General features: G+C 66.9%; 58 protein-coding genes (1 of these 58 cut by a window edge). 34 read left to right on the plus strand and 24 right to left on the minus strand.

What is annotated here, in order from left to right:
• Nucleotides 1-78: 78 nt before the first annotated feature.
• From ACE37B_RS23520 to sufB, 5 genes are read right to left on the minus strand one after another with little or no spacing between them, the layout of a single operon-like run.
• Nucleotides 79-1,377 (minus strand): P-loop NTPase, encoded by a 1,299-nt coding sequence (locus ACE37B_RS23520; protein ID WP_409925795.1) that lies wholly within the window; start codon nucleotides 1,375-1,377, stop codon nucleotides 79-81.
• 1 nt (nucleotide 1,378) lies between these two features.
• Nucleotides 1,379-1,945, minus strand: coding sequence for an iron-sulfur cluster assembly protein (locus ACE37B_RS23525; RefSeq protein WP_409925796.1), 567 nt, complete (start codon nucleotides 1,943-1,945; stop codon nucleotides 1,379-1,381).
• A complete protein-coding gene (gene sufD, locus ACE37B_RS23530; RefSeq protein WP_409925797.1) occupies nucleotides 1,938-3,209 on the minus strand; it encodes a Fe-S cluster assembly protein SufD in 1,272 nt (423 codons plus the stop codon). The genes ACE37B_RS23525 and sufD overlap by 8 nt, the downstream gene beginning before the upstream one ends.
• Nucleotides 3,206-3,991 carry a Fe-S cluster assembly ATPase SufC gene (sufC, locus tag ACE37B_RS23535; RefSeq protein WP_409925798.1) on the minus strand — a complete coding sequence of 262 codons (786 nt, stop codon included), beginning with the start codon at nucleotides 3,989-3,991 and terminating at the stop codon, nucleotides 3,206-3,208. Before sufC ends, sufD begins: the two co-directional genes overlap by 4 nt.
• The gene (sufB, locus tag ACE37B_RS23540; protein WP_409925799.1) at nucleotides 3,991-5,433 is read right to left on the minus strand and encodes a Fe-S cluster assembly protein SufB; all 1,443 of its coding nucleotides are present in this window, start codon (nucleotides 5,431-5,433) and stop codon (nucleotides 3,991-3,993) included. Before sufB ends, sufC begins: the two co-directional genes overlap by 1 nt.
• 190 nt (nucleotides 5,434-5,623) lie before the next feature.
• On the opposite strand from sufB, the gene ACE37B_RS23545 reads away from it, so the two are divergent.
• Entirely contained in the window at nucleotides 5,624-6,286 is a 663-nt protein-coding gene (locus ACE37B_RS23545; RefSeq protein ID WP_409925800.1) for a helix-turn-helix transcriptional regulator, read from the plus strand.
• Between the two features lie 42 nt (nucleotides 6,287-6,328).
• On the plus strand, nucleotides 6,329-7,090 hold the full coding sequence (locus tag ACE37B_RS23550) for an HpcH/HpaI aldolase family protein (RefSeq protein ID WP_409925801.1): 762 nt from the start codon (nucleotides 6,329-6,331) through the stop codon (nucleotides 7,088-7,090).
• Nucleotide 7,091: 1 nt separating this feature from the next.
• Here ACE37B_RS23550 and ACE37B_RS23555 read toward each other — a convergent pair whose 3' ends face one another.
• From ACE37B_RS23555 to ACE37B_RS23580, 6 genes are all read right to left on the minus strand, one after another.
• On the minus strand, nucleotides 7,092-8,519 hold the full coding sequence (locus tag ACE37B_RS23555) for an NAD-dependent succinate-semialdehyde dehydrogenase (RefSeq protein WP_409925802.1): 1,428 nt from the start codon (nucleotides 8,517-8,519) through the stop codon (nucleotides 7,092-7,094).
• 74 nt (nucleotides 8,520-8,593) lie between these two features.
• Entirely contained in the window at nucleotides 8,594-9,412 is an 819-nt protein-coding gene (locus tag ACE37B_RS23560; RefSeq protein ID WP_409925803.1) for an extradiol ring-cleavage dioxygenase, read from the minus strand.
• 1 nt (nucleotide 9,413) lies between these two features.
• Nucleotides 9,414-9,743 carry an aromatic ring-opening dioxygenase subunit LigA gene (locus ACE37B_RS23565; RefSeq protein ID WP_409925804.1) on the minus strand — a complete coding sequence of 110 codons (330 nt, stop codon included), beginning with the start codon at nucleotides 9,741-9,743 and terminating at the stop codon, nucleotides 9,414-9,416.
• Between the two features lie 13 nt (nucleotides 9,744-9,756).
• Entirely contained in the window at nucleotides 9,757-11,076 is a 1,320-nt protein-coding gene (locus ACE37B_RS23570; RefSeq protein ID WP_409925805.1) for a cytochrome P450, read from the minus strand.
• On the minus strand, nucleotides 11,073-11,819 hold the full coding sequence (locus ACE37B_RS23575) for an IclR family transcriptional regulator (RefSeq protein WP_409925806.1): 747 nt from the start codon (nucleotides 11,817-11,819) through the stop codon (nucleotides 11,073-11,075). Before ACE37B_RS23575 ends, ACE37B_RS23570 begins: the two co-directional genes overlap by 4 nt.
• Before the next feature lie 97 nt (nucleotides 11,820-11,916).
• Nucleotides 11,917-13,122, minus strand: a complete 1,206-nt coding sequence (locus tag ACE37B_RS23580) for an acyl-CoA dehydrogenase family protein (protein WP_409925807.1) — start codon at nucleotides 13,120-13,122, stop codon at nucleotides 11,917-11,919.
• Between the two features lie 89 nt (nucleotides 13,123-13,211).
• Here ACE37B_RS23580 and ACE37B_RS23585 point away from each other — a divergent pair, with 89 nt between their 5' ends.
• The 15 genes from ACE37B_RS23585 to ACE37B_RS23655 all read left to right on the plus strand — a co-directional run bounded on the left by ACE37B_RS23585 (nucleotide 13,212) and on the right by ACE37B_RS23655 (nucleotide 28,731).
• On the plus strand, nucleotides 13,212-13,991 hold the full coding sequence (locus ACE37B_RS23585; protein WP_409925808.1) for an IclR family transcriptional regulator: 780 nt from the start codon (nucleotides 13,212-13,214) through the stop codon (nucleotides 13,989-13,991).
• 5 nt (nucleotides 13,992-13,996) lie between these two features.
• Nucleotides 13,997-14,872: a PaaX family transcriptional regulator C-terminal domain-containing protein gene (locus ACE37B_RS23590; RefSeq protein WP_409925809.1), complete on the plus strand. Its 876-nt coding sequence runs from the start codon at nucleotides 13,997-13,999 to the stop codon at nucleotides 14,870-14,872.
• Nucleotides 14,873-15,017: 145 nt separating this feature from the next.
• On the plus strand, nucleotides 15,018-15,848 hold the full coding sequence (locus ACE37B_RS23595; RefSeq protein WP_409925810.1) for a mycofactocin-coupled SDR family oxidoreductase: 831 nt from the start codon (nucleotides 15,018-15,020) through the stop codon (nucleotides 15,846-15,848).
• A gap of 7 nt (nucleotides 15,849-15,855) precedes the next feature.
• Nucleotides 15,856-16,740 carry a mycofactocin-coupled SDR family oxidoreductase gene (locus ACE37B_RS23600; protein ID WP_409925811.1) on the plus strand — a complete coding sequence of 295 codons (885 nt, stop codon included), beginning with the start codon at nucleotides 15,856-15,858 and terminating at the stop codon, nucleotides 16,738-16,740.
• Nucleotides 16,741-16,864: 124 nt separating this feature from the next.
• Nucleotides 16,865-17,695: an alpha/beta fold hydrolase gene (locus ACE37B_RS23605; protein ID WP_409925812.1), complete on the plus strand. Its 831-nt coding sequence runs from the start codon at nucleotides 16,865-16,867 to the stop codon at nucleotides 17,693-17,695.
• Nucleotides 17,692-19,008 (plus strand): LLM class flavin-dependent oxidoreductase, encoded by a 1,317-nt coding sequence (locus tag ACE37B_RS23610; protein WP_409925813.1) that lies wholly within the window; start codon nucleotides 17,692-17,694, stop codon nucleotides 19,006-19,008. Before ACE37B_RS23605 ends, ACE37B_RS23610 begins: the two co-directional genes overlap by 4 nt.
• A 5-nt stretch (nucleotides 19,009-19,013) precedes the next feature.
• Entirely contained in the window at nucleotides 19,014-20,180 is a 1,167-nt protein-coding gene (locus ACE37B_RS23615; RefSeq protein WP_409925814.1) for an LLM class flavin-dependent oxidoreductase, read from the plus strand.
• A 139-nt stretch (nucleotides 20,181-20,319) separates the two neighbouring features.
• Nucleotides 20,320-21,513, plus strand: a complete 1,194-nt coding sequence (locus ACE37B_RS23620) for a sugar ABC transporter substrate-binding protein (protein WP_409925815.1) — start codon at nucleotides 20,320-20,322, stop codon at nucleotides 21,511-21,513.
• 79 nt (nucleotides 21,514-21,592) lie between these two features.
• Entirely contained in the window at nucleotides 21,593-23,125 is a 1,533-nt protein-coding gene (locus ACE37B_RS23625; protein ID WP_409925816.1) for a sugar ABC transporter ATP-binding protein, read from the plus strand.
• Nucleotides 23,122-24,219 (plus strand): ABC transporter permease, encoded by a 1,098-nt coding sequence (locus ACE37B_RS23630; protein ID WP_409925817.1) that lies wholly within the window; start codon nucleotides 23,122-23,124, stop codon nucleotides 24,217-24,219. The genes ACE37B_RS23625 and ACE37B_RS23630 overlap by 4 nt, the downstream gene beginning before the upstream one ends.
• Entirely contained in the window at nucleotides 24,216-25,382 is a 1,167-nt protein-coding gene (locus ACE37B_RS23635) for an amidohydrolase family protein (RefSeq protein ID WP_409925818.1), read from the plus strand. The genes ACE37B_RS23630 and ACE37B_RS23635 overlap by 4 nt, the downstream gene beginning before the upstream one ends.
• 64 nt (nucleotides 25,383-25,446) lie before the next feature.
• Nucleotides 25,447-25,863, plus strand: a complete 417-nt coding sequence (locus tag ACE37B_RS23640) for a metal-sulfur cluster assembly factor (protein ID WP_409925819.1) — start codon at nucleotides 25,447-25,449, stop codon at nucleotides 25,861-25,863.
• On the plus strand, nucleotides 25,860-26,711 hold the full coding sequence (locus ACE37B_RS23645; RefSeq protein ID WP_409925820.1) for an alpha/beta fold hydrolase: 852 nt from the start codon (nucleotides 25,860-25,862) through the stop codon (nucleotides 26,709-26,711). The genes ACE37B_RS23640 and ACE37B_RS23645 overlap by 4 nt, the downstream gene beginning before the upstream one ends.
• Complete coding sequence (locus ACE37B_RS23650; protein WP_409925821.1) at nucleotides 26,708-27,658, plus strand: NAD(P)-dependent oxidoreductase; 951 nt, start codon at nucleotides 26,708-26,710, stop codon at nucleotides 27,656-27,658. Before ACE37B_RS23645 ends, ACE37B_RS23650 begins: the two co-directional genes overlap by 4 nt.
• 203 nt (nucleotides 27,659-27,861) lie before the next feature.
• A complete protein-coding gene (locus ACE37B_RS23655) occupies nucleotides 27,862-28,731 on the plus strand; it encodes an LLM class flavin-dependent oxidoreductase (RefSeq protein ID WP_409925822.1) in 870 nt (289 codons plus the stop codon).
• Nucleotides 28,732-28,763: 32 nt separating this feature from the next.
• Here ACE37B_RS23655 and ACE37B_RS23660 read toward each other — a convergent pair whose 3' ends face one another.
• On the minus strand, nucleotides 28,764-29,195 hold the full coding sequence (locus tag ACE37B_RS23660) for a nuclear transport factor 2 family protein (RefSeq protein WP_409925823.1): 432 nt from the start codon (nucleotides 29,193-29,195) through the stop codon (nucleotides 28,764-28,766).
• 90 nt (nucleotides 29,196-29,285) lie between these two features.
• Between ACE37B_RS23660 and ACE37B_RS23665 the strand changes: the two genes are divergently transcribed.
• The 4 genes from ACE37B_RS23665 to ACE37B_RS23680 are packed head-to-tail and all read left to right on the plus strand — an operon-like array spanning nucleotide 29,286 to nucleotide 32,466.
• Complete coding sequence (locus tag ACE37B_RS23665; protein ID WP_409925824.1) at nucleotides 29,286-30,182, plus strand: alpha/beta fold hydrolase; 897 nt, start codon at nucleotides 29,286-29,288, stop codon at nucleotides 30,180-30,182.
• Nucleotides 30,179-31,135, plus strand: a complete 957-nt coding sequence (locus ACE37B_RS23670; protein ID WP_409925825.1) for a zinc-binding alcohol dehydrogenase family protein — start codon at nucleotides 30,179-30,181, stop codon at nucleotides 31,133-31,135. Before ACE37B_RS23665 ends, ACE37B_RS23670 begins: the two co-directional genes overlap by 4 nt.
• Nucleotides 31,136-31,168: 33 nt before the next feature.
• Nucleotides 31,169-32,155, plus strand: a complete 987-nt coding sequence (locus ACE37B_RS23675; protein WP_409925826.1) for an amidohydrolase family protein — start codon at nucleotides 31,169-31,171, stop codon at nucleotides 32,153-32,155.
• Nucleotides 32,152-32,466, plus strand: a complete 315-nt coding sequence (locus ACE37B_RS23680; protein ID WP_409925827.1) for a NifU family protein — start codon at nucleotides 32,152-32,154, stop codon at nucleotides 32,464-32,466. The genes ACE37B_RS23675 and ACE37B_RS23680 overlap by 4 nt, the downstream gene beginning before the upstream one ends.
• Nucleotides 32,467-32,494: 28 nt before the next feature.
• Here ACE37B_RS23680 and ACE37B_RS23685 read toward each other — a convergent pair whose 3' ends face one another.
• The 3 genes from ACE37B_RS23685 to ACE37B_RS23695 form a co-directional block, all read right to left on the minus strand.
• A complete protein-coding gene (locus ACE37B_RS23685; protein WP_409925828.1) occupies nucleotides 32,495-33,424 on the minus strand; it encodes a riboflavin kinase in 930 nt (309 codons plus the stop codon).
• Between the two features lie 3 nt (nucleotides 33,425-33,427).
• On the minus strand, nucleotides 33,428-33,754 hold the full coding sequence (locus tag ACE37B_RS23690) for a monooxygenase (protein ID WP_409925829.1): 327 nt from the start codon (nucleotides 33,752-33,754) through the stop codon (nucleotides 33,428-33,430).
• Nucleotides 33,755-33,946: 192 nt separating this feature from the next.
• On the minus strand, nucleotides 33,947-34,753 hold the full coding sequence (locus ACE37B_RS23695; RefSeq protein ID WP_409925830.1) for a thioesterase family protein: 807 nt from the start codon (nucleotides 34,751-34,753) through the stop codon (nucleotides 33,947-33,949).
• Between the two features lie 240 nt (nucleotides 34,754-34,993).
• On the opposite strand from ACE37B_RS23695, the gene ACE37B_RS23700 reads away from it, so the two are divergent.
• From ACE37B_RS23700 to ACE37B_RS23725, 6 genes are all read left to right on the plus strand, one after another.
• Complete coding sequence (locus ACE37B_RS23700; RefSeq protein ID WP_409925831.1) at nucleotides 34,994-36,274, plus strand: Rieske 2Fe-2S domain-containing protein; 1,281 nt, start codon at nucleotides 34,994-34,996, stop codon at nucleotides 36,272-36,274.
• A gap of 35 nt (nucleotides 36,275-36,309) precedes the next feature.
• Nucleotides 36,310-37,140, plus strand: coding sequence for an alpha/beta fold hydrolase (locus ACE37B_RS23705; RefSeq protein WP_409925931.1), 831 nt, complete (start codon nucleotides 36,310-36,312; stop codon nucleotides 37,138-37,140).
• Nucleotides 37,140-37,265: a hypothetical protein gene (locus ACE37B_RS23710; RefSeq protein WP_409925832.1), complete on the plus strand. Its 126-nt coding sequence runs from the start codon at nucleotides 37,140-37,142 to the stop codon at nucleotides 37,263-37,265. Before ACE37B_RS23705 ends, ACE37B_RS23710 begins: the two co-directional genes overlap by 1 nt.
• Complete coding sequence (locus tag ACE37B_RS23715; RefSeq protein WP_409925833.1) at nucleotides 37,262-38,554, plus strand: M20 family metallopeptidase; 1,293 nt, start codon at nucleotides 37,262-37,264, stop codon at nucleotides 38,552-38,554. The genes ACE37B_RS23710 and ACE37B_RS23715 overlap by 4 nt, the downstream gene beginning before the upstream one ends.
• Nucleotides 38,551-39,498 carry a catechol 1,2-dioxygenase gene (locus tag ACE37B_RS23720; RefSeq protein WP_409925834.1) on the plus strand — a complete coding sequence of 316 codons (948 nt, stop codon included), beginning with the start codon at nucleotides 38,551-38,553 and terminating at the stop codon, nucleotides 39,496-39,498. The genes ACE37B_RS23715 and ACE37B_RS23720 overlap by 4 nt, the downstream gene beginning before the upstream one ends.
• Before the next feature lie 66 nt (nucleotides 39,499-39,564).
• Nucleotides 39,565-40,425 carry an alpha/beta fold hydrolase gene (locus ACE37B_RS23725; RefSeq protein ID WP_409925835.1) on the plus strand — a complete coding sequence of 287 codons (861 nt, stop codon included), beginning with the start codon at nucleotides 39,565-39,567 and terminating at the stop codon, nucleotides 40,423-40,425.
• Nucleotides 40,426-40,470: 45 nt separating this feature from the next.
• Here the strand turns inward: ACE37B_RS23725 and dmpG are convergent, their stop codons facing one another.
• The 5 genes from dmpG to ACE37B_RS23750 all read right to left on the minus strand — a co-directional run bounded on the left by dmpG (nucleotide 40,471) and on the right by ACE37B_RS23750 (nucleotide 44,790).
• A complete protein-coding gene (gene dmpG, locus ACE37B_RS23730; protein ID WP_409925836.1) occupies nucleotides 40,471-41,508 on the minus strand; it encodes a 4-hydroxy-2-oxovalerate aldolase in 1,038 nt (345 codons plus the stop codon).
• Nucleotides 41,505-42,476 carry an acetaldehyde dehydrogenase (acetylating) gene (locus ACE37B_RS23735; protein ID WP_409925837.1) on the minus strand — a complete coding sequence of 324 codons (972 nt, stop codon included), beginning with the start codon at nucleotides 42,474-42,476 and terminating at the stop codon, nucleotides 41,505-41,507. The genes dmpG and ACE37B_RS23735 overlap by 4 nt, the downstream gene beginning before the upstream one ends.
• Before the next feature lie 53 nt (nucleotides 42,477-42,529).
• Nucleotides 42,530-43,330, minus strand: a complete 801-nt coding sequence (locus ACE37B_RS23740; RefSeq protein ID WP_409925838.1) for a 2-keto-4-pentenoate hydratase — start codon at nucleotides 43,328-43,330, stop codon at nucleotides 42,530-42,532.
• Between the two features lie 112 nt (nucleotides 43,331-43,442).
• Complete coding sequence (hpaR, locus tag ACE37B_RS23745) at nucleotides 43,443-43,907, minus strand: homoprotocatechuate degradation operon regulator HpaR (RefSeq protein WP_409925839.1); 465 nt, start codon at nucleotides 43,905-43,907, stop codon at nucleotides 43,443-43,445.
• A 7-nt stretch (nucleotides 43,908-43,914) separates the two neighbouring features.
• The gene (locus ACE37B_RS23750; RefSeq protein WP_409925840.1) at nucleotides 43,915-44,790 is read right to left on the minus strand and encodes a fumarylacetoacetate hydrolase family protein; all 876 of its coding nucleotides are present in this window, start codon (nucleotides 44,788-44,790) and stop codon (nucleotides 43,915-43,917) included.
• A gap of 61 nt (nucleotides 44,791-44,851) precedes the next feature.
• On the opposite strand from ACE37B_RS23750, the gene ACE37B_RS23755 reads away from it, so the two are divergent.
• From ACE37B_RS23755 to ACE37B_RS23765, 3 genes are all read left to right on the plus strand, one after another.
• Nucleotides 44,852-45,253, plus strand: a complete 402-nt coding sequence (locus ACE37B_RS23755; RefSeq protein WP_409925841.1) for a 5-carboxymethyl-2-hydroxymuconate Delta-isomerase — start codon at nucleotides 44,852-44,854, stop codon at nucleotides 45,251-45,253.
• 89 nt (nucleotides 45,254-45,342) lie between these two features.
• Nucleotides 45,343-46,875: a 5-carboxymethyl-2-hydroxymuconate semialdehyde dehydrogenase gene (gene hpaE / locus ACE37B_RS23760; RefSeq protein ID WP_409925842.1), complete on the plus strand. Its 1,533-nt coding sequence runs from the start codon at nucleotides 45,343-45,345 to the stop codon at nucleotides 46,873-46,875.
• Nucleotides 46,872-47,696 carry a 2-oxo-hepta-3-ene-1,7-dioic acid hydratase gene (locus tag ACE37B_RS23765; protein ID WP_409925843.1) on the plus strand — a complete coding sequence of 275 codons (825 nt, stop codon included), beginning with the start codon at nucleotides 46,872-46,874 and terminating at the stop codon, nucleotides 47,694-47,696. Before hpaE ends, ACE37B_RS23765 begins: the two co-directional genes overlap by 4 nt.
• Nucleotides 47,697-47,719: 23 nt before the next feature.
• Here ACE37B_RS23765 and ACE37B_RS23770 read toward each other — a convergent pair whose 3' ends face one another.
• Nucleotides 47,720-48,151: a MarR family winged helix-turn-helix transcriptional regulator gene (locus ACE37B_RS23770; protein ID WP_409925844.1), complete on the minus strand. Its 432-nt coding sequence runs from the start codon at nucleotides 48,149-48,151 to the stop codon at nucleotides 47,720-47,722.
• A gap of 161 nt (nucleotides 48,152-48,312) precedes the next feature.
• Between ACE37B_RS23770 and ACE37B_RS23775 the strand changes: the two genes are divergently transcribed.
• On the plus strand, nucleotides 48,313-49,200 hold the full coding sequence (locus ACE37B_RS23775; protein ID WP_409925845.1) for an NmrA family NAD(P)-binding protein: 888 nt from the start codon (nucleotides 48,313-48,315) through the stop codon (nucleotides 49,198-49,200).
• Between the two features lie 53 nt (nucleotides 49,201-49,253).
• On the opposite strand, the gene ACE37B_RS23780 is transcribed toward ACE37B_RS23775, so the two are convergent.
• A complete protein-coding gene (locus ACE37B_RS23780) occupies nucleotides 49,254-50,291 on the minus strand; it encodes a hypothetical protein (protein ID WP_409925846.1) in 1,038 nt (345 codons plus the stop codon).
• Between the two features lie 194 nt (nucleotides 50,292-50,485).
• On the opposite strand from ACE37B_RS23780, the gene ACE37B_RS23785 reads away from it, so the two are divergent.
• A complete protein-coding gene (locus ACE37B_RS23785; RefSeq protein ID WP_409925847.1) occupies nucleotides 50,486-51,409 on the plus strand; it encodes an NAD(P)H-binding protein in 924 nt (307 codons plus the stop codon).
• Nucleotides 51,410-51,526: 117 nt separating this feature from the next.
• Complete coding sequence (locus tag ACE37B_RS23790; RefSeq protein WP_409925848.1) at nucleotides 51,527-51,787, plus strand: hypothetical protein; 261 nt, start codon at nucleotides 51,527-51,529, stop codon at nucleotides 51,785-51,787.
• A gap of 96 nt (nucleotides 51,788-51,883) precedes the next feature.
• Here ACE37B_RS23790 and ACE37B_RS23795 read toward each other — a convergent pair whose 3' ends face one another.
• Together ACE37B_RS23795 and ACE37B_RS23800 are read right to left on the minus strand one after the other, a co-directional pair.
• Entirely contained in the window at nucleotides 51,884-53,071 is a 1,188-nt protein-coding gene (locus tag ACE37B_RS23795; protein ID WP_409925849.1) for a Fic family protein, read from the minus strand.
• A 120-nt stretch (nucleotides 53,072-53,191) separates the two neighbouring features.
• On the minus strand, nucleotides 53,192-53,944 hold the full coding sequence (locus ACE37B_RS23800) for an enoyl-CoA hydratase/isomerase family protein (RefSeq protein WP_409925850.1): 753 nt from the start codon (nucleotides 53,942-53,944) through the stop codon (nucleotides 53,192-53,194).
• A gap of 111 nt (nucleotides 53,945-54,055) precedes the next feature.
• On the opposite strand from ACE37B_RS23800, the gene ACE37B_RS23805 reads away from it, so the two are divergent.
• Nucleotides 54,056-55,213, plus strand: the 5' portion of a protein-coding gene (locus tag ACE37B_RS23805) for a hypothetical protein (protein ID WP_409925851.1). Its footprint extends 453 nt past the window's final position; the window shows 1,158 of its 1,611 coding nt (coding positions 1-1,158); its start codon is at nucleotides 54,056-54,058; its stop codon lies beyond the right edge, outside the window.

Below are 55,213 nucleotides of genomic sequence, written 5' to 3' on the forward strand. Positions count from 1 at the left end.
TGGGGTCTGACCCCAGCTGTTCAACACGTGGGGTCTGACCCCAGCTGTTCAACACGTGGGGTCTGACCCCAGGTGTTGTCAGCGGGCGTGGGCGCGTTCGCGGGCGGCGTCGAGGTCGGCGCCGGCACGGGTGAGGGCGCCGCGGAGGCTGCAGTCGGCGATCTTCACCGGCGGCGCCACGTCGGTCACGATCAGGTCGGCGATCGAACGCAACACCGCAGACGACGCGGAATCGGGCTGATCCAGCGCTGCGGGAAGGCCGGAGTCGCCGCCGGCCGCGATCGCCGAATCGAGCGGGATCGAGCCGAGCAACGGCACTCCGATGTCGTCGGCCAACGCCTGCCCACCACCGGATCCGAACATCGCAGTGACCGTTCCGTCGGGACCGGTCGACGGCCCCATGTTCTCGATGACGCCGGCGACCCGCAAGAAACCCTTGCGGGCCATGTCAGCGGCACGTGCCGCGACCTGCTGGGCCGCCTTGGCCGGGGTCGTGACGATGACGACGTCGGTGCGAGGGAGCATTCGGGCGAGGCCCATCTGGATGTCAGACGTGCCGGGCGGCATGTCGATCAGCAGGTAGTCGAGCTCGCCCCACTGCACGTCTTCGAGGAAGTGCTGCACCGCACGGTTGAGCATCATGCCGCGCCACATGATCGCTTCGGTCTCGTTGGCCCCGGAGATCGACCCCATCGACACGACGTGCAGCACGCCGTCTCCGATCGGCCGGACGACCGGCTTCATCACGGTCTTTCCCTCACCGGCACGTTCGCCCTGGATCTCGCCGTCGATACCGAGCAGTTGCGGCATCGAGAAGCCACCGACGTCGGCGTCGAGCACACCGACGGTGTAGCCCTGATCGGCGAGCAGCACGGCAAGGTTGGCGGTGACCGACGACTTGCCGACCCCGCCCTTGCCCGATGAGATCGCCAGGATCCGCGCCGTCGCGGGGATGTCGGTGTCGAGCGCGTTGTCGCGGGCCTTCCAGCGCGCCTGGGACATCACGCTCTTGCGTTCGTCGGCCGTCATCTCGCCGAAGTGGATCTTGACGACATCGATGCCCGGGAGCGATCCGACGCGCGCCTTTGCGTCACGCATGAGCTGCGCCCGCAGCGGGCAGCCAGCGGTGGTGAGAGCGATCGTGACGTGCATCGCTCGATCGGCGCCGCGTTCGAGGCGCTTCACCATGCCCAGATCGACGACGTTGTCGCCGAGCTCGGGATCGATCACGCCGCGCAGTGCGTTCATGATCGCGGTCTCGTCGACGTCGTCACCGACGACATCGGGTGCCGAGACCGCCGGGCGCGGAACGGCCGGCTCGTCGCCGGTGGTCGCGTCGGTTCCGAGCGCGGCGGTGCCCGTGGTCGAGTCGCTCACGTCACATCATCCCCAGTTCGAGGCGGGCGACGTCGGACAGACGAGACACGTCCCACGGTGGATCGAAGACGAGCTTGACGATGACCTCGTCGACGCCGGGCAGCTTCGCGACGGCGTCGTGAAGGTCCTGTCGGAGGAGGTCGCCCATTCCGCAGAACGGTGCGGTCACCGACATGTCGACCTCGACGCGGTGGCCGCCGCTGGGCAACTGCTCTGCGTCGACGCGGTAGACGAGGCCGAGCTCGACGATGTCGACGGGGATCTCCGGGTCGTAGACCGTCGTCGCTGCGTCCCACACGAGGTCGACGCTGAACGGCGCATCGCTCGGGATCTCGAGGTGCTTCGGCGGATCGATGAAACCGAAGTCGACCGAGTCTTCCGTCGACAGTCGCGCCATCTCGCCGTCGCTCGTGGTGACGGTGGCGGTCCCGCCGAGCGCCTGCAGGAGCGTGACCCGGTCGCCTTCGGCGAGCGTCGTGCGATGGCCCGCTGGCACGATCGTCACGATGATGTCGCGGGGGAGGCTGAAGCCCTTCGTGGGGCCGACCTTGACGGGCTGATCAGACATCGTCGTGTCCGAGTCGATGAGTGATCCACGCCCGCACCGTCTCGATGCCGACGTCGTCGACGACCTGGTCGGCGAAGCCGTTGATCAGCAGGCGGCGAGCCTCGTCGGCAGGAATGCCACGAGACCGCAGGTAGTACATCGCCGTCTCGTCGAGTTGGCCGACCGTGGCGCCGTGCTTGCACGCGACGTCGTCGGCGAGGATCTCGAGCCGCGGCTGGGTGTTGATCTCCGACCGCATCGACAGCAGCAGGTTGTCGTTGGTCTGCTCGGCGTCGGTGCCGTCGGCGCCGGGCCGCACGGCGATGCCGCCGTTGAACACCCCGGTGCTCTCGTCGTCGAGCACGCCTCGGAACGACTGGCGACTCACACAGTCTCTGGCCGCGTGCACGACGTTGATCTGCTGGTCGAGCACCTGCGAGCCGAATCCGAAGAACAGACCCGACAGGTCGGCCGTGGCGCCCGGCCCGTCGAGCACCACGTCGTAGGCAACGCGACCGTACGTCGCACCCAGGTTGAAGGATCGAGCGTTGAACGTGCTGCCGGCGTGCTGGGTGACCTCGATGCGGCTGAGATGAATCTGCTCGGTCGGTACATCCTGGAGCAGCACGTGCTCGAGCGTGGCGTCGACGTCGAGCGTGATCGTCGTGCGCGTGTTGGAGCCGCCGAACTGCGACCCGACACCGATGCGTGTCTCGACCACGGTCGCCGAGCTCCCCGCGCCGAGACGAATCACGACACCGGTGCAGGTGGCGTTCTGCGTCGCGTCGGGCACCTCGATGTCGACGATGTGGATCGGCACGTCGAGCTGGACGTCCTCGCTGACGGTGACGACGGCGCCGTCGCTGCCGAATGCGAGGTTCAGGGCCTGGTAGGCATCGACGATCTCGTCGTCGACGAGGCCGAAGTGCGAGCGCACGAGCTCGGGATGCTCGGCGTTGGCCGCGGCGAGCCCGAGCACCCGGACACCGTCGGGACACGCGAAGTCGGACCGTTCGAGGTCGACGATCCCGTTGACGACGACGACCCGCGGGCCGTCGAGCGTCGGGATCTGTTCGCCGAGGTCGGGCACGTCGGCGGTGACCTCGACGGGAGCGCCGAAGGTCAGGTCGTCGAGGCGACGATGCGGTGCGTACCGCCATGCCTCGTCGCGCTTGGTCGGATAGCCGATGACGCCGATCCGATCGAGCGCGTCGAGGCGATCCGTCGTTGCGCCGGCCGTCGCCCCGGTCGTCGTGCCGGACAGCGTCGTGGCATCGATCGTCACGAGGACGCCCCCGTGAGCGGGCGCTCGGGCGCGTCGTCGAGCGCGTGGTTGACGAAGTCGGCGTACCCGTGATCTTCGAGGTGCAGCGCGAGCGTGTGATCGCCGGACTGCACGATGCGTCCGTTGACGAGCACGTGGACGAAGTCGGGCTTGATGTAGTCGAGCAGCCGCTGGTAGTGGGTGATCACGATCATCGAACGCTCCGGGCCGCGGAGCGCGTTGACCCCACCGGCGATGATGCGCAGCGCGTCGATGTCGAGGCCGGAGTCGGTCTCGTCGAGCACGGCGAGTCGGGGCTGCATGACGGCCATCTGGAGAATCTCGTTGCGCTTCTTCTCGCCACCGCTGAAGCCGGCGTTGACGGCGCGGTCGAGGAAGTCCTGCTTCATCTCGACGAGTTCCATCGCCTCCTTGGCGACCTTGAGGAAGTCGCGTGCGCTGATCTCGGTCTCGCCGCGTGCCCGGCGTACCGAGTTGAGCGCGGTGCGCAGGAAGTACATGTTGTTGACGCCGGGAATCTCGACCGGGTACTGGAAGCCCATGAAGATGCCAGCGGCGGCGCGCGCCTCGGGCTCCATGTCGAGCAGGTCGACGCCGTCGAGGGTGGCGACGCCGTCGATGTCGTAGCCATCGCGACCGGCGAGGGCATGCGCGAAGGTGCTCTTGCCCGACCCATTCGGGCCCATGATCGCGTGGACTTCGCCGGCCCCGACATCGAGGCTGAGCCCCTTGAGGATCTGCTTGTCGCCGATCGCGGCGGTGAGGTTCTCGACGTGCAGCATCAGCCCACACTTCCTTCCAGGCTCACGCTCAGCAGACGCTGAGCTTCGACGGCGAATTCCATCGGGAGTTCGTTGAACACCTCACGGCAGAAGCCGTTGACGATCATCGACATCGCATCTTCTTCGGTCATGCCGCGCTGGCGGCAGTAGTACAACTGGTCTTCGCCGACGGTCGACGTCGACGCTTCGTGCTCGATCTGGGCACCGGGGTTCTTCACCTCGATGTAGGGGATCGTGTGTGCCCCGCAGTCTTTGCCGAGCAGCAGCGAGTCGCACTGGGTGTAGTTGCGGGCGTTCTCGGCCGAGCGCATCACCTTGACGAGGCCGCGGTAGGTGTTCTGGCCCTTGCCGGCCGAGATGCCCTTCGAGATGATCGTGCTCGTCGTGTCTTTGCCGATGTGCACCATCTTCGTGCCGGTGTCGGCCTGCTGGCGCTTGCTGGAGAGGGCCACGGAGTAGAACTCGCCGACCGAACGGTCGCCTTGCAAGATGACGCTCGGGTACTTCCAGGTGATCGCGGAGCCGGTTTCGACCTGCGTCCACGAGATCTTGGCGTCGGTGTGCGCACGGCCGCGCTTGGTGACGAAGTTGTAGATGCCTCCGACGCCGTTCTCGTCGCCCGGGTACCAGTTCTGCACGGTCGAGTACTTGATCTCGGCGCGGTCCTTGGCGACCAGTTCGACGACGGCCGCGTGGAGCTGGTTTTCGTCGCGCTGCGGCGCCGTGCAGCCCTCGAGGTACGAGACGTGGGAGTCGTCTTCGGCGACGATCAGCGTGCGTTCGAACTGACCGGTGTTCTGCGAGTTGATGCGAAAGTACGTCGACAGTTCCATCGGGCAGCGGACGCCCTTGGGGATGTAGCAGAACGAGCCGTCGGAGAACACCGCCGAGTTGAGTGCCGCGAAGTAGTTGTCGCGAACCGGCACGACCGAGCCGAGATGCTCACGAACGAGTTCGGGGTAGTCGTGAACGGCTTCGGAGAAGGAGCAGAAGATGACGCCGGCTTCGGCGAGGGTCGCCTTGAAGGTGGTCGTGACCGAGACGGAGTCGACGATCGCATCGATCGCGACGTTGCTGAGCATCTTCTGCTCGTGCAGCGGAATGCCGAGCTTGTCGAACATCTCGCGGATCTCGGGGTCGACGTCGTCCATGCTGTCGAGGACGGGCTTCTTCTTCGGGGCTGCCCAGTAGCTGATCGCCTGGTAGTCGATCGGTGCGATCTGCAGCTTCGCCCAATCGGGCTCGTCCATGGTGAGCCACGCCTCGTAGGCCTTGAGCCGCCATTCGAGGAGCCACTCGGGCTCGTTCTTCTTCGCCGAGATGAGTCGGACGATGTCTTCGTTCAGCCCGGGCGGCGCGATGTCGGTGTCGAGCGCCGTGCTGAAACCGAACTCGTACTTGGCCTCGGTGAGTTCTTCGATCTGCTTGAGCGCTTCACTCATCTCGGTCTCCCTGACTCGACGGACCTGCGGCGCACGCGGCCGACAGGGTGGGTGTCCATGAACATACTGACGTGTCGTGCGGTTGGTGGTCGTGTCCCACGTGTCTGTGTTTATCCATCTGCGCTGAATAAACCAACTTATGACTTGTGAAACCTTGAAATGCGCGATGAGCGGGGCTATGGTCGGCGAGGTGGATGTTGTCGACGCCGGACTCTCGTCATCGCAGCGACGCGTCCTCGAGGCGGTGAAGCGTCTCGACGAAGCCACTGCCGACGAGTTGGCCGAGGTGCTCCAGGTGTCGTCCAGCGCGGTGCGGCAGCACCTCAGTGCACTGCGCTCGGCGGGTTTCGTCAACGCCCGACAGGATCGAGGCCAGCCCGGTCGCCCGGCCGACCGCTACTCGGCCACCGAACGCGCCGAGTCCGTGTTCGCCATGGCCGATACCGATCTGTCGATCGAGCTCCTCGAGTACATCGATGCAGAAGATCCCGCACTCGTCGAGCGGATCTTCGAACGTCGGCGTCGGCGGCTCGTCGACTCAGCGCAGCAACGCCTCGATGGCGCGACGCTCAGCGAGCAAGTGCACGTGGTGACCGAACTCCTCGATGCGCAGGGGTACCTGGCGGACTACGAAGCGCTCGGCGACGACACGTTCCGAATCACCTTTCACAACTGTCCGATCTGGGGTGTCGCCAGTCGGTTCGGGCAAGCGTGTAGTTCTGAGCTCGACTTCATGCGCGAGCTCATCCCCGACGCCCGAGTCGAGCGAACCTCGCACAAGACCGGCGGCTCACACAGCTGCGCCTACGGGATCAGCCCCGTGGCTTCCGGATTCGATCCGAACGAGGAGTGACGGACGTGGCGATCGGTCTGGCTCGCGACTAGAACAGCTGCGATGGCTGCACCGACCAACGACTTCAAGCGCAGACTTCTCGCCGATGGCCCCCCGCTCGCCGCCGTGTTCGCACAACTCGGTGATCCGTCCGCCGCCGAGCTCTGCGCGCTGACGGGATTCGACCTGGTGATCATCGACGCCGAGCACGGGCCGAACGACCTCGTCTCGATCGCCCATCAGTTGCGAGCCGTCGGCTCGCGTGGCGCATCGGCGGCGGTGCGTTGCTGGTCTGGCGAGCGCTCGGTCGTCAAACGAGTCCTCGATGTGGGCACCCAGACCATCATCGTGCCGATGGTGGAGTCCGCCGATGAGGCTGCCGATGTGGTCGGCTCCGTCCGCTACCCTACCGCAGGGGCTCGGGGCGTGGCGTCGGCTCGTGCGGCAGGATGGGGGACGATCCCCGACTATCACGCCACCGCTGCCGACGAACTCTGTGTGATCGTCCAGGTGGAGTCACCCGGTGCCCTCGAACAGTTGGAGTCGATCTGTGCGGTCGAGGGAATCGACGCCGTGTTCGTGGGGCCGACCGACCTCTCCTCGGCGATGGGCCACCTCGCGCAAGGTACTCACCCCGAGGTGGTCCCCGTCGTGACCGCGGCCATCGAGCGGATCGCCGCAGCCGGATGTGCTCCGGCGGTGTTCGCCGCCACGCCCGACACGGTCGATGTCTACGTACGGGCCGGTGCCCGCCTCGTCACCCTCGGTGTCGATGCAATCGCACTGCGCTCCGGACTCGCCGAGCTGCGCGGCCGGCTGGCGTGAGTCACCACTCGGCGGCGATGTACTGCGTCTCGCAGAACTCGAGGATGCCCTCGCTCGCTCCTTCGCGGCCGAGGCCGGATTGCTTCATACCGCCGAACGGAGCGGCGACGTCGGATACCGCTCCGCGGTTCAGGCCGACCATTCCGGCCTCGAGTCGCTCGCTCACGGCGAGACCGCGAGCCAGGTCCTGGGTGTAGACGTACGCGGTCAGCCCCATCTCGGTGTCGTTGCTCATCGCCACCGCCTCGTCGTCGTCGTGGAACCTGATGATCGGGGCCACCGGCCCGAAGATCTCCGACCGGGCGATCGCCCACGACCCGTGCACACCGGTCAGCACGGTGGGCTCGTAGAAGTAGCCGGGGCGATCGAAGCGCTGGCCGCCGACCAACGCGGTGGCCCCCGCCGAGCGCGCGTCGTCGACGAGCGCTGCGACGCGATCGACGGCGGTCCGGTCGATCAGTGGACCACACTCCACGCCGTCCTCGAATCCGCTACCGAGGCGAACCGCCCCCATTGCTTCGGCGAGACGTTCGGCGAAGTCGTCGGCGACGGTGTCGTGCACGAGGAAGCGGTTCGCTGCGGTGCAGGTCTCTGCAGAGTGACGCATCTTGGCAACCATCGCGCCGCCGACGGCTGCGTCGAGGTCGGCATCGTCGAACACGACGAACGGAGCGTTTCCTCCGAGTTCCATCACCGTCTTGAACACGCGATCCGCAGCGCGTCGCAGCAGCAGACGGCCCACCTCGGTCGACCCCGTGAACGACAGCATCCGTACTGCACGTTGGTCCACCGTGGCGTCCAGCCACTCGCCGGGTGCGCTCGTGGGAACGATGTTCACCAGGCCTGGCGGCACGCCGGCATCGGTGATCAGCTCCGCGATCCGTAGTGCTGTCAGCGGGGTCTGGGCGGCCGGCTTGATCACCGCTCCGTTTCCGGCGGCGAGTGCGGGAGCGAGCTTGCGAGTGATCATCGCTGCCGGGAAGTTCCACGGCGTGATGATCGCGACCACGCCGACCGGTGGATGGTGCACCAGGATTCGGTTCCCTCCGCTCGGTGAACGGGCGAGCGAGCCGCTGATCCGTACCGCCTCCTCGGCGTTCCACCGAAAGAACTCGGCGGCGTACGCCACCTCACCGGCGGCGTCGGCGCGAGGCTTGCCGTGCTCGTTCACGATCAGATCGGTGAGCGTGTCACCGTCGTCGAGCATGGCTCGCCAGCATCGGTGGAGCACGTCGCTGCGATGTCGCGGCGTCGCCGAGGCCCAGGAGGTCTGGGCCCGTGCCGCTGCCTCGACGGCCTCCACGGCGTCGGCGGGTCGCCCGTCGGCGACCTCGGCGATCACACCGCTCGTTGCCGGGTCGTGCACCTGGATGCGCGTCCCGTCCGCGCCATCGCGCCAACGTCCGTCGATGTACAACTGGGTTTGCATCAGGCGTCCTTCCCGATTCGGTGACCCGGCGTGGTGCCGGTGTCACGGTTCGCGAGTGTCACGGTTCGCTGGTGTCACAGTTCGTAGTGGGCAACGGTGCAACTCACGGCGAAGATCGGAATCGGCTCGCAGAAGTCGACCCTGCCTACGGCGCCTCGAGCCGCGGCGCTCACCGTGAGGAACGTTCGGATCTCGAAGCCTCCCTGGCCGGCATCGGCATAGATCGTGGTGTCGTCGTAGTCGAGCAGGGCATCGCGGTCGTTTCGACACCAGCGGTCCATGAACTCGCGATCCCACTCCTCGTTGATGCGCCCGGAATCCGGCGTTGCCGGCCAATGGGAGATGCCTCCGGTGCCGACGAGCGCGATGCGCTCGGGAACAGCTTCGCACGCGCGGCGCAGCGCTTCTCCGAACGTCCACGCGCGGTGCAGCGGAGTGAGCGGCGGCCCCTGGCAGTTGATGTTGACCGGCACGACCGGTAGGTCATACCGCGGTGTGAGGAAGTGGAGCGGAACCATGATGCCGTGGTCGAACTTCCACTCTTCGGCGTAGCTCACGTCGCTCGTCTGCATCACCTCGGTGATCAACCGGTGCGACAGATCCTTGTGTCCCGGGATGCTGCGCCGTTCGATCCGGAGCCAGTCGGGGTCCTCGATGGGGCCGTCGTAGGAGTCGGCCATTCCGATCGCGAACGACGGCATGTTGTCCATGAAGAAGTTGGCGAAGTGCTCGGCGGCGATGACGACGATGGCGTCCGCTCCGGTTGCTTCGATGTCGAGCCGCATCTGGTCGAACGCTGTGTAGAAGCGATCACGGACGTCGGGATCGGCGCGTTCGGATCGGCCGGTGATCCCGGGGGCGTGTGAACACACGCCGGCGTACACGAGCGGCATGTCATCCTCCTTCGACGAGTCGGGTGGTCGGGTCGGTGGTCAGTGCGTACACGCCCTCGCGAACGGGTCCGTGGCGGCTGATGCCATCACGCATCCGCTGCAGGTAGTCGGACCACTCGATCTGGTGGAACGCGGCGAAGTGCATGAGGATCTGGCCGTTCACGCCGAGGTGAAACAGCAAGCCGACGTCGGGTTCGGTGAGGGCACCGACCTCCTCGTCGGTGAGGTCGAATCCGCTCAGCGCTGCACGAGGATTGTCGGTGTAGCGCTGCTGGAGTTCGGGTGAACGGTTGAGCTGGAACAGGAACTTCTGGACGGCGTAGAGACTCATGACCGGCAGCTGCTCAGTCCCATTCCACATGGAGCGCATTCGGCCCCCGGAACGTGATGTTCGGAAAGAACGTGAGTTCCTGGTCGGGCACCAGTCGAAGCGACGGCAGCCGTTCGGCGAGCAGCTCCAGTGCGATCCGCGCTTCCATCCGAGCGAGTCCGGCGCCGAGACAGAAGTGGATTCCCTTACCGAAGCTGATGTGGCGGTTGGCGTTGGACCGATGGATGTCGAAGGTGTCGGGATTGCTGAACTGATCCGGTGAGTGGTTGGCGGCGGCGAAGTTGAGGAACACGCGAGTGCCGACCGGCAGGTCGACCCCACCGAGGTTCGTCGGTTGGGTGGTGACTCGCCTCCAGGCGATCTGGCTCGATTCGTATCGCAACGTCTCCTCGACGGCGTTGCTCGCCAACGACGGATCCTCGACGAGCGCCTGCCACTGGTCGCGCCGCGGGAGCAGACACCGCAACGTGTTGCACAGCAGCGCCGTCACCGGGTCGTGGCCCGCGAAGCTGATGCCGTACACCACCGACTCCACCTCTCGGTACGAGATGCCGGTGGTGGCCGCGGGATCCCGGTCGGGCCCGGGGTCGGCCTCGTGGGCATCGAGGAGTTCGGATGTGAAGTCGTCGGCGCGCTGTTCGCGGCGCTGCGCCACGAAGTCACGGCAGTAACGCCAATAGTCGAGCATGCCTTCGGCGATCTGCGCCTGCTCGTCCGCGCTCGGTTGGCCCCACGAGAATGCCTTGCGATTGCCGCCCCACGACTTGATCATCGCGTCGTGTTCCGCCGGAAATCCGAGGAATCGGAAGACGATCTCGGCCGGTAGTGGAAATGCGAACGATTGCACGTACTCCGCTGGAGACCCGGTAGCGATCATCTCGTCGAGTAGTTCGGTCGCTCGGCGTCGCATGTAGTCCTCGAGCGTCTTCAGCCGCCGATTGCCGAACCCCTGACGGGTGAAGACGCGGATGCGAGCATGGTCGGGCTCGGGACGGTTCGACATCACCGCCTGCGGATCGAAGTCGGAAGCACCGAGTACCTCGAGTGCCGCCGGAGCGAGGGGCCAGATCGGGTCTTGCACGTTGGTGGAGGCGAACACGTCGGGGTTCATGAACACCTGTTCGACGTCGTCCATTCGCGTCACGACGACGTAGCCGAGTTGCTCGGAGTAGAACACCGGATGCTCGTCTCGCAGCCGGGCAGCGATCGGATACGGGTCGGCCAGATAGTCCGAAGACAGCGGTGACCAGGTGTGCTCGACAGGACAGCCGGTCGGTGCGGTCACGACCTCGCTCGGCGCGCGGTGGTAGGTGTTGCTGGTCTCGGTGCTCATCGTGCTCCCAATGGGTCGAGGGGGTCGAGGGACCGGTGCTCGGCGACTACACCGGTGGACGAGGCGCGGGTCTGGTGTGGTGTCGGTGCGAGCCGGGCGGCGATGGCATCGGCGGAGCGTCGCACCACCGCCGCGAGCGGAGCTGGGTCGGTCACCGCTCCGGAGGGGAACACGACCGAAATCGCCCCTCCCGTGCCACGCACGGGTGCCGCGACGGCGCCCATCGCAGCGATCACCTCGCCGTTGGTGTGAGCCCACCCTCGCGAGCGTGCCTCGGTGACTTCGACGCGTTCGCCGGGTCGCATCGGGCCGTCGATCAGGATCGCAAGGCCCGGCGCCCCTCGTTCGAGCGGGTGGCGAACGCCAGGGCGGTACACGACGTGAACGTGCGACGATGCAGGCTCGACGCTCTCGACCGTCACGGCGTCGTCGCCGTCGGCGACCACCAGAAACGCCGTCATGCCGGTGGTGTCGGCCAAGCGGGCCAACTCGTCGAGGGCGGCGGACTGCAGTTCGGAACGTGCGCAGCGAGCGAGGGCGCCGAGTTGTGGCCCAGGTGTGCAGTGCCCGGACTGATCCCGCTCGACGAGGCGATGCGCTTCGAGTGTGCGCACGATCCGATAGGCGATGGAGCGGTGGACGTCGAGTCCGGCTGCGATGTCGGCGATCGTGGGTGGCGCGGGAGCGAGAGCGATCATCGCCAGGGCCGAGAGCCCTCGGTCGAGCGTCTGGCTCGTCGACATGTGACGACCGTAGCGATGTTTCGCTCAGCGCACAAGGGGCTTCGATTATCGAACACTCGGCTGCGGTGTGCCGACCGGGTCGGATGTCGGGCCCGTGTCAGGGGCGCGCGATCTCCGTGGTCAGGGTGTCGGCGATCTGGAGCCGCAGCACGTCGCGCGTGAAGTCGCAGGCGTACCCGGTCCAGGCATCGCGGAGCCACTTCTCGGGGCCCACGCCGCGGGCCACGCCCATGGCGCCGTGGATCTGCACCGCTCGTTCGGCGCAGGCGATGGCGACGTCGACCGCGTGGGTCTTCGCTGCCGGCACCCTCCACATCGACGACGGATCGCCCCGGTCCACGGCCACCGCAGCGTGGTGGACGAGCAGTCGCGCCGTTTCCAGTTCCACCGCCATGTCGCCGAGCTTCAGCGACACGGCCTGGTGTTGACGAATCGGCTTCCCCCAACTCCGTCGCTCGTCTGCGTACGCGATCGAGGCGGCGAGCGCGCTCCGGGCGAGACCGACGAACCCCGACGCAAGACCCACCGCCATGCCGGCCGATGCCGCTCCCATGAGCTCGAGCCCCCGGCCTTCCTCACCGACTCGATGAGACTCGGGGACCTCGACGCCGTCGAACACCACTTCGGCGTGCCACGTCGTGCGCATGCCCAACATCTCCGAACGCGAGCCCAGCTGCACCCCCGGCGAATCGGCGGGCACGAGGAATGCGCTGGTGGTCGCCGCAGCCGGCGCATCGAACGCAGTTCTCGCGAACACGAGGTAGGTGTCGGCGACCCCGCCGTTCGACACCCAACCGGCCTTCGCTCCGTCGATTCGGTACCCCGCGTCGGTACGAGTCGCAGTGGTGCGAAGACCCAGCGATGCGTCGTCGACCGGGCAGAACAATTCCGATCCGGCGACATCGGGTTCGTTCAGCGCGCCGGCGAGCACATGGCCGCGCTCGGCGGTGGCGAAGCGAGTCAGCCAGGTGGACTGCTGTTCTGCGGTGCCCCCGACGGCGATCATGTTGGGGATCGTCATCACGAGGTTGAGTGCGCCGGCGATCCCCACATCGACAGCGCCGAGTTCCTCTTGCACCACCACGTTGTCGACGGTGGAGCCGTCGGCCCCGCCGAATGCTCCCGGCAGCATCAACGACGTCAATCCGAATGACGCCGCCTCCGACATGATGTCGGCGAAATCCTGGCGCGCCAGGTGCCCGTCGGCTCGGTCGGCCGCCTCGGCGAGCGGGGCCACCCGCTCGGTGGCGAATCGACGTACGGTGCGCCGCATGTCGAGCTGTTCGTCGGTCAAGTCGATCATCGAATCATCGTTCCAGGCATGAGCGATCCGATGTGCAGATCCGGTCGACTGAATCGACCGACAGCGTGCGGGCTTCGTACGATGCGGCGATGCCAGAGAGCGACGCCGCATCGATCGTGCAGCGAACGTCCCTGGTGCTCGATGCGTTTCGGACGGGGAGGACGTCCCTCGGGTTGTCCGAACTCAGTCGACGCACGGGGCTCCCGAAACCGACCGTTCACCGACTTGCCGGCCAACTCGTGGAGTACGGCTTTCTCGAACGACATGGCACCACGTATCGGCTCGGCGTCCGCTTGTTCGAACTCGGTCTGAGGGTGCCGCGGTCGCGAGTGCTGCGCGAAGCAGCGCTGCCGTTTCTCGAGGACCTGTACGTCGCCTCTGCCGAAACGGTGCACCTCGCGACTCGTGACGGCGACGACGTGATGTACCTCGAGAAGATTCGTGGACACCGGTCCGCCGCCACGCCGTCGGAGATCGCTGGTCGGATGCCGCTGCACAGCACGGCGACCGGGAAATCCATCCTCGCGTTCTCCGGTTCCGACGAGATCGAGGCCTACCTGTCGCGTCCGCTTCGGCGTGTCACGCCGCGAACCACCGTGGTCGCGAGCGTTCTTCGTGAGCAACTCGATCAGACCCGCGAGTTCGGTTGGGCCGTCGAGCGTGAGGAGACGCTCATCGGATTCGTCAGTGTCGCCGCTCCGGTCCTGATCGACGGTGAGACCCCGGTTGCATCGCTGTCGGTCACCGGCCCGCTCCATCGCCTCGACCCGGTCCGATTCGGGCCGACGGTCCGCACCGCGGCGCGAGCGCTCGCTCGTGTCCTGGGAGGTGGCGATTCGAGCCCTGGTGGTGCCGCTGTGCGAGCATGAGCACGATGGCAACGACCACACGAGCATCGGGCGCAGCGAACGAACGTAGTACACGCAATCGACGCCCCAAGTCGTTGATTCTCGACGTGTTCGGGCGCTACAGCGCGCAGTTCCAGGGATGGATCGCGGTCAGTGACCTGATTCCGTTGATGGAGTTGCTCGGCGTCGACGAGCAGGCGACGCGTTCGGCGGTGTCGCGGATGACGCGTCGCGGCCTGATGAAGCCCGAGGTGCGCAACAAGGTCCGCGGGTATCGCACGACCCCGGAAGCCGACGCCCTGCTCGCCGACGGTGACCGTCGGATCTATGCGTCGGTCGAGCCCGCGTCACCCGATGATGGATGGGTCCTGGTGAGCTTCTCGCTCCCGGAACGGGACCGCGACAAGCGACATGTGCTCCGTTCGAAGTTGATGTGGCACGGCATGGGCAACCTCGGCAGCGGACTGTGGATCGGGCCGGCGCGCATCCTGCCCGAGGTGGTGGACACGCTCGACGAAGGTGGCTTCGCCGAGTTCACCGACGTCTTCCGGGCGACCTACGAGGGCCTCGGTGATCCTCGGGACCTCGTCGCCCGCTCGTGGGATCTGGACGATCTGGCGTCGTCCTATCAGCAGTTCATCGACGAGTACGAACCGATTCGTGCGTCGCTCGCTCGACGTCGGAGTGCGGTTCCGGGTGTGGAGGCCTTCGCCCTCTACACCCGCGCGTTGCACGAATGGCGGAAGTTTCCGTACCTCGATCCGGGTCTCCCCGAGTCGTTGATCGGGGTCGACTGGCCTGGCCGTGGTGCGGCGGACCTGTTCGCCGGCCTGCGCTCCCGGCTGGAACCCAGCGCCTTCGACTACGTGGAGTCCATCGTGCGCCGCCGCTCGGCCGACTGACCCGTCGCCGACGTTCTGGAGCAGGGCTGGCCTCGCCTCCCTCGATGGGTTACTCTTGTGACGAGCGCAACGAAAACGACATAAGCGTCGAGCGACCGATCGCTCGTGTGTCGTTGGTCGAGTGCGCCTCGGAAGGGCAGTCGACATGGGACAACTCGATGGACGGGTGGCACTGATCACCGGTGCCGCACGTGGACAGGGCCGAAGCCATGCGGTTCGGTTGGCGGAGATGGGAGCCGATCTGGTGTTGGTCGACGTGTGTGCCGACCTCCCGACGATCCCCTACCCGCAGCCCGGTCGTGATGCTCTGGACGAGACCGCGTCGCTCGCGGCCGCTGCCGGAGCACGTGTCGAGTCGGTGATCGCCGATGTTCGCGATGCCGCCGCGATGGCAGATGCCACTCGTCGTGCGGTCGACCAGTTCGGTTCGATCGACATCGTCGTGGCGAACGCCGGCGTGATCCAGCTCAAGCCGGCGACCGAGATCACGCCGACGGATTGGGCGGATGTCATCGGCATCAACCTCACCGGTGTGTGGAACACCATCGCGCCGGCGATCGGGCCGATGATCGATCGAGGACGTGGCGGTGTCATCTCGATCACGACCTCGGCGGCTGGCTTGAAGGGCCCACCGAACATGGCCCACTACGCAGCGTCGAAGAGCGGCGTGATCGGGCTGATGCGTTCACTCTCTGCAGAGCTCGGACCGCACTCGATTCGGGTGAACTGCCTCGCACCCACGACCGTCGACACCGAGATGGTCCACTGGCCCGAGGCCTACGCGATGTTCAGACCCGACCTGGACGCACCAGGTCGAGACGACGTGGAAGCCGTGTTCACCTCGCTGAACGCGATGCCGGTTCCGTGGATCGAACCGATCGACGTGACCGAAGCGCTCGCCTTCGTGGTCAGCGATCGAGCGCGCTACATGACCGGGGCCGTGTTGCCCGTCGATGCCGGAACCCTGGTGAAGTGAGCTGACGATGAACCGACGAGACACCGACACGACGAACCAGGACGAGTCCGGCCGCCCTCTGGACGGGCGAGTGGCGTGGGTGACGGGAGCGGCGCGTGGTCAAGGCCGTGCGCACGCCCAGCGTCTCGCCGCCGACGGAGCCATCGTGATCGCCACCGACCTGTGCGACGCTCCGGCGACCACCGACTACCCCGGTGCCACGCCTGCCGATCTCGCCGAGACCGTGGAACTCATCACCGCCGACGGTGGCACCGTCTACTCGGCGGTGGCCGACTGCCGCGACCTCGACGGCCTCGGCGAGGTGCTGTCGACAGCGCTCGAAGCGGTCGCTCCCGGAGGGCGCCTCGACGTGGTGGTGGCCAACGCCGGGATCGCCGGTGGCGCTCCGATCGAGGTGATGACCGGCCATCAGTTCCGAGAGATGATCGACATCGACCTGACCGGTGTGTGGAACACCGTACGTGTGGCGGTGCCGCACGTGCTGGCCGCCGGCAACGGGGGGTCGATCGTGCTGATCTCGAGCGCCAACGGAGGCCTGAAGGCACCGCCCAACCTGTCTCACTACGCCGCCGCCAAACACGGTGTCGTCGGGATCGTGCACAGCCTCGCCAACGAACTCGGACCGCGCGGGATTCGGGTCAACAGCGTGCACCCGACCGCGGTCGACACCGACATGATCCACAACGACTTCACCTACCGGCTCTTCCGGCCCGACCTGGCCGAGCCCACGCGGGACGATGTCGTCGACCTCTTCACCTCGTTCCACTCGCTTCCCGTTCCGTGGATCGATCCGGCGGATGTGAGCGAAGCCGTGGCGTTCCTCGCCTCCGACGCGTCTCGCTACATCACCGGCGTGACGATGCCGATCGACGCCGGATTGTCCGCCCGATGACCATGTTGCCCGTCCCCGTTCCGAACTGACACTCGACCCGACGACGCCAGATCGACCCTCACCCCCGGCCTCGATCCGCTCGTTCACCGCCCTCACCGACCACATTCACACCTGGGAGAACTCCATGACCAGCTCTTCGACCGCCACCTCGCCCGACCTCCCCGGCGCCGAGAGTTCCGCGCCGGACCACGTGATCGAGGTGCACGGTTGGCCGACGACCGTCCGCCGATCCGGTAGCGGCCCGACCGTGCTGTTCCTGCATGGCGCCTTCTTCCCGTCGGCGTGGCTCCCGTTCCACCAGCGCCTCGCCGATCGGACCGATCTGATCGCACCGGTGCACCCTGGCTACCTCGAAGGTGGGCCGCCCGACTGGCTCGGCGGATTCGACGATCTCGTCATCCACTACCGGGCGCTCCTCGACGAACTCGACCCGGGGCCCGTGCACCTCGTCGGCTACGACCTCGGGGGCTGGTTGGCCGGCAATCTCGCTGCGTTCCTGCCCGAGCGGTTCGGGTCGCTGACCGTCATCTCACCGACGGGGCTCCGGCTGCCCGACGCCCCACCGATGGAGTGGATGGCGGCTGATCCACAGCGGGTCGTCGACGCCCTGTTCAACGGCGAGCCCGGACCACACGCCAGCCTGTTCCCTCCGCCCTCGGACATCGGCGGTTTCGTCACGGCGTACGGCGAGAACGGTGTGACAGCCCGGCTGATCTGGGAGCGGCGGTACGACACCCGACTCGATCGTCGGATCGCGAACGTGGCCCTGCCCGCCCACGTCATCACTCCGTCCGATGATCGTCTCGTCCCGCCCGCGCATGCCGACCGCTGGGCCGAGTTGCTCGCCGACTCACGCATCACCCGACTCGACGACGTCGGCCACGCCCTCATCGTCCAGGAGCCCATCACCGTCGCCGACGCCGTCGTCGACTTCATCCAGGAGGTAGCCACATGAACCGGCTCGAGTTCTATCTGTTCCATCTGATGCCCTACCAGTTCATCCCTCCGGCGGAGGAGATGGAATCGATCTGGATCACACTGCCGAACAAGCACTACGACCCCCAGGCGGGCCATCGGCTCTACCACGAGTACCTCGATCAGATGGTGCTCGCCGAGAAACTGGGATACGACGGAGTGCTCGTCAACGAGCATCACCAGACGGCCTACGCGGTGCAGCCGGCTCCGAACCTGTGGGCGTCGTACCTCGCGGCGAAGACGAGCCGCATCCGGATCGGCGTGGTCGGCAATGCGCTCCCGTTGCATCGCAATCCGCTGCGGGTCGCCGAAGAGATCGCCATGCTCGACGTGCTGTCGGGCGGCCGGATGATCTCGGGCCATGTTCGTGCGATGGGGGCCGAATACGTCTCGGCCGGCAGCGATCCGACCGTGTCGAAAGACAAGTTCTGGGAGGCGAACGATCTGATCGTCAAGGCCTGGACCAGTGACGAGCCGTTCCAGTGGCATGGCGAGCACTACGACGTCGAATACGTCAACACCTGGCCCAAGCCGGTTCAGCAACCGCACCCGCCGATCTGGCTGCCGGGATCGACGAGCGTGGAGACGATCGAGAACGCTGCCAAGCGCCGCTACCCCTTCATGCTCACGCCGACCTCGAATTGGTTGTCCAAGTCGGCATTCGCGAAGTACTACCAGGTGGCCGAGGAGGAGTGCGGCTACACACCCGATCCGCGTCAACTCGGACGGTTGGTACACACGCACGTGGCCGAGACCGACGAGCAGGCGCACCGCGAAGCCAAGGCCCACATCCTGTGGTTCTTCCGCAACGCGCTGAAGATCCCCGGGTTCCACATGATGCCGGCTGGCTACAACACCCGTGATTCGATGCAGCGCACGCTCGAAGGCAAGGTCAAGGCCGGCGCCAAGGGGTTCGGCGAACTCACCTACGAAGAGTTGGTCGAGGGTGGGTACGTGATCGTCGGGTCGCCCCAGACCGTGATCGAGAAGTACGAGCAGTTGATCGAAGACTTCAAGATCGGCATGGTCATGTCGGCAGGCGGCCACCTCGGCACGATGCCGAACTGGATGGTCCAGAAGAACATGTACATGATGGCCGAAGAAGTGATCCCGCACTTCCGTGAGGCCGATGGCGCACCGAACTATGCGCGCAGCGCCCCGGGCGTGCCGGCCACGTTGACCGAGTACTCAGCGCAGCACGGCAAGCCGAAGATGCAACCGCGGGTGCGGCTGGACTCGGGAGAGTTCGTCGACACGGCCACTGCTCACGTGCCTGGCTTCGCCGAGGGCTGAGTGGATTGATCTCTCACGACGAGGGCTCGAGGAGTCCGGTCGGTGAGCCGTTCACCGACCGGACGGTCGACAAGTTCGCCAGTCCGTTGCTCGACCCCGATCGTTTCGGTCTGGCGGTCTTCAGTTCCAACATGGCGGGTGGCGCCAACCTCACCGATGCGACCGGACCGCCCCGGGTCACCTGGCCCGAGACGGTTCGGATCGCGCAGGCTGCAGACCGTCATGGCTTCGACGCGATCATCCCCGTCGCCCGGTGGCGGAGCCCGTCGACGACCGAGCGGGCGGCGGCGCACCGTTCGTTCGAGACGTTCACGTGGGCGGCCGGGCTGGCGGCGGTCACCGAGCGGATCGGTGTGTTCGCCACCTTCCACGTGCCGACCGTGCACCCGGTGCGCGCCGCGAAGGAGATCGCCACCGTCGACCACATCTCCGGCGGGCGACTCGGAGTCAACGTGGTGGCCGGTTGGAACGCAGCAGACTTCCAGATGTTCGGGTTCGAACTCGACGAGCACGACGACCGCTACGGCGTTGCCGACGAGTGGATGGAGTTCCTCGAGCGGATCTTCGAGGGCGAGCACCCGTTCGACTTCGATGGCGCCCACTTTCGATCTCGCGAGGTCGTGAGCGAGCCGCGTCCGGTTCAGACCCCGGCACCCGTCGTGATGAGCGCAGGTTTCAGTCCGGCAGGCCGGGCCTTTGCTGCCCGACGGGCCGACATCAACTTCGTGATCACACCCGACCGCGGGGCTGCCAAGACGGCCATCGCCGAGGTCAAGCGAGTTGCGTCGGACGTGCACGGTCGTCGGCTCTCCGTGTTCGGTGCCGCTCACATCCTGTGTCGCGATTCCGATGCCGCTGCCCAGGCCGAGTACCGGCGGGTCGTGCACGAGCACGGCGACTGGGCCGGGGCCAGAGCGGCGCTCGCTTCGTTGATGGGCGGGTCGCAGTCTGCCGACTTCGCTCTCGAGATGCAGGAGGCGGCGATCTTCGGATTCTTCGCGACCCCGATCGTCGGATCTCCCGACCACGTGGTCGAACAGTTGCTGGACATGCGAGCCGACGGTCTGGACGGCGCAGCGGTCAGTTGGGTCGACTACGAGGAGGGAATCGAGCAGTACGGCGAGGTTCTCGCTCCGCTCCTCGCCGAGGCCGGCCTGCGGCCTGGCGGGTGAACGTTTCGGGAGCGTTCCCGAAACGCTGACTTCGTGTGTAGCTCTTGTGTCGACCGTCAACAAAGTAGTAGACATGGTGAATCCCGCACCGTGCGGGCCACCTGTTCACCACGGGAAGACCCAGGGGGAATCACCAAAGATGCGTACGACACGCCGTTCAATCGCCGCCGCCGCCATCGCCGGCTCGCTCATCGTTGCCGCTTGCGGCAGTGATGACGACACCGCCGAACCAGCGGAGGATCCGACCGAAGAACCCGCTGAGGATCCAGCGGAGCCAGCTGACGAACCGGCGGGCGATCCCGCCGAGGAGCCCGCCGACGACCCGGCCGAAGAACCTGCTGAAGATCCGGCGGACGATCCCGCCGACGAGCCCGCTGACGCGCCAGCCGCTCAGGGCATCGGTTTCCCGGAGTGCGCCGACCTGGACGGCGCATTGATCGGCTACAGCCAGCCCATCCCCGACCCGAACTTCGCGCTGATCGACGAGATCATGGGAGCACAGCTCGGGGAGTTCGGTGCCGAGTACATCGGCGTCAACGCCCAGTTCGATCCCGGGAAGCAGATCGCCGACATCCAGACCCTGCAGCAGCAAGGCATCGATGTCTTGGTGATCAACCCGATCGCACCCGACGTGGTCGCCGGTGCCATTCAGGAAGTCATCGACAGCGGCATCCCGGTCGTGGTGCAGGACACCCCGAACGACGACGGTCTCTACTTCACGCAGGTGCGCGCCGATGTGGAGTCGGCCGCCATGGAGGGCGCTGCGATTCTGGCCGACCTCGTCGGTGACGGCCCGGTCGGCGTGTTCGTCGGCCCGCCGATCGCCACGGTGCTGCAACGCCAGGCCGAGACCTTCGCCGTCGCGCAGGTCGAGGAGGGGCTGAACGTGATCGACACCCAGATCTCCGCCAACCCCGGTGACCCCGGCGCCGCTCGCACCGTCGCCGAGGCGTGGAAGCAGCAGAACCCGGACCTCGCCGGCATCTGGACCTTCAACGACACGTCGGCCACCGGCGTCGCAGCGACGTTCGACGACGACTTCTCGCCGGTACTGGTGTCGATCAACGGTCAGCCCGAAGCCATTCCGCTGGTCGCCGAGGGTCGCATCGCTGCCACCTTCGACCTGCAGCAGGACATGATCGCCCGAGGCCTGGCATTCTCCGCCGCTGCTGCGGTGTGCGGCGTCGAACTGCCCCAGGACGTCTGGGTGGATTCGCTGCTCATCGACGGCAGCAACGTGGACGAGTGGGTTCCGCAGACGGAGCGTGGGATCGACGACGAGATCGTTCTGGAGGAACGTGAGGACGGCCGCACGTTCTTGGTGAAGGCCTGATCCGCCGAGATCTCCACCGGCTCTCTGTCGGTGGGCCCGACGCTGATGCTGACGGCCCACCGACATGGTGTTTCTTCTCATGACCAATCTCACCCCCGCCCGCAACCGAGCCGACGACGAGACGAGCGCGTCGTCGGCTGAGCTCCTCGTGGTGGACGACATCAGTCGAAACTTCGGTCCGGTCCGAGCGCTGGACGGGGTGTCGATCCACCTCGACCGGGGCGAGGTACTGGCGTTGGCGGGCGAGAACGGGTCCGGCAAGTCGACCCTCGCCAAGATCATCAGTGGCGTGATCCCGGCCAGTAGCGGTTCGGTTCGGTTGCACGGCCAGAAGGTGCAGTTCTCCGGCCCGCACGATGCGCTGCAGGCCGGCGTGGCGCTCGTGTCACAGGAACCCACCGCCGAACCGCACATGACGATCGCCGAGAACGTGCTGCTCCACCGGCTCCGGCGCCCGTGGACGATCGTTCGCAAGCGCGAACAGGTCCGAGATGCGGCGCGCTACCTCGAAGAAGTGGGGCTCGACGTCGACCCCATGTTGCCCTTGAGTGCACTGCGCCAGGGGGCGAAGGAGTTGGTGGAGGTCGCCAAGGCGCTGGCTGCCGAGCCGTCGGTCTTGATTCTCGACGAGGCCACCACCCGACTCCCCGACCCGGAGCACCTCTTCGAGGTGGTCGAACGCCGTTGTGAGCAACACGGTATGGCAGCGATCATCATCACCCATCGGCTCCGAGAGATCCGTCGGCTCTCGCACCGCGCGTTCGTGCTGCGTGACGGTCGGCCGGTCGGCGAGTTGGCACGCGACGACCTGTCCGACGAGCGGATCAGTTCGATGATGGTCGGCCGCGAACTCGGTGACTTCTATGCGAAGCATCCGTACCCGCCGGGCGACATCGCACTCGAGGTTCGTGGCCTGGTGACCGATCGCTCTGCACACGCGATCGACCTGCACGTGCGGTCCGGCGAGATCGTCGGCGTCGCGGGACTGGTGGGTTCTGGACGGTCCGAACTGCTCGAGACCATCGCCGGGTGCCGCAAACCGCACGCCGGAGAAGTCGTGGTGAACGGCGCCGATCTCAAGCCGGGGTCGCCGAGAGCAGCGATCAACGCCGGAGTCAGCCTCGTTCCGGAAGACCGATGGGCGCAGGGCTTGGTGGCTCACGATCTGATCGTGTCGAACCTGGCACTGTCGCGGCACCGAACCATGCGTCGAACCGACCGCAGCCTGGATCGTCGCAAAGCGAAGCAAGCGGTGGCGGACTACGGCGTGCGAACCCAGAGCATCCACACACCGGTGGCGAACCTGTCGGGCGGCAACGCACAGAAGGTGTTGCTCGCTCGGTGTCTGGACCACGAACCCAGCGTGCTGTTGCTCGACGAGCCGACACGCGGAGTGGACATCGGCGCGAAAGCCGAGATCTATGCCATCGTCGATCGGATGGTGGCGCAAGGCGTGGGAGTGGTGCTCGCCTCGTCGGACCTGATGGAACTGCTCGGCCTGAGTGATCGAATCGTCGTACTGCACGAGGGTGAGGCCGTCGGAGAACTCTCTCGAGACGAAGCGACCGAGGAACTGATAGCGCTGTTGAGCGCGGGAGGCACACGATCATGACCACCTCCGAGACCGACACATCGTCGACCCCGAACCTCCCGGTGGAGGGTGCTGCGATGACCGATGCGTCATCAGCGCCGCCCGATGGCGGGGGCGAGCACCTGTCGGGTGGTGGCGTCACGGTTCCCGATCGGATGGGAAGCGCCTGGGATCGTCTGCGACACGCACTCGACACGTACGCAGGCGTCGGTGGTGTCCTGGTGCTGCTGTGTGTGTATCTGAGCTTCACCCAGGACATCTTCTTCACGTGGAACAACTGGCTCACGATCCTCGAGGCCAACGCCGTCGTGCTCGTGGTCGCGGTCGGGCTGACGTTCGTGTTGCTGAACGGTGGGATCGACCTGTCGCTCGGTGGCCTGATGGCGGTGACCGGCGTCGTGCTGGCCGAACTGATCGGCAACGGCTGGTCGGCATGGCTCGCCATCGTCATCGTGATCGCGATGGCGGCGCTGTGTGGCTTGCTCAACGGTGTACTGATCGGCAAGGTGGGATTGTCGTTCCTGGTCGTCACGCTCGGAACCGGCCAGGCGTTCCGGGGCATCGCTCAGGTCCGCACCGGTGGCCAGACCCAGTCGTTGTTCGAGAACGACGTGATCCGGCGGATCAACGAGGGAGAACTCATCGGTATCCCGTGGCTGGTGTGGATCAGCCTGGTGGTGCTCGGCACCGGCATTCTCGTCTTGCGCTACACCGGGTTCGGTCGGATGGTCTACGCCTGTGGGGGCAATCGTGAAGCGGCGCGCCTGGCGGGGATCAACGTCACCGCGGTCGCCGTCACCGTGTTCGTGATCGCCGGGCTACTCGCTGGTCTCGCCGGCCTGATGGACACCAGTCGTCTGCTCGGTGCCTCGCCCACGGCGGCCACGGGCGTGGAACTCACGGCTGCAGCGGCGGTGTTGCTCGGCGGCACGTCGTTCATGGGCGGTCGAGGCACCTTGTTGGGGACGCTGCTCGGGGTGCTGTTTCTCGGGGTGCTGTCCAATGGAATCACCCTCGCCGGAATCAGTCCCTTCTGGTACGGCATCGTGTCGGGCGTCGTGCTGATCTCTGCGATCCTGCTCGACCGCATCCGCAACGGGAAGGCGATGGCATGAGCATCGACGGATTTCCGGTGATCGACGCGGTCGTTCACCCCTACAACCTCAGCGCCGACAACGCCAAGGGCCAGATCGGTCCGATGGTTCGCGAAGGCTTCTATCAACTTCATGCGCACTGGAACCCGCCTGACGTGCAGGCTCCGCGTGCCTGGTTCCAGCAGGACCAAGACGTGGCGACCGCGATGGATTCGTTCTGCCAGGAGAGCGACGTCGACATGGTCGTGTACCACACGTTGCGGCTCGACTCGCTGTTCCACGACGGTCTCTGCTCCCGGGCCAAAGCACAGGAGTTGCGAGCCGGCTGGCCCGGCCGCTCCTTCGCCTACATCGGACTCGACCCGACGCTGGGCGTCGAGCGTGCGCTCGACGACCTCGACGAGCAACTCGTCGACCTGCCCGACGCGATCGGCATCAAGTTCTATCCCGACCAGGTCGACCCGTACCGCACCTTTCACATGGCCGATCCAGAGGTCTGCTTCCCGATCTACGAGCGGGCGCGCGAGCGTGGGTTGCGGGTGATCGCCGTCCACAAGGCGCTGCCCAACGGGCCGGTACCGTTGGCGCCCTACCGCATCGACGACGTGGAGGGTGCGGCGATGGCGTTTCCCGATCTGTCGTTCGAGATCGTGCACGCCGGCATGGCCTTCGTCGACGAGACCGCCTACGCGCTCGCTCGGTTCCCCAACGTGTACGCCAACCTCGAGGTCACCAGCGCGCTGCTGTACAAGGCGCCACGCCTGTTCCAGGAGGCCCTCGCGATGATGCTGTTCTGGGGTGGCCCCTCCAAGTTGATCTGGGCGACCGGCGCGAACTTCTCCCACCCTCAGATCCCCCTGCACGCGTTCTGGAACCTCGAACTCGACGCCGACCTGATCGCCCGCTACCAACTGCCGCCGTTCGATGCCGAGATGAAGTCGCTGATCCTGGGTCGCAACTGGGCCACGATGGCGGGCGTGGATCTGGACGCTCGGATGACCGCCGTCGCCGGTGACGAGTGGGATCGCACCCGCGCCCGGGTCGGTCGGCGGGCGCCGTACTCGGTGTGGGCGGAGCGGGTCGGTGAATCGCACGCCGACGCGATGTCCCGTCAAGCCGAGACCGAGGCGAGCGTCAGCGCAGCGGGATTCCGCCACGACGCCGCAGCGGAGCCTGCGCCGTGAGCGTGGGCGTCGATGCGGGGGCGCTGCCCGGCCGGGTCCGGTGTGCCGGCATCGGGGACGGGCGATGAGCATCAGCCGTCCAGCGGTGCTCGCTGCGCTCGACGAGGTCATCGACCCGTGCTCGAGCGCGATGGGCTCACCGATCGGGATACGGGCGATGGGACTGGCCCACGACGTGGCGATCGACGACCACACACGCAGCGTTCGGGTGGCGATGCGGCTCACCTCACCGTGCTGTGCATACGGGCCGACCATGGCCCGTGCCGCCGAAGAACGACTCGCAACGATCGACGGCGTCGACGTGGCGGTCGTGGAGATCGACCACGACGCTGTGTGGACGCCCTCCGAGATGCTTCCGTCGGCAGTGACCGAACTCTCCGTTCGGCGCCGACGTACCGAGACGCTGACCTCGATCGAACCGTACGACTGGACAGGCTGGAACGACGCCCGTCCCCTTCTCCGTGGCCGGGAGGCGACATGACCGAACAGACGACACCACCGGCTGCGAGCCGCTACGTGATGGTGGATGCGATCCGCACGCACTATTGGGAGGCAGGTCACGGCGACGGACCGCCGATCGTCCTGCTCCACGCCGGCGGTTATGGCGAGAACGCCTGGAACAGTTGGTCTCGGAACTTCGCCGCGCTCGGCGCGAATCGTCGGGTGATCGCACCGGACTGGCTCGGCTTCGGCAAGACCGACAAGCTGCGTGACTTCGGCAAGGGCAACGCTCGGATGATGGAACACATGGTTCGCTTCTTCGAGGTGATGGCGATCGACGAGGCCGACGTGATCGGGCTGTCGATGGGCGGCACCTTCCTGGTCAAAGCCATGGCCAGCGACGCCCCGTCGCCGTTCCCGGTCCGAAAGATGGTGCTGGTGTCCGGCGGTGGGTTCAGCCCGATGAACGAAGCGCGCCAGATCCTGCAGGAGTACGACGGATCCTTCGAGCAGATGCGCCGCCAGTTGCAGCAGGTGATCAACGCCCCGTTGTGGGAGGACGACGAGTTCGTCCGCCCCTACCACGAGGCCAGCCTCGAGCCGGGCCAGTGGGAATTCGTGTCCGCCCCGCGCCTGCGAGCGCCCTTCGCACCCGAGCGCGGCGACTTCGGCAACGTGGATGACACGCCGTACGAGAAGATCACCGTGCCGACGTTGCTGACCGCCGGCGCCCAGGACCAGCTGCGCGAGCCCGGCTACGCCGAGGCCATCGGTCAGAGGTTGCCCGACGGGGAAGCCGTCGTGTTCGATCCCTGCGGTCACTGCCCGAACGTGGAGCGCGCCGACGAGTGGAACGAACTCGTCGTCGAGTTCCTGGACCGCTCGTGACCGACGAGCGCGTCGTCCTGGCGCCGTCGACCATCATCGACGAAGCATTCGGAGTCGTGCCCGAAGGGTTTTCCCTTCGGGTGCTCGACGAGGGCGTTGCTCCCGGCACCGACGAACTGGCCGCCGAGGTGCTGGTGCTCGGTGCCGAACTCCGCCACCTCATGCCTCGACTCGCCGAGTTCGAGCGGCTCGAACTGGTCCAGACGCTGAACGCCGGGATCGAGATGATGCTGCCGCACATTCCGCCTGGCGTCACGCTGTGCAATGCGAGCGGTGTGCACGACATCCCGGTCGCCGAATGGGTGGTGGGCGTCCTCGTAGCGCTTCGGCGTGGCTTCCTCCAGTTCGCAGCAGCCCAGCGGGACGGACGGTGGGACACGGCGGGAAACGCACTGACCACGCCACCGGATCAGATCCCGTTCGTGGATCTCGATGGCGCCGATGTGCTCATCATCGGCCACGGCTCGATCGGTCGCCGGATCGAGCGGTTGCTGGATCCGTTCGGCGCCACGGTCACCGGTGTGGCGTTCCATCCCCGCCCTGGCGTGCACGGGCCCGACGACATCGACGATCTGTTGCCCCGATGTGACGCCGTCGTGCTGATGACCCCGTTGACCGACGAGACCCGTGGGCTGCTCGGTGCTGATCGGCTGAGTCTGCTGCGCGACGGCGCGGTCGTCATCAACGCGGCACGGGGCGCGGTGCTCGACCAGGAGGCACTCGAAGCGGAGCTGCGCTCGGGGCGCCTGGCCGCTGCGCTCGACGTGACCGACCCGGAGCCGCTTCCCGCGGGACACTCGCTGTGGTCGGCGCCGAACGTGATCATCACCCCGCATACGGCCGGCTCGTCACGTTCCTGGATGTACCGTGCCCACGCCTTTGCCGGCGAACAACTCCGTCGGTATGCGGCCGGCGACCCGTTGGACAACGTTCGCGCCGACTACTGAGGGCGCGAGCCGGCGTGCCGAAGCCGGGCGATTCGATGAGCCGGCGAGCGCCAGCGCCGCATCGATCGTCGACCGACTCGATCAAACGATCTCATGACGTTCGTCAGAAAAACAGCACATGGCTGTTGGAACGCGACTAAGGTTCGGCCGCCGGTCGACGGGACCGGCCTCGACCGACTCGACCCAGATAGCGGAGATACCAGATGAGTACCGACATCAAGATCGGCATCCACCTTCCCCACGGCGTCCCCGGCGTCGAGGGTGCCACGATCTTCCACTGGGCGAAGTTGGCCGAGCAGGCCGGGTTCTCCACCCTCGGGGTCGCAGACCGGCTCGTCTACGACACGGCCGACGCCGTGTTGTCACTCGCTGCGGCCGCCGCCGTCACCGAGCGCATCGAGTTGCTCGCCAACATCTTCATCGCCCCGATGCGAGCGCCGGCGGTGTTCGCGAAGGAAGCCGCCACGCTCAGCCGATTCGCACCCGGACGGTTCGCACTCGGCATCGCCGGTGGAGCTCGCCCCCAGGACTACACGGTCTCGGGAGTTCCGTGGGAGCGGCGTGGTGAACTGGTCGACGAGTGCCTCGATGCGCTCTTCGCTCTCAACACCCCGGAGAACCCGCCGCACTCGCTCGGCCCCGTCCCCGACCCGGGGATGCAGATCCTGGTCGGCGGTGCGTCCAAGCCGGCGCTTCGACGCATGGTCGAGCGCGGCCACGGCTACCTCGGTGGCGGCGTGAAGGCAGAGTTCATGAAGTACGAGGTCGACACGGTCAACGGCGCCTGGGCGGAGGCGGGCCGGGAGGGCGAACCTCGGATCACGGCCGGCACCTGGTTCGCCAGCGAGAAGCACGCCGCCGACGCCGCTCGCTGGCTCGACACGTACCTGGCCGAGGGCGGGCCACCGGAGTTCGTCCGCGCCGAGATCGCTGTCGGAGCCGAGGGGATCGAGCGTGCGATCGAGGAGTACGCGGCTGCCGGCGCCGGCGAGTTGGTCTTCTTCGGCTGTGTCGACGACGCGTCGGAATTGACGTGGCTGGCCGACACCGTCGCCGACCGCCTGGGCGCCTGAACGGACCGGCACCCGGCGGCGCGGCGGGCGGGTCAGTCGAAGAATGCGTCCCAGGCGTACTGGTCGTAGGCCAGATGATACGCCTCGACGAACTTGCCGTTCTCGATCGTGAAGATGACGGCTTCGTCCATCTCGAGGGTGCGCTCGCCTCGCCGTGCGGTGAGGTGCGCGAGGGCGACCGCATGGTGGTCGCTGCCCATGTAGTCGAACCCGATGGCGCTGTAGGTCCCGTCGGTGAGCTCGTGGCATTTGCCGAAGTTGGCGAAGACTTCTTCCATGCCCGTGTCGACGCCGGACACGACGCTGCTTCCGGGGAGCACCCAACGGATGTTGTCCCAGTCGAAGATCTCGCGGACGGTGTCCATGTCGCCGGTCTTGAACGCCTCGTGGGCCTGTCGGACCTTCGTGGCGTTGGGATGTTCCCCCGCAGGGGTGTCGGTGGAGGTGCTGGTGGTGTGAGCCATTCGACGAGAGTAATCGTCGAAAACGTGACGGTCGCAACGGAAACGTGAGAAACTGGAATGGAGCTATCGAGCGATGTGCAGGACGATGACATGACGACAGACCGCGTGGGTGGGTTCGCTGACGACGCCCACCCTTCACCGCACGATCGAGGATCATCGAGGGTCCACCGATCCTTCGTCGACCTCGCCGACGGGCAGATCCACGTGGTCACCGCTGGCGCACCCGAGGCAACGCCCGTGCTCCTCCTGCATCAGACGCCCCGGAGCTGGCGTGAGTTCGACGCGGTCATCCCGCTGCTCGCCGGACGCTTTCGGCCGATTGCCGTCGACACCCTGGGTTTCGGTGACTCCGACCGACCGACGGGCCGCGTGTCGATTGAACGGTGGGCCGGAGTCGTCGCTGACGTGATGGACCATCTCGGTATCGAACGGGTCCACGTGGTGGGTCATCACACCGGCGGCGTGATCGCGGTCGAGCTCGCCGCGCAGCGTCCCGACCTGGTCGCTCGACTCGTACTGTCGTCCACGCCATACACCCATGCCGAGTTCCGCCGCGAGCGCGCCGAGCGCCCACCGATCGACGAAGTTCGATTCAGCGACGACGGCGCTCATCTCGCAGCGCTGTGGAACCAGCGGGCGGGGTTCTATCCGGCCGATCGACCCGACCTCTTGCAGGCGTTCGTGATCGATGCGCTCAAGGTGTTCGACGACGTCGAGGGCGGACACACCGCCGTTGCGACGTATCGCATGGAAGATCGGATCCGACTGGTGGCCAGCCCGACCCTCGTGGTTCGCGCCACGGAGGATCCATTCGCGTTCGGGCACGGCATCGAGCTTCGCGATGCGCTCGTCGGGGCTGCGAGCGTCGACATGGTCGACATCGCCGGAGGCATGGTGCCGTTGCCCGATCAGTTGCCCGAGGAATTCGCCGGCGCGGTCATGTCGTTCCTCGACGGTCACGATCTCGACGACGGGAGCTCGGTATGAAAGCGGTTCGAATCACCGACTGGGGTGCGGCCCCGGTCGTGGAGGAGCTCGAAGATCCCCCGTCCGCCGCCGGGCGAACCGTCGTGCGCGTCGCCGCTGCCACGGTCGCCCACCTGGACCGCACGATCTGGTCGGGTGCGTTCCTCCGCCCGCCGGCACTGCCGTACACGCCGGGTGTCGAGGCGGCGGGCGTGGTCGTGTCGAGCGAGACCTTCGATGTGGGTGCACGTGTCTGGATCCGGGGCGGTGGACTGGGTGTCGCCTCCGACGGCACGTGGGCCGAGTACGTGTCCGCGCCCGACGAGGCACTCGGCGCGTTGCCGGACGACGTGTCCTTCGGGCTGGGGGCGGTGTTCTTCTCGCCGTGCACCTCGGCATGGATCGCGCTGCACGACATCGCAGCACTGGCCGCCGGCGAACTCGTCGTCGTCACCGGTGCGACCGGCGCGGTCGGAGCGGTTGCGTGTCAACTCGCCGTCGAGGCGGGTGCTGACGTGATCGCGACCGTCTCGCGACCCGAACGCCTCGACCTGCTGCCGCCGGGGGTGACCGGCGTGGTGGTCGACGGCGCAACCGAGTCGTGGGCCGAAGCGCTCGGCGACCGCGCGCCGGACCTGCTCGTCGATACCGTCGGCGGCCAGCCGCTCGCCACCATCTTGCCGACGGTGCGCTCCGGCGGGCGCGCCGTGCTGGTCGGTTACGTCGCCGGCACCACCCACGAGCTCGACCTGCCGGCGTTCATGCAGCGCAACGTCAGCCTCCACCCGCTGAACATGGTGCAGCGCGAGCCCGCTGGACGGGCGGTGGCGCCCGAGCTCCTCGCTCGTCTCGCCGACGGCCGATTGCATCTCGACGTGACCGAGTTCGGGCTCGATGCTGCAGGCGAGGCGCTCGCCTGGCTCGACGAGTCGGGGCACACGGGTCGAGCGGTGCTCGTCCCGACGACCGATTGACCACACCTCACCAAGAACGGAGACGACCGCCTCATGATCGATGACATCCACGTGTTCGACTGTGTGATCCATCTGCACGACATGTCCAACGACAACCTCGACCCGCGCCGGGCCGATGCCTGGTACGTGCGTGACATGCAGGTCGGTATGGGAGAGATGCTGCGCCCGCTGCATGGTGGTGACATGGACTACGCGACGGCGACGTCGGTGGAGGACATGTATCGCCTGGTGTTCGAGGAGTCACCGACCGACCTGGCGATGGCGCAGGTGGTGCCGGTGTTCGACTGGTACCCCGATTTCTGGGCCCCGGTCAAGTTGCAACATGCGATGGCCGAGGCGTACCCCGACCACGTCCTGTTCTGCGGCGGGGTCGACCCGGCGTTCCGAGGTGTGCAGTTCGCGCTCGAGGAGATCGAGCGACAGACGACCGAACTCGGGGCCGTGTCGTTCAAGTTCTACAACGGCCACCTGACCGACCCGTGGCGCTGCGACGACGAGGAGGTCGCCTATCCGCTCTACGAGAAGTGTCGCGAGATGGGCGTCAACGTCGTGCAGTTCCACAAGGGGGTCCCCTTCGGGACCGAGAACCTCGAGTGGGGACGGCCCAACGACCTCCAGGCGCCGTGCCGCGACTTTCCCGAGATGTCGTTCGTGATGCACCACCTCGCCATGCCGTACTTCGACGAGACGGTGGCGATCGCTGGTCGCTTTCCGAACATGTATCTGGCGTTGTCCGCCAACCTCACCTTCACCGCCATCGCACCCCGACAGGTGCAGTGGCAGATGGGAAACCTGCTCGCCAAGGTCGGTGTGGACAAGCTCATCTACGGCTCCGAAGCGGCGCTGGCCGGCCCGCCGGCGCCGTACATCCAGGCATTCCTCGACCTCGAGATTCCCGAGGACCTCTGCGATGGATGGGGCTTCCCACAGATCACCCGGGACGACAAGCGCAAGATCCTCGGCGAGAACTTCGCCCGCGTGATGGGGATCGACCTCGCCGCGACGGTCGCCGCTCGATGATCGACCGGGAAGCGCTCGACGACGCGATCGTGTGGATCAACACCCGGTTACGCAACCACGGTGGTGGCATCGAGCTGGTGGAGGTCGTCGACGACCCCGACGGTGGTCTGGCTGCCGGACGGGTGACCGTTCGCTTCGCCGGCATGTGCACCGGCTGCAACTGGAAGGCCATGACCTGGTTCGGCACCGTGAAGGACGCACTCGAGTCGGTTCCCGGCGTCGGCGTCGTCGAGGCACACGGGACTGCCGTGAGCGCTGCAGCAGAGGCGCGGGTGAGATCGATGCTCGACCGTTCACCCACGCCTCGCTGAGCGTGGTCGGTCGAGTCGACGACCCCGATCAGAGCATCGGCGCGATGAGGTCGCGTGTGGTCTCGATGTCGCGCCGCAGTTGAGCAGCGAGTGCGTCGGGGCCATCGAAGCGTCGCTGATCGCGAACCTTGTCGACGAAGCGCACGCGGACGTCCTGGCCGTACAGATCGCCGGAGAAGTCGAGCACGTGGGCTTCGAGCAGCGTCAGGCCGTCGGGGTAGAAGGTGGGGCGTCGGCCGAGCGAGATCGCTGTCGCCCGGGTAATGCCGTCGCCCGGCGTGATCAACCCGGCGTAGACCGCCTCGCGCGGAATGACGAACGACACCGGCATGGCGACGTTGGCGGTCGGGAAGCCGAGCGTGCGCCCTCGCTGGTCGCCGAGTTCGACCCGGCCCCGCATCTCGTGGTGACGCCCGAGTAGTTTCGCCGCTTCCGCCACGTCACCTCGGTCGAGCAGCGCAGCCACGTCGGCAGACGAGCAGCTGCGGTCGAGGTCGTTCCATTCGCGTTGGGCGTCATCGAGCGGGACGATCGCGAGGTCGCCTTCGGTCGCCACGTCGACGAGTTGCTGCCCGAACGCCTGGACCATCGGACCCTGGCCGGCCCCGGTCGTGGTGAGCACCGCACCGGCGCCCGTCGTGGTGAGCAAGACGTCACGGATGAACGCCGGCGCATGGCCAGACCAGTCGTCGACCGGGGCGTCGACCACCCACACGGTGTCGACGAGCCCGGTCTCCTCGATGAGATGGAGCCGTTGCTCGACGCTGGTCAGCTGACGTTCGTTGCGGTCGTCGTCGATCAGCACCAACCCGGTGGTGGTCCCTCGCTGGTCGGCAACCGTGCGGAGGTGCTCGAGCGCGGCTCGGTGGCCCCGATGCAGCCCGTCGTACCAGCCGACCGCGACGACGCCACCTTCCTCGAAGGGGCGTTGGAGCTCGACTCTGCGAACGTTCGCCACGGCTCAGACCTCGACGAGTTCGCCGTCGATGAACACCTCGTCGGTCGTATTGTCCACGATGACCGGGGTGTCGAAGAAGAGGATCTCGGGTGTCGCGCCGGTTTGGCGTTCGATCTCGGCGGTGGCCTGCGCGTAGAACGCCTCGGCGAGCGTCCGGTCGCTCCAGAGGTACACCCCGTACCCGGAGCGTTCCTCCCAGTTGAGGCAGATGTACTTGCGCAGGCAGCCTTCACGGCCCCGGTACCAGGCGATCGTCTCCTTGATCTCTTCGACCGCCTGCTCGCGGGTGAGTTCGGGTCGAAGCTGGAACTTCGAGAACACGGTGATCATGGGGCCTCCCCGGGTCGCTCGACGGTAGGTAGGTGCTGTCGAGTCTTGGTGTCGAGTTGTTGTCGAGTTTTCGTGTCGCTCGTCATCAGAATAACACAACGGTGGATCGTGCGACCTACGCCAACTCTCGAGCGAACACATCGGAGGGCACCGGTACCGCCAGCGATGTCGTGAATATCGGCGTCGCTGAACTCAGGTCCGGAGGATCTGGGCGACCTGACGTGCCCGAGCGACGACCTGGCCCGATGCGTCCCACAGAATTCCATCTTCGACGAGTCGGTCGCCGGCGAGGTCGTTGCAGGTGAACCGGGCGCGGATCCATCCAGCGACCGGCCGGCGTCGGACGTGGACCGTCAACTCGACCGTCGGAATCCAGCCGACCGGCTCGAGGTGGACGTAGGCGGCGGGTGGGAAGGCATCGGCGAACACCGGAAGGGCCAACGTGTCGGGAGCGCGTTCGTCCGTGAAGCGCACCCAGCCGCGGATCTCGGCAATCGGCTGAGAGCCGGCGACGGACGTGGCGGGATCGAGGCGCACGTCGATGCGCTTGTCCAGCGCCACGTCCACGCCGACCTCGAGCCCATGGCGTCCGACGCAGTCGTCGGGTGCGGGCAGTTCTGGCGCCGGTTCGGACAATCGATTCGGTCCGTCGACGCTCACGTCACCGAACGCCGCCACGCTGAGGACTCGGGTCACTCCGTGCTGGGAGAGCGAACCCGTCACGGCGGTGAGCGAGCGGCCACGCTTCTCGAGCCGGGCGGTCACGCCGGCCGGCTCGTCGGCGATCGCCGGCCGGAGGAAGTGGGTCGTGACCGACACGGGGTCGGGGCCTCCGGCGACCTGCCGCATCGCCCGCAGGACCGGGGCCGCTGCGTAGCCGCCGTTCGGGTTGGGTCCGATGTTCCACGCGGACGACAGTTCGGTGTTCCAGCACCCGTCGCCAGCGGGTTCGAGGTCGGTCTCCCGCTCGAAGTCGGCAACGCCGTTGAACACGTTCACCGCAGTGACCCGCCACGTCGACGGCCGCAGATGATCACTGTCGGCGGCTGGGGCGGAGCGATGTCCTCGGTGTCGTGATGGCGCTCCGCACCCGTTTCGGTCATCCCAGCACCATATCGTTTGCGTGACGATCGTAGGCGTGACGATATTCCGATCGAGTGATCGGTCGGCTGAGCGGACCGAGACGCTGGCCGGATGTCGCGACGCGGCGGGACAATGCCGCATCGAGAGGAGCACCCGATGACGACCGTCGACGAATCGACAGCATCTGCGAGTGACCGGCTGGACGCCGTGATGGCCCGACGGCGTCGCGGCGGCGATGCCAAGCGCAGCACCGGCCGAGCGGACTGGGCATCATGGCCGACGTATGACGCCGCAGATGCCGGGCTCCGGAACTACTGGTACCCGGTGGAATGGTCCGCCGAAGTGGGCCGCTCCCCGAGAGCCGTCCGAGTCTGCGGCGAAGATGTCATGCTGCAGCGCGACGGGGACGGCGCAGTGCACGCCCTGCGCGACCGGTGCCCGCATCGAGGTGTGCCGCTGTCGATGGGCAAGGAGGAGTTCCCGGGCACGGTGACGTGCCCCTATCACGCCTGGACCTTCCGACTGTCCGATGGTGAACTCGTCGCCGTCATCACCGACGGCCCCGACTCGCCGATGTGCGGCAAGGTGTCGGTGCAGAACTATCCCACCGCCGAGGCGGTCGGCCTGGTGTGGGTGTTCGTCGGCGACCGTGAGCCGCATCCGCTGACCGATCAGCTCCCGGAGGAACTGGTCGACCCGCCCAGTTACGCAGTGGGTGGTCGAATCGAGGACCGCCAAGGCGACTGGCGACTGTACGCCGAGAACGGCTTCGACGAAGGCCACGCCAAGTACCTCCACCGGACCTCCTACTGGCGGATCTTCAAGATGATGCCGACGTGGAACGTGGTCCACATCGAACGTCATGGACGCTGGATCTACCGCATCGAGGACGAGCGCCACTGGGACGCCGAGTTCCCCGGGCTCGGCCGATGGACGAACGACCGCTGGTGGAAGCTGAAGCCCAAGCAACAGCAGGGGAAGATGCTCGGCAACACCGGCGGGTCGGCGAACAATGACGCCTACATCGCCGGACAGGACTTTCCCGGGTTCGCCTCGCTGAGCGCACCCGGTGTGCTGCGGATCGCCTACCCCCAATTCATCCACTACGAGTTCTACGTTCCGATCGAGGAAGGTCGGACCAAGTACGTCGGCGTCATGGTGCAGTTCAAGTCCGGGCTCAAGAAGGCCGGCTTCTTCGCCAAATACCTCGGCGGCATTCGCTGGCTCTTCCACGGCAACTTCTCGGAGCAGGACGGCTGGATGGTTGAGGCAACCGACGCTCCCCCCGAGCGCCTGTACCGACCGGACATCTCGCTCATCGAGTGGCGTCGCCTGATCGAGGAAGGCAACCCGTTCGATCCCGACGGTGTACCGGTCTCGGTCGACGACAACGCCGCCGGTGGCGACGTCGACACCACGTCCGAAGGAGCGACCTGATGCCCGTCGACATCCAGCCGGAACCGGCCGGTCGCATGGTCGACGCCGCCGGCCTCGGCTACCACGTGATCGAGATGGGGGAGGCCGGCCCGCCGACGTTCTTCCTGCACGGAGGTGGCCCCGGCTGTACCGCGTGGACCGATTTCGGCCCCGTCGCACCGCTGTTCGCAGCCGATCGTCGCTGCTACCTGGTCGATCTACTGCAATACGGCAAGTCGGAGAAGTGCCTCATCAGCGGGCCGATGTTCGATTTCCACGCCAAGACGATCTGCGACCTGCTCGACGCGCTGGGGGTGGAGCGAGCCGACTTCGTGTGTAACTCGTGGGGTGGCACCATCGCACTCAACCTCGCCGCCAACTTTCCCGATCGGGTGCGCTCGCTGGTGATCACCGGGTCGATGCCGGTGTTCTACGGTCCGCTCGCACCGTTGCCGGAGGGTTCCAAGCGTGGTCGCCGGGCACGTGACCGCTATTTCGGCGGTGAAGGTCCGACCTGGCAGAAGATGCGCGACCTGATGGCCGATCTGGAGTGGTACGACCCCGACGAGATTCCCGACGCCACCGTCACCATGCGCTACGAGCAGTCGATCGACCCCGACGAGATGGAGTTGGCTGCCCGATCCGACAGCCCTCGCGGCGACTGGCAGGACATGACTGCCGAACTCGGACGAATCAGCTGCCCGGTGCTGTTCGCGTGGGGGATGTACGACGCGTTCCTCACTCCGGACTATCCGCTGATGCTCGCTCGCATGATCGAACACGGCCAGCTCTACGTGATGGACAAGGCGTCGCACCATCTCCAGGAGGAGCGACCCCAGCACTACCACAGCGTGGTCGCCGGCTTCCTGGGTCAGGAGGACCGCTGATGCGCCGCATGGTCGTCGTCATGATCCTCGTGGCGGTCGCTGCGTCGAAGTACGAGAAGCTCGTCCACGTGTTGACCCGCACCACCGGGACCTGGGTCGGTACTCCCCCGACTCGACCGCGATGACCGACGCCGCTACCAGGAGCGACATCGCCGACGCGATCGAGGCGGCTGAGGCACAGCTTCGACCCGAACGGCTGATCGAACTGTGCGCGGCGATGGTGGACATCGGCTCGCCGACCGGTCAGGAGGCCACGCTGGCGCGGGATCTCGCTGCCCGGCTCGGTTCGCTCGGGCTGACGTCGAAGGTACAGGACCTCGGCGGTGACATGGCGAACGCCATCGGTCGTCGACCCGGACGCGGCGACGGTTCGTCGCTGCTGTTGTATGCCCCGATCGACACGGTGTCGGTGGGTGACGAATCCGTCGATGTGCCCTGGATCGGTCCGGAACTGCGCGACGACATGACCCCCGGCGCGACCGTCGTCGACGGCATGGTGATCGGACTCGGCGCGCAGAATCCGAAGGGGCACGGCGCCTGCATCCTGGCTGCCGTCGAGGCGTTGACCGCCGCCGGAGTGGAACTCGCCGGCGATCTGGTCGTCGGCTTCGGTGCCGGCGGCATGCCGAACAACCGGTGGCGGCACGACCTGGCCGACGGCCATGGCGTCGGCTGCGCTCGGGTGGTCGCCGCTGCGCGCCCGGATGCCGCGGTGATCGCCAAGACTGGTTGGGCCGTGTCGTGGGAAGAGGTCGGGTTGACCTGGTTCGAAGTCGACGTGTCGGGCTCGCACACCTACGTCGGCAGCCGCCATCTGCTGCCCTATCGCAACGCCATCGCTGACGCCGGCGTGGTGATCGGTGAGCTCGAGCGCTGGTTCGAGACCTGGGCGGAGGAGCACCGCGACGGGCTCGTTGCACCCCAGGGCGTCGTGGCGGCGATCGAAGGCGGCTGGCCGCACACCGCAGCGTTCACCACGGCGTTGTGCCGGTTCTGGGTCGACCTACGCCTCAGCCCGCGAACGACTCCTGACGACGCGGCCGCTGCGTTCGGCGCAGAACTCGCCCGCATCGCGCAGCGTGTCGGCGCGGAGGTGTCATGGCGCCAGACGGTCGCCATCGCCGGTACGACCACGCCGCCCGACGAGGCGATCATCACCACGACGATCCGTGCGTGGGAGTCGTTGACAGGTCGCGTGCACGAGCCGATCGTCGGTCTGTCGGGTGCGACCGACGCCAACATCTTGCGCGCCGCCGGAGTCCCGACCGCCCGGGTCGGGCTGCCGAAAGTGGTGCGGCCGGACCGTGACGTCGACTTCCAGTTCGGGATGAACGCGGTCGACGTCGACGACATGATGCGACTCAGCCAGCTCCTCGTCCGCACCGCCATCGACTACTGCGAGGTGGCGGCGTGAGCGCCGCGGTGATCGGCATCGGCGGATCCCACACCACGTTGATGAACACCAAGTGGGACGAAGTGGATCATCTGGCGCGAGCCCACGACTTCCGCGACGCGCTCGGCGTGGCACGCGAGCGGATTTCGTCGGTCGAGGCGGATCTGGTCGTGATTCTCGGGTCGAACCACTTCCGCGGGTTCTGGCTCGACCTGATGCCGGCATTCACGGTGGGTGTGGACCAGGTGATCGCCGCCGGCGAACACGGCACCCCGTCGGGTCCTCAAGCGGTCGATCCGTCGGCGGCGTTGGCGATCTGCGAGGGGTTGCTGCGACGCGATCTCGACATGGCGTTCTCCTCGGAGTTGCACGTCGACCACGGCATCTCCCACGCCATCCAGTGGATCGTTCCCGACGGGCTGCCGGTGGTGCCGATCGTGATCAACTCCTTCGGCCCGCCGCTGCCCACGCTGTCGCGGTGCCTGACCCTCGGCGAGTCACTCGCCGGGGCGATCGCCGAGCTGGCCGGTGACCGTCGGGTGGCGGTCATCGCCACCGGCGGGCTCTCACACCAGATCCCGTTCCCCGACTGGCGGGCCCCGGTCGGGGACGACGAGGAGTTCCTCGCCCGGTCGTTCCGCGAAGGCCGCGGCCGCTGGGAGGAGTTCGAGGAACGACGTCGCCCGATCGTGGTCGGTGCCACACCGCGCCTGAGCGAGTCGTTCGACCATGACCTGCTCGCCCTGCTCGAAGCGGGTCGCTCGGCCGAGATCGCCGACCGCTACCCCGAACCCGACGACCTCGTGGCGGCGGCCGGCAACGGCGGCAACGAGATTCGTGCGTGGCTGGCCATGGCCGCCGCACTCGGCCACGGCCCCGGCGAGACGCTCTGCTACTCACCGATGCCCGAATGGCTGACTGGCATGGGCGTGGCCGTGGTCGCTCCCGGCTCGCCCACCCGTTGACCCATCTGTCCCGCACCCGCAAATCACACCCGAAAATCACACCCGAGAATCACAAAGGACTGCACCATGACGATCTGGACCGACCTCACCGGTATCCCCTTCAGCCTCGACGTCGTCGACGCCGGAGGAATACCGACCCGTGCGCTCGTCGCCGGACCGGCTGACGGACCTCCCGTGGTGTTCCTGCACGGAACCAGCGGCCATCTCGAGGCGTTCAGCCGCAACATCGTGCCGCACGTGCAGGCCGGGTTCCGCTGCCATGCGATCGACATGCTCGGTCACGGCTACACCGGCAAACCCGATTACCAGTACGAGATCCCCCGCTATGTCGACCACCTGGTCGCCTATCTCGACGCTCAGGACATCCAGAAGGCGCACTTCGTGGGTGAGTCACTCGGCGGTTGGGTGTCGGGCTGGTTGGCCAGTGAGCAGCCCGACCGGGTGGCGAGCCTGCAACTCGTCGCCGCGGGTGGCACCAAGGCCAACCCCGAGATCATGGACCGCATCAAGACCTCCACGACCAAGGCGGTCACCGAGGATGACATCGACCTGACCCGCAAGCGGCTGCACCTGTTGATGTTCGACGGTGAGAAGGACGTGAGCGAGGAACTCGTTCAGATCCGTCACGCGATCTACCACACGCCCGAATTCGTCGGCAATCTGCACAACCTGCTGTGCCTGCAGGAGATGGAGATTCGCCAGCGGAACCTGATGCAGCCGGAGCGACTCGCCCGGATCGAGGCGCCGACGATGGTCGTCTGGGGCAACGAGAACCCCTTCGGCGAGGTGCCGGAGGCCACGGCGATGCACGAGGCGATACCCGGGTCGCGACTCGAGCTGATGGGGCAGTGCGGGCATTGGCCCCAACACGAACAGTCCGAGCTGTTCAACCCGATGAGTATCGGCTTCATCTCCGAGCACGCCTGACCGCCGCGGCGGCGCAACGACGGTGTGCCGGGCGTGCGGTCGACGTCAGTCGGCGTTCTGCGCGGCCACCAGGTCGAGCGCCACGTCGGTGATCATGTCTTCCTGGCCACCGACCATCCGGCGCCGACCCAGTTCCATCAGGATCGTGCGGGTGTCAAGGCCGTAGGTCTCGGCGGCCTTCTCGGCGTGGCGGAGGAACGACGAGTACACACCGGCGAAGCCCAGGCTGAGCGTCTCTCGGTCCACACGGACGGGGCGATCCTGGAGCGGTCGAACCAGATCCTCGGCGGCGTCCATCAACGCGAAGACGTCGCAGCCGTGGTCCCAGCCTTCGATGTCGGCAACGGCGATGAAGACCTCGAGCGGGCAGTTGCCGGCCCCTGCGCCCATGCCGGCGAGTGACGCGTCCACCCGGGTGCATCCTTCCTCCACGGCGACCACCGAGTTGGCCACGCCGAAGCTGAGGTTGTGGTGGGCGTGGATCCCGATCTCCGTCGACTCGTCGAGCACGCTGCGGTAGGCCCGCATCCGGTCACGAACGTCGTTCATCGTGAGACGGCCTCCGGAGTCGGTCACGTACACGCAGTGGGCGCCGGCTCGTTCCATGCGCTTGGCCTGCTGGGCCAGCTCGGCGGGACCGGCCATGTGGCTCATCATCAGGAACCCGGCGACGTCCATTCCGAGGTCACGGGCCGTGGCGATGTGTTGGTCGGCGATGTCGGCTTCGGTGCAGTGTGTGGCGATCCGCACGGAGCCGACGCCGATCGCATGAGCTCGCTCGAGGTGCTCGATCGTTCCGATACCGGGGAGCAGCAATGTGGTCAGCACGCAGTCGGTCAGGACCGATGCGACTTCTTCGAGCCACTCCCAATCGGTGTGCGCCCCGAAGCCGTAGTTGAAGCTCGACCCTGCGAGCCCGTCGCCGTGAGCGACCTCGATCGCTGCCACGCCAGCCTGATCGATCGCCTTCGCGATGCTGCGCACGTGATCGATCGAATACTGGTGGCGAATGGCGTGCATGCCATCGCGCAGCGTGACGTCCTGGACGTAGATCTTGGTCGCGTCGTTCGTGGTGTCGCTCACCGTGCCGCCTCCTCGCTGCGCAGTGCCAGGCGCTCAGCGGTGCGAATGGCCGCCGAGGTCATGATGTCGAGGTTGCCGGCGTACGCAGGCAGGTAGTGCGCGGCACCCTCCACCTCGAGGAAGACCGACGCCTTCCAACCGGTGAACTTTCGGTCCAGGTCGGGGATACGGACCGGTGCGCCTTCATCGAGTCGTTCGAACTGCACCGCCTGCTTGAGCCGATAGCCGGGGACGTACTCCTGCACGGTGGCGACCATCTCGTGGATCGACGCCTCGATCGCCTCGGGCGCACCCGATTCCACGAGGGTGAAGACGGTGTTGCGCATGATGAGCGGAGGCTCCGCCGGGTTCAGCACGATGATCGCCTTGCCGAGCATCGCTCCGCCGACGCGTTCGAGCGCTGCTGCCGTGGTCTCGGTGAACTCGTCGATGTTCGCCCGGGTGCCGGGGCCTGCTGAACGCGAGGAGATCGACGACACGATCTCGGCATAGACGACGGGGCTCACGTTGTTGACCGCCGCGACGATCGGCACCGTTGCCTGGCCGCCGCAGGTCACCATGTTCAGGTTGGAGGCACCGATGTGCTGGTCGAGGTTGACGGAGGGGACGCAGTACGGGCCGATCGCCGCCGGCGTGAGGTCGAGAATCTGTTTGCCGGCCGCTTGCAGCACCTCGTCGTGGCGGTGATGGGCGCCGGCCGACGTGGCGTCGAAGACGAGTTCCACCTCGTCGAAGGAGTCCATCGAGACCATCGCATCGATGCCGCCAGCGGTCGTGTCCAGTCCCATGCGAGCAGCGCGCGCGAGGCCGTCGGACTCGGGGTCGATGCCGACCATGGCGATGATGTCGACCACGTCGGACGTGCGAGCCGACTTGATCATCAGGTCGGTACCGATGTTGCCGGAGCCGATGACGGCGGCCTTGATGCGTCGGCTCGTCGGCGAGGTGTCGTTGGTCGGTGGTGCCATCGGTGCTCCAGAGTCGTGGGTGGTGTGGGCGAACGGTTGCCGGTCGGGGGCGATCAATCCCGGTCGGGGATCTCGCCGATCGTGGCCGACACCGTGCCGAGGTCGCCGAGGTCTGCGAACAGTCGCTGTCCGGTGGAAACGGGGACCATCGGGCCGAGCGCCCCGGTCATCAGTACCTGGCCGGCGCGGATGGGCTCGCCGAGGCGACGCAGCGTGTCGGCGAGCCAGCGCGCCGCGTGCAGCGGATGGCCGAGGCAGGCTGCGCCGGTTCCCTCTGAGACCACCTCGTCGTCGAGTGTCATCGTCATGGACATGGTCCGCAGATCGACGTCGGCCAGCGGAACCGGACGGCCACCGACCACGTAGAGGCCGCAACTCGCGTTGTCGGCCACGGTGTCGGCGAGCGAGATGTTCCAGTCGGCGATCCGGCTGTCGACGATCTCGATCGCCGGCAACGCGTACGCGGTGGCGTTGATCACGTCGATCAGCGTCGGGTCGTCCAGGTCGAGGTCGGTACCCATGATCAGCGCGACCTCGGCCTCGGCTCTCGGTTGCATCAGACGCGAGCCGTCGAGCACGGTGCCGTCGCTCACCTCCATGTCGGCGAACAACACCCCGAAGTCGGGTTGGTCGACACCGAGCTGGCGTTGCACGGCCAGCGAGGTCAAGCCGATCTTGTGGCCACTGACGCGACGACCTGCGGCCACGCCAGCATCGCGGTTGATGCGCTGGACGGCGTAGGCGGCGCCGATGTCGTCGGTACCGATGAGGTCACGGACGGGTTCGCACGGTCGGCGCGTCGAGTCGGCGTCGGCCAGTCGTTTCGCGGCCTGTTCGACGGTTCCCGAACCCATCGCGACACCATGACAGTCCGACAGCCACGGCGGCGAGGGCTCTGGTCGACTGACCGGACCACGACGTACGGGTTCTGTTCCGTCGTGCGTCAGGCGGCGAGGTCTCCCGCAGTCACCATTCGGCGAGCTGTTCGAGGAGTTGGTGGAGTTCGTCGAGCCTGCCTGCTCCGAGACCGGCCTCGATCTCGTTGTAGACCCGTTCGGAGTGGGGGGCGACGTCGGCGACGACGGCGCGCCCGGCGTCGGTGATCGACACCTCCGTGCGGCGAGCATCGTCGTGGTCGGGACGGCGCTCCACCAGGCCTCGTCTGTCGAGAGTCGCCGCCATGCGTGAGAGGGACGGCCCGAGGAGGTGGGTTCGCTCGGCGAGTTCACCGATCGACGAGGGCCCGGAGGCCGTGAGCGCTCGCAACACGCGCCACTGTTGTTCGCTCAGGTCGTGCTCGGCGAGGAGCGGTCGGAACCGGGACATGATCGATTCGCGGGCGCGCATCAACGCCATCGGCAGTGACCGCTCGAAGCTGCGGAGCACGGCGGTCGCATCGTCACCGTCGGCCCGCTGGGTCGGGTCGCTCATCGGTCGTTCACTCGTCGCGAACGTGGTTGTGCAGCGCTCCGATGCCGTCGACGGCGACCTCCACCGTGTCGCCGGGTACCAGATAGCGCGGCGGATCGAAGCGGGCGCCTGCACCCGTGGGAGTTCCGGTGAAGATCACGTCGCCGGGTTCCAGCGTGCAGAACGTGGACAGGTACGCAATCTGATAGTCGAGAGGAAACGCCATCGTGGCCGGAGTGTCGTCCTGTCGGAGTTCGCCGTTGACATGGGTGGTGAGTCGCATCGCCTCGATGTCGCCCATGTCGCCGATGTCATCCATCGTCACGAGCCACGGCCCGATCGCTCCGGAGTCGTCCCAGTTCTTGCCTTGCGTCACGTTGAACTTGGCATGTCGTACCCAGTCGCGAATCGTCCCCTCGTTGCCGAGCGTCAGGCCGGCGAGATGATCGATCGCGGACTGGCGCGGGATTCGGCGGCCGCCGACGCCGATCACGGCGACGATCTCCCCTTCGTAGTCGAGTTGTTCGCTCTCGGGCGGTCGTACGAGCGCTTGGCCGTGGCCGACGAACGAACTCGCGAACCGGATGAACACGCTCGGCTTGGAGGCTTCGTCCTGTCCGTCTCGGTATTCGGCGTTGCGGCCGCCGTAGTTCACTCCGATACAGAAGATCCTCCCGGGTCGCGGGAGGGTCCGACGGAATTCGACAGCGTCGAGCGCCACTCCCGGCTCGGCGGTGGAAGCGATCTGGCGGGCCTGGTCGACCAGCCCTGCGCTGAGCAGTGCCGAGAGGTCGTCGACGCCGGCGAACCGATCGGTCAGGTCGACCACGCGGTCGGTGCCGTCGATGTCGACCACGGCACCGAAACGGTCGCGATCGTGGTGGTGGTAGGTGAGGAGACGCATGGATCTGCTTTCTCTCGGAGACGGACTTGTCAAAACCGATAACATGTTACATGATGTGGGGGTGCCACACGTCGTCATCGAGTTCACCTCGAATCTCACCAACCGGATCGACCCCGACGTGCTCGTCGACGCCGTGCACGCGGCCGCCCTCGCCACCGGCACAGCACCCCCCGATGCCCTGCGCACCCGTGCGATCGAGTGTGCCCACGCTGCCGTCGCCGACCAGCACCCCGACAACGCTTTCGTCGCGGTGACGGCTCGACTCGGTCCGGGCCGATCGATCGACGAACGTCAGCAGTTCGCAAGCGCGTTGCTGGACGCAGTCGAGGCCTGTCTCGGCGACGCCATCGACACCGTGATGCTCAGCGCCGAGGTGATCGAGATCGACGCAGCCTCTCGGGTCAACCGCAATCACCTTCGTCCTCACGTCCGCGCCCGAATGGCCGACGAATCCGGTCACTGACGCGGCGCTACGTCGACCGGACTCGCCGAGCCGACATCGCCCACCGACATCGCCAACCGACATCGCCAACCAGCAAGGAGCAGCGCCAGATGGCCGCCACCAAATCCCGTGACCACTATCGACAGATCGCCGACGAGAAACTCGCCCGCTTCGCTGACGGGCCGCTACTGCACCTGATCGGTGGCGAGGCGGTCGCCAGCGCCGACGGGGCCACGTTCGACAACACCTCACCGGTCGACCATTCGATGATCGGCAGCGTCGCCGCCGGTGACGCCGCAGACGTCGATCGCGCCGCGATCGCAGCATCCGACGCATTCGGCGACTGGTCGCAACGGTCGGGAAAGGACCGGCAGCGCATCTTGCGCTCGGTCGCCGATCTGATCGAAGCGAGAGCGGACGACATCGCCGCGGTCGAGTGTGTCGACACCGGGCAGACGATTCGCTTCATGAGCGCCGCCGCAACGCGCGGTGCGGAGAACTTCCGCTTCTTCGCCGATCACGCACCGAGCGCACACGACGGCCGTTCGATGCCTGATCGCGATCACGTGAACTACTCGATGCGTCAGCCACTCGGTCCGGTCGGGGTCATCACTCCCTGGAACACACCGTTCATGCTGTCCACCTGGAAGATCGCGCCGGCACTCGCCGCAGGCTGCACCGTGGTCCACAAGCCGGCCGAATGGAGCCCGTGTACGGCGTCGATGCTCGCGGAGATCGCACTCGAGGCCGGGCTTCCGCCGGGCGTCCTCAACGTGGTGCACGGCATGGGGGAGACCGCCGGCAAGTCACTCACCGAGCACCGCGCGATCAAGGCGATCGCATTCGTCGGCGAGTCGTCGACCGGGTCGGCCATCCAGGCCCAGGCGGCACCATCGCTGAAGCGACTGCATTTCGAACTCGGTGGAAAGAACCCGGTGATCGTCTTCGCCGATGCCGATCTCGAGCGTGCCCTCGACGCCGTCGTGTTCATGATCTACAGCCTCAACGGTGAACGTTGCACGTCGTCGAGCCGGCTGCTCGTACAGGCGTCGATCCACGACGAGTTCGTCGAGCGTCTCGCCGAGCGGGTGCGGGCTCTGCGCGTCGGCGATCCGCTCGACCCGTCCAGCGAAGTCGGTCCGCTGATCCACCAGCGGCACTGCGACAAGGTTCGCAGCTATGTACAGATCGCGCTCGACGATGGAGCCGAGGTACTGGTCGGAGCCGGCGACGACGATCCGGAGTCCAACTTCGTCTCGCCGAAGCTCTTCACGAATGCGACGCCGAACATGCGAATCGCCCAGGAGGAGATCTTCGGACCCGTCCTCACCGTGATCCCTTTCGATGACGAAGCCGAGGCGATCGACGTGGCCAATGGCGTCGACTACGGCCTCGCCGGGTACCTGTGGACGAGCGACACCGGCCGAGCTCACCGCGTGGCGCGTGACCTCGAGGTCGGGATGGTCTGGGTGAACAGCCAGAACGTTCGTCATCTGCCCACTCCGTTCGGCGGCATGAAGGCGAGTGGTATCGGTCGTGACGGCGGCCCCGAACACTCCTTCGATTTCTACATGGAGACCAAGAACGTGGCGGTCGCCTACGATTCGCATTCGATTCCGCGTCTCGGATCGGTGTCGCCGTGAGTGGGCGAACGCTGAGTGACGCTCAGATCGCCGAGATCGCCGGGGCTCACGAGCAGGCGCGTCTGAGCGTGTCGCCGATCGACCCGCCGACACGCGCGCATCCTGACATGACGCTCGACGACGCCTATGCCCTTCAGGCGGCTTGGGTCGATCTGCAGGTCGGTGGCGGGGCCGAGGTGCGGGGTCACAAGATCGGGCTCACGAGTCGGGCGATGCAACAGGCGATGCGGATCGACGAGCCCGACTTCGGCGCGCTGCTCGAGTACATGTTCTTCGACTCCGGCGCCGTGCTCGACGCAGACGATTTCGTCGATCCGAAGATCGAGGTGGAGTTCGCGTTCGTGTTGCGCGAGCGGCTGTATCGACGTGACGTCACGCCGGCCGACGTGTACGCAGCAACCGAGCAGATCGTGCCGGCGCTCGAACTGATCGATGCGCGCAGCCACCGTGTGCATCCCGTCGACGGGGCCCATCGCACCGTCCGCGACACGATCTCCGACAATGCGGCCAACGCCGGCGTGATCATGGGACGTACCTCGGTCGATCCGACCGATGCCGCCGATGGACGTCTGCGTTGGGCAGGGGCGATCTGCAAGCGCAACGGCGTGGTCGAAGAAACCGGCCTGGGTGCGGGCGTGCTCGACGACCCGGTACTCGGGGTCGTCTGGCTGTGCAATCGACTGCACGGCCTCGGGATCGCGTTGGAGGCGGGCGAGACCATCCTCGCAGGGTCGTTCACCCGACCGGTCGACTGCCGCCCCGGCGACGAGTTCGAAGTCGATTTCGGTCCGCTCGGGGTCGTCGAGACCACGTTTGCATGACGCCAGGTCGACGGACGTCTTCGTCAGCGGTCGGCCGGCGGGGCTCCCCAGTCGAGCGCGATCACCCGATGGAGTTGGTCGACGGCGGAGTCGCCGATGCGCAGCCGGAGCTCGGCCTCGATGCAGGCCAACTCCTCGGCGGCTGCGATCCCGAACGACATCGCTGCGAGGGTGGGATGCACCAGGACCGCGCGGCCATCGTCCGGATCGGGTTGGACCTCCACCAGGTCGTATCCGGAGAGCGGGCGAAGCAGCTGCTGCACGGCCTGTCGGCTCATGCCGAGCCGGCGAGCGAGTTCGCTCGGGCGGCACGGCCCGAACTGCAGGTTGGCCATCACGAGCGCCTGCGATCGGTTGAGCAGTGGAAATCCACGTTGCGCCATGCGCTCCGCGAGGGCGTCGTTGAACCAATCGGCTGCGTGGAGCAGCGAGAGAGCGAGGTTCGGCGGCTGCATCGAGCGCCGACGATAGCCGGGCGGGCATCCACCGGAAGCGCTCGTTTGCCACGATGTCTCGTCGATGTGCGCCCTCTGATATCGTCAAGACACTTGACGAACATGGGAGTCGTCATCTCGAGGGTTCGTTGCGTGGCGGGCCCGCGATCTGAGGAGAACAGATGCTGCTCGTCACCGGACCGACCGGAAACGTCGGAGCCGACCTGACCCGTCAACTCGTCGACATGGGATCCGATGCGCCCCCATATCGCCTTGCCGGACACCACCCCGACCGGCTTCGCGCCGAGTACGGCGACGACGTCGAGGTGGTCCCGTTCGCGTATGACGACCGAGACACGTGGCCGGCCGCGCTCGAGGGTGTGGACACCTTGTTCCTCCTGTTTCCGCTGCCGAAGCCCAAGACGGCCCGCTCGTGGATGGCGCCGTTCGTGGCGGCGGCAGCCGAGGCAGGCGTGCGCCACGTCATCTACGTGACGGTGCCGGGTGCCGACAAGCGAAAGGTGGTCCCACATCACCACGTCGAGCAGGCGATTCTCGCCAGCGGAATGCACCACACCTTCTTGCGCTGCGGCTATTTCAGTCAGAACCTGGTGCGGGTCATCTCCACCCACGGAGTGGACATCGCCGAACACGACGAGGTGTTCGTGCCGGCCAAGGACAGCACGACCACGTTTCTCGACTCCCGTGATGTGGCTGCGGCGGTGATCACCATCGTGGCCGAGCCCGAACCACATCGAGGGGCGTCGTACGTACTGACCGGTCCCGAGGCGCTCACCTTCGGCGAGGTGGCCGAGGTCCTGTCCGACGTGCTGGAGCGTCCGATCACCTACGTGAGCCCGTCGATCCCGTCGTACGTACGTCGTCTCCGCAAGCGGGGCGTCACTTGGGACACCGTGCTGTTCATGAACGTGGTGTATCGGCTCGCCCGCAGTGGGGTGAACGCCTGGTCGAGCGAGGACCTGCCGAAGTTGCTCGGGCGCCCCGCCACGCCGTTCCGTGAGTTCGCCGTCGACCACCGTTGGCGATGGGACCAGCAGGTCTGGACCTGAGCCCGCTCGGTTGGTGAGCGGTTCGACTCGAGTTGCTCGACGCCGCGGCGAGGTCAGGCCGGTACGGCGTCCCGACGACGGCTCCCGACGCGGGCTGCGAGCCAGCCGGCGAGCACGAGACCCACGATCCACGACACGGTTTCCACCGGCTGGTCCTGTGCATTCGCGATACCGAAGCACAGCGGGCTGGGTGACTCGTACTCCTGGCCGTCACCGCGAACGGGGTCGCCGTTGAGCGCGTCGGCGAGGGGCAAGATCAGTGGTACTCCGTCGACGAACCCGAGTCCCGCCTGGGCGTTGGGCTGGGTGAAGTCGGGGGGTGTGGCGCATTCGGCGACCGGCTTCGGGATGTCGAATTCGTCGGCGCTGGCCTCGTAGCGGTCCCGAGCCTCGTCGAGCGTGAGCGCCTCCTCCGTGGCCCCGTCTCCGGCTGCCTCGAGGTCGGGCACCTGGCCGGACGCGATCAGCGCTTCGGCAGCGGCGACCTTGTCGGGATAGGCCGATCGGATCTCGTCGAGTCGGTCGGCCGGAACGTCTTCCCACACGACCGCCAGAACCTCGTCCTCCATGGTCTCGAACGCGGGTGTCGGCAAGACCGCAACGATGGCGGGCGGCGGAATCACGAAGGTTCCCTCCGGTCGCATCTGAGTCGGATCATCACCTTCGGGCTCTGCGGGCACGCGCAGATCTCCCCACTGGTCGTCGAGGGCCTCGATGCCGTCGAACAACTGCTCGCGCTGAAGGAAGTTCTGAGCTCCGAACATCGTCAGCAGTGCCACCACGACCGCGACGACGATGCCCCAGCGACCGGAGGCGAAACGGGCGCCGGCACCGACGGCTGCACCGATGGCTGCACCGAGCGGTATGGCGAGCCAACCCATCTCGACATCGAGCGAGTAGTTGGCGAGCACCCAGATGGCACCACCGATGCTGCCGACCGCTACGCCGGCCAGGATCGCGCCGCCGACGTGCAGCGCTGCTGGCCCGTCGGGGTTCGGGCCCGACGCTGGTGGGCCGTGGGTCAGAGCGGTGGAATCGTCCGAGTCGTGAACGCCGTCCCCGGCGTCGAGGTTCGTTGCTGTGCCATCCATCACAACATAGTAGTCAAGAGACTTGACTAATGTGTGAGCGGTCGAGAGCAACCTCGTGCGGCCGGACGAACCCCTGGAGTCCGAGATGACGACGGGGCGCAGGGCGCGCTCGACGAGTCACCGGTGACGTGCTCGGCCGGAGCGACCGTCGGCTGACGCCGCCAATCCAGGACACGGAAGGAGCAGGTTTCGAGATGGAGCAGAACTTGAGCGGAACGGATGCGTCGACGAACGAGGTGGCCCCGCCTCGGCGTGTCGTGGTCACGGGTGCGTTCGGCAACGTCGGCGCTGCGGTGGTGACGGCGCTCATCGATCGAGGCGTCGAGGTGCGTGCCGCCGAGCGCCATCCCGGCAGGGTGGCAGAGCGTTTTCCGGGGATCGAGGCGGTCCGACTGGATTTCGAGGACCCGACAACGTTCGCTGCAGCTGCTGCCGATGCCGATGCGGTGTTCCTGATCCGTCCTCCGGCGATCGCTCGGGTGGGTCCGACCATCAATCGTTTCGTCGACTCGCTCGCACAGACCTCGGTCGAACACGTCGTCTTCTCCTCGGTGGCAGGCGCGGACACGAACAAGGTGGTTCCTCACCATCGGATCGAACAGCACCTGCTCGCGTCCGGTCTGGCGTGGACGCTGCTGCGACCGGGCTTCTTCTCCCAGAACATCGGCGGCCCGTACCGTGACGATGTCGTCGTCGACGACCGACTGTACGTCCCGGCTGCGCGAGGCCGTGTGGCGTTCGTCGATGCCCGGGATCTCGGCGAAGCCGCAGCGATCGCGCTCTGCGACCCGTCGTATCGAGGACGCGCCCTGCACCTCACCGGACCGGTCGCGGTCACCTTCGACGACGTGGCGGTCATGCTCAGCAACGCGCTCGAGCGGACGATTCGCTACGAGCCGGCGTCGGTCCTGGGCTATCTCCGTCACCGGCGGCGGCGCGGTGATCCGCTCGTCCAGTGTGTGGTTCAGACGGTGCTGCACGTGGGACTCCGCCGCGGTGACGCCGAAGAGGTGACCGACGTGCTGGCCGAGGTGCTCGACCGGCCTCCGCGGTCGGTCCGCGAGTACCTCGCCGACCACCGCGACCTGTTCGTCGCCAGCGAGCACTCATCCAACTGACCACTCGAACGGGCTGCCGGGTGGCTCCTCTGACCAGAGTCGTGTTCTCGGCACGTTTGGTGGCATCATGGTCGGTACGCCCGTCGATGTCCGGCGCGCGGAAACGAAGGACACGCCATGGCGTCACGCAAGCAGCCCGTCTCGAAGTGGTTCGACGGGACGACCCCGCTCGAAGACCTCGGCGAGAACGAACAACTCGCTCACCAGATCGCCCTCGAGCGCGGTGACCTCGGCTCGTCGATCATGCGGATCATGGATGCCGACCTCAGCGAAGCCGGCTGCACGCAAGCACTCAACGCGTTCTACGGCTCGCTGTCGACTCCCGGCGATCCGAACCGCGACCCCCGCGTCGCGATCGCCAACGCCGAAGGCGTCTGAGTTCCAGCCGAAGGCGTCTGATTTGCAGCCGAAGGCGTCTGAGTTCCAGCCGAAGGCGTCTGAGACGACGTTCGAAGCTTCCGCTGGGTGCCTGGCTCAGTGGCGGCCGAAGGGGTTGATCGAGCGACTGGTGAAGTCGTTGAGGACCTTGATGATGTCGTTGACGACCCAGCGGGGTCGGCCGTCGGCGGTCGGGTCGATCGGGTCGAGGATGCGACGCTCTTCGAGCCGCTTGATCGCGTCGGTGACGGCGCTGAGGCCGATCCCGACCGACTCGGCCATGGATCGCGCGTCGACGACGGGATGCGCGAGCAGTGCTTGCGACACCGGGTGCACGGCGGAGTCGGAGCGGAACTCCGACAGGGTCAACTCCCAGCGAGCGAGCATCCGTTGGACGTCGCCGAACAGCTCGGTCGCGCTCCGCAGCGCGGCGAACGTCGCGTCGGCGCCGAGTTCGACGATCGGGACGAAGTCACCGTGGCGGTACTCGGTGAGCGCGTCGATGTAGCGGTGCTTCTGCGACACGATGCCGGCCGAGAGTGGCAGCGTCGCCGCTTTGGTCAGGCCGTCGCGTCGGAGCATCGCGTGGATCAGGGCCCGCCCGACGCGTCCGTTGCCGTCGGGGAACGGGTGGATCGTCTCGAACTGCGCGTGCATCACCATCGCCTGGATGAACACGGGCATGTCGGTGCGGCCGATGAACTCGCACAGGTCCTCCATCGCGTCGGGGACCCGACGTGCGGCAGGCGGCACGAACGTCGCCTTCGGTGGTCCGCCCGAGAAGCTGCCGATCCAGACCGGATCGGTGCGCCACCGGCCGGCGAGCACTGGGTGGGTGTCTTGGAGGAGCGCGCGGTGGATGTCGAGGATCGTCTCGGGTGTGATCTCGTCGGAGAGGACGATCGCCGCGGTCGTCGCGTCGACGTTGCCGATCACGTCGGCGACGGAACGCCCGCGCTCGTCGCCGACTTCGGCGAGCAGCAGGTCGGGAACCGGCGCCGCGACGTTCTCGATCTTCGACGACGCCGACGCTTCGATGCGCACGAGCAGCGCTTCGAGTGGTGCGAGCGTGTCGCCGACGCGCAGGTCGAACGCGGCGATGGCGGTGCGGACGTCTTCCGACACGAGCGCACACTCGGACGGGATCAGCATGATCTCGTCCGCGATCGGCGGGATGAGCGCCGAGTTGTAGGTGCGGTCGTCGGACGACCGGGAGGCGTCGCCGCCTTCCTCGATCAACCAGACCAACTGCTCGTACGTGACGGGGGGCCAGGTGGAACTCATCGGGTCACCGTTCGTGGGTCGCCGAGTCCGAACGGGAACGACGGGTCATGCGACGAGTATGGCCCACCGACGCGAGCGATGCGGCTTCGCTGACGGGACCGGGTCGGGGTCACGTCCGGGTCAGCGGAAGTCGGCGAGGCGGGCGGCGGTGTCGGCGTCGTCGAACTCGTAGTCGTTGGCGTACTCGCGGGCGAGTCCGGCATCGAGCGGCAGCCGCTCCCGGTAGAGGTCCTTGTATGCCGCGAACGCGTCGGAGCTGTTCGCCAGCATCTCCTCGACCAGCGCGTCGACGGCGTCGACGAAGCGATCCCGGGGAGCGGAGCGGGCGGCCAGCCCGATCTCGACGGCTTCGATGCCGGTGATCGTGCGAGCCGTGTACGACAGCTCACGGGCGCGGGTGATGCCGACCGCGTCGGCGAGTCGTTGCGACATGCCCCACGTCGGGCGGATGCCGAACTTGGCGTGCGTGTCGGCGAGCTTGGCCTCGTCGGCGACGATCATCACGTCGCAGGCGAGCGCGAGCTCGAGCGCGCCGGTGAAGCAGAAGCCGTTGACGGCGGCGACGACCGGCTTGGGCATCGACGACAGGGTGGCCGTGAGACGACGGGCCGGAACGTCGAGGAGGTCGCCGACCTTGCCGTTGGCGAGCTGACGTTCACCGAGCGCCTTGAGGTCGACGCCGGCGCTGAACGCGCGCCCGGCTCCGGTGAGCACCACGACGCGGATCGCCGGATCGGCAGCGACGGTGTCGGCGGCGTCGTTCAGCTGGCGCAGCATCGTCGGCGTGATCGCGTTCAGCGCGTCGGGTCGATCCATCGTGATCGTCGCCACGCCGTTGCCCGACTCCAACCGCACCTGTTGCTCGTCGCTCATTCCCCCGTTGTAGCCCCGCCGCTTCGTCGATCCGGTGTCAGGCACCTCGTCGGCGCCACTGCGAACGACGGTCCAGGCCCACAATGGTGACGGGCGCCGGTACGAACCCGGATGGCGAAGGCATGGTTCGCCTCAGGTGGCGGCGGGTTCGAGCGTGTCGCCGAGCAGATCCTCGACTTCAAGTGGGGCTACCTCGACGGCGATGTTCTGAGCTGGTCGCCCGCTGATCTCGACGAGGTTCTGTTCGGCCTGTACCCGGCCAAGGTCCTGCTCGATGCAGAGGCGATTGCCGAGGTCCCTCCGGGCTTCGTCTCGTTCCTCCGATTCCTCGCCGGCCGTCGGCCGGAACACTCACCGCCGTTCGAGGTGCTCGCGGAGTACGTCGAGCTGTCGGCGTCGCGCTTCATCTCGGCGATGAACGACGAGGACAACTGGTCCTTCGGCAAGCGCATGTGGTCGACCGCTCTCGGCGAGGGCGTCGATCTGACCGACGAGGACGCGATCGGGCGCTGGATGGAGGACTTCAACTCGCGGACGCTGGGCGAGCGGGACCAGATCCTCGGTCGGCTTCCGGCGCCGGGCGACGGACTGTTGCGGGCCGTGTTCGGCTCGATGCCTCCAGTCGTGTTGGCGTCTGAGGACGAGCTGCGCTCGCTGGCCGCCGACAGCGTGCTGGTTCGTCGGCTCACGGCACTGGTCTGGTACGTCGGTGACGGCCGCACTGTGACCGACCGCGGGAACTTCAGGCTCGCCGACGGGAAGGAGCTGGTCGCCGTGCTCGGCACCGACGACCGGTTCGACGAGCAGATCGGCGACCGGGTGTTCAAGACGAAGAGCAGCGAGGACCTGAGCGACGTCGACTGGACATACCGGCTCGCGCTCGAGACCCTGATGCTGGAGATCGACGGGAGCAAGCTGCTTCCCAGGGCGAATACTGGGTGGGCTGAATCGGCCCTCGACACCGCATACGGCGCGTTCCTCGTGATGCTGAAGCGAATCGGCCCGGTGCAGCAACGGTACCGCTCGGACCATTACGGCTGGGGTTGGTACGCCGAGGCGCTCGATGCGCAGCTCACACCGCTGCTGTTGGAGCTCTACCGAAACCGCGAGCCACGCGAGGTCGACGAGCTGGCCGAGACGACGTGGAACGTGCTGCAGGACGAGTACGACCTGTCGAACGTTCCTGCCGACAAGCTCGCCCACCACCGCAGCCTGGTCGAGAACGCGATGCGGCACGCCCTCGATCGGCTCGCCGAACTCGGGATCGTC

Source organism: Ilumatobacter sp. (assembly GCF_046290335.1).
GTDB lineage: Bacteria > Actinomycetota > Acidimicrobiia > Acidimicrobiales > Ilumatobacteraceae > Ilumatobacter_A.

Coding starts and splice junctions, on each gene's coding strand:
- ACE37B_RS23655 (WP_409925822.1), top strand. CDS start 27,862: ATGAGTACCGACATCAAGATCGGCATCCACCTTCCCCACGGCGTCCCC.
- ACE37B_RS23715 (WP_409925833.1), top strand. CDS start 37,262: ATGACCGACGCCGCTACCAGGAGCGACATCGCCGACGCGATCGAGGCG.
- hpaE (WP_409925842.1), top strand. CDS start 45,343: ATGGCCGCCACCAAATCCCGTGACCACTATCGACAGATCGCCGACGAG.
- ACE37B_RS23790 (WP_409925848.1), top strand. CDS start 51,527: ATGGCGTCACGCAAGCAGCCCGTCTCGAAGTGGTTCGACGGGACGACC.
- ACE37B_RS23800 (WP_409925850.1), bottom strand. CDS start 53,944: ATGAGCGACGAGCAACAGGTGCGGTTGGAGTCGGGCAACGGCGTGGCG.
- ACE37B_RS23660 (WP_409925823.1), bottom strand. CDS start 29,195: ATGGCTCACACCACCAGCACCTCCACCGACACCCCTGCGGGGGAACAT.
- ACE37B_RS23750 (WP_409925840.1), bottom strand. CDS start 44,790: ATGCGTCTCCTCACCTACCACCACCACGATCGCGACCGTTTCGGTGCC.
- ACE37B_RS23680 (WP_409925827.1), top strand. CDS start 32,152: ATGATCGACCGGGAAGCGCTCGACGACGCGATCGTGTGGATCAACACC.
- ACE37B_RS23560 (WP_409925803.1), bottom strand. CDS start 9,412: ATGCCGCTCGTGTACGCCGGCGTGTGTTCACACGCCCCCGGGATCACC.
- ACE37B_RS23645 (WP_409925820.1), top strand. CDS start 25,860: ATGACCGAACAGACGACACCACCGGCTGCGAGCCGCTACGTGATGGTG.
- hpaR (WP_409925839.1), bottom strand. CDS start 43,907: ATGAGCGACCCGACCCAGCGGGCCGACGGTGACGATGCGACCGCCGTG.
- ACE37B_RS23795 (WP_409925849.1), bottom strand. CDS start 53,071: ATGAGTTCCACCTGGCCCCCCGTCACGTACGAGCAGTTGGTCTGGTTG.
- sufB (WP_409925799.1), bottom strand. CDS start 5,433: ATGAGTGAAGCGCTCAAGCAGATCGAAGAACTCACCGAGGCCAAGTAC.
- ACE37B_RS23555 (WP_409925802.1), bottom strand. CDS start 8,519: ATGCAAACCCAGTTGTACATCGACGGACGTTGGCGCGATGGCGCGGAC.
- ACE37B_RS23580 (WP_409925807.1), bottom strand. CDS start 13,122: ATGATCGACTTGACCGACGAACAGCTCGACATGCGGCGCACCGTACGT.
- ACE37B_RS23630 (WP_409925817.1), top strand. CDS start 23,122: ATGACCACCTCCGAGACCGACACATCGTCGACCCCGAACCTCCCGGTG.
- ACE37B_RS23640 (WP_409925819.1), top strand. CDS start 25,447: ATGAGCATCAGCCGTCCAGCGGTGCTCGCTGCGCTCGACGAGGTCATC.
- ACE37B_RS23675 (WP_409925826.1), top strand. CDS start 31,169: ATGATCGATGACATCCACGTGTTCGACTGTGTGATCCATCTGCACGAC.
- ACE37B_RS23670 (WP_409925825.1), top strand. CDS start 30,179: ATGAAAGCGGTTCGAATCACCGACTGGGGTGCGGCCCCGGTCGTGGAG.
- ACE37B_RS23525 (WP_409925796.1), bottom strand. CDS start 1,945: ATGTCTGATCAGCCCGTCAAGGTCGGCCCCACGAAGGGCTTCAGCCTC.
- ACE37B_RS23595 (WP_409925810.1), top strand. CDS start 15,018: ATGGGACAACTCGATGGACGGGTGGCACTGATCACCGGTGCCGCACGT.
- ACE37B_RS23705 (WP_409925931.1), top strand. CDS start 36,310: ATGGTCGACGCCGCCGGCCTCGGCTACCACGTGATCGAGATGGGGGAG.
- ACE37B_RS23690 (WP_409925829.1), bottom strand. CDS start 33,754: ATGATCACCGTGTTCTCGAAGTTCCAGCTTCGACCCGAACTCACCCGC.
- ACE37B_RS23700 (WP_409925831.1), top strand. CDS start 34,994: ATGACGACCGTCGACGAATCGACAGCATCTGCGAGTGACCGGCTGGAC.
- ACE37B_RS23785 (WP_409925847.1), top strand. CDS start 50,486: ATGGAGCAGAACTTGAGCGGAACGGATGCGTCGACGAACGAGGTGGCC.
- ACE37B_RS23710 (WP_409925832.1), top strand. CDS start 37,140: ATGCGCCGCATGGTCGTCGTCATGATCCTCGTGGCGGTCGCTGCGTCG.
- ACE37B_RS23585 (WP_409925808.1), top strand. CDS start 13,212: ATGCCAGAGAGCGACGCCGCATCGATCGTGCAGCGAACGTCCCTGGTG.
- sufC (WP_409925798.1), bottom strand. CDS start 3,991: ATGCTGCACGTCGAGAACCTCACCGCCGCGATCGGCGACAAGCAGATC.
- ACE37B_RS23590 (WP_409925809.1), top strand. CDS start 13,997: ATGGCAACGACCACACGAGCATCGGGCGCAGCGAACGAACGTAGTACA.
- ACE37B_RS23600 (WP_409925811.1), top strand. CDS start 15,856: ATGAACCGACGAGACACCGACACGACGAACCAGGACGAGTCCGGCCGC.
- ACE37B_RS23625 (WP_409925816.1), top strand. CDS start 21,593: ATGACCAATCTCACCCCCGCCCGCAACCGAGCCGACGACGAGACGAGC.
- ACE37B_RS23570 (WP_409925805.1), bottom strand. CDS start 11,076: ATGAGCACCGAGACCAGCAACACCTACCACCGCGCGCCGAGCGAGGTC.
- ACE37B_RS23575 (WP_409925806.1), bottom strand. CDS start 11,819: ATGTCGACGAGCCAGACGCTCGACCGAGGGCTCTCGGCCCTGGCGATG.
- ACE37B_RS23735 (WP_409925837.1), bottom strand. CDS start 42,476: ATGGCACCACCGACCAACGACACCTCGCCGACGAGCCGACGCATCAAG.
- ACE37B_RS23635 (WP_409925818.1), top strand. CDS start 24,216: ATGAGCATCGACGGATTTCCGGTGATCGACGCGGTCGTTCACCCCTAC.
- ACE37B_RS23665 (WP_409925824.1), top strand. CDS start 29,286: ATGACGACAGACCGCGTGGGTGGGTTCGCTGACGACGCCCACCCTTCA.
- ACE37B_RS23770 (WP_409925844.1), bottom strand. CDS start 48,151: ATGCAGCCGCCGAACCTCGCTCTCTCGCTGCTCCACGCAGCCGATTGG.
- ACE37B_RS23565 (WP_409925804.1), bottom strand. CDS start 9,743: ATGAGTCTCTACGCCGTCCAGAAGTTCCTGTTCCAGCTCAACCGTTCA.
- ACE37B_RS23550 (WP_409925801.1), top strand. CDS start 6,329: ATGGCTGCACCGACCAACGACTTCAAGCGCAGACTTCTCGCCGATGGC.
- ACE37B_RS23775 (WP_409925845.1), top strand. CDS start 48,313: ATGCTGCTCGTCACCGGACCGACCGGAAACGTCGGAGCCGACCTGACC.
- ACE37B_RS23740 (WP_409925838.1), bottom strand. CDS start 43,330: ATGGGTTCGGGAACCGTCGAACAGGCCGCGAAACGACTGGCCGACGCC.
- ACE37B_RS23605 (WP_409925812.1), top strand. CDS start 16,865: ATGACCAGCTCTTCGACCGCCACCTCGCCCGACCTCCCCGGCGCCGAG.
- ACE37B_RS23725 (WP_409925835.1), top strand. CDS start 39,565: ATGACGATCTGGACCGACCTCACCGGTATCCCCTTCAGCCTCGACGTC.
- ACE37B_RS23780 (WP_409925846.1), bottom strand. CDS start 50,291: ATGGATGGCACAGCAACGAACCTCGACGCCGGGGACGGCGTTCACGAC.
- ACE37B_RS23620 (WP_409925815.1), top strand. CDS start 20,320: ATGCGTACGACACGCCGTTCAATCGCCGCCGCCGCCATCGCCGGCTCG.
- ACE37B_RS23610 (WP_409925813.1), top strand. CDS start 17,692: ATGAACCGGCTCGAGTTCTATCTGTTCCATCTGATGCCCTACCAGTTC.